The 41,579-nt window shown below is 58.1% G+C and carries 53 protein-coding genes (1 of these 53 only partly in view); 11 read left to right on the forward strand and 42 right to left on the reverse strand.

All coding sequences use genetic code 11. The features are described from left to right. Window positions 1-876 carry the 5' portion of a serine/threonine transporter SstT gene (sstT, locus tag DW133_RS02950; protein ID WP_233542088.1) on the reverse strand. 399 nt of this gene lie to the left of the window's left edge, so 876 of the gene's 1,275 nt are visible here — the first part of the coding sequence; its start codon is at window positions 874-876; the stop codon falls past the left edge of the window. 121 nt (window positions 877-997) lie between these two features. Beyond that, on the reverse strand, window positions 998-1,735 hold the full coding sequence (locus tag DW133_RS02955) for a class I SAM-dependent methyltransferase (protein WP_158571098.1): 738 nt from the start codon (window positions 1,733-1,735) through the stop codon (window positions 998-1,000). Between the two features lie 196 nt (window positions 1,736-1,931). Between DW133_RS02955 and DW133_RS02960 the strand changes: the two genes are divergently transcribed. After that, window positions 1,932-3,170 (forward strand): MFS transporter, encoded by a 1,239-nt coding sequence (locus tag DW133_RS02960; RefSeq protein WP_118275085.1) that lies wholly within the window; start codon window positions 1,932-1,934, stop codon window positions 3,168-3,170. Window positions 3,171-3,176: 6 nt separating this feature from the next. On the opposite strand, the gene DW133_RS02965 is transcribed toward DW133_RS02960, so the two are convergent. From DW133_RS02965 to DW133_RS03005, 9 genes are all read right to left on the reverse strand, one after another. Continuing rightward, complete coding sequence (locus DW133_RS02965; RefSeq protein WP_118275087.1) at window positions 3,177-3,848, reverse strand: TetR/AcrR family transcriptional regulator; 672 nt, start codon at window positions 3,846-3,848, stop codon at window positions 3,177-3,179. After that, window positions 3,845-4,954 carry an ABC transporter permease gene (locus DW133_RS02970; protein WP_233542089.1) on the reverse strand — a complete coding sequence of 370 codons (1,110 nt, stop codon included), beginning with the start codon at window positions 4,952-4,954 and terminating at the stop codon, window positions 3,845-3,847. The genes DW133_RS02965 and DW133_RS02970 overlap by 4 nt, the downstream gene beginning before the upstream one ends. After that, window positions 4,951-6,048, reverse strand: a complete 1,098-nt coding sequence (locus DW133_RS02975) for an ABC transporter permease (RefSeq protein ID WP_118275089.1) — start codon at window positions 6,046-6,048, stop codon at window positions 4,951-4,953. The genes DW133_RS02970 and DW133_RS02975 overlap by 4 nt, the downstream gene beginning before the upstream one ends. Continuing rightward, window positions 6,045-7,853, reverse strand: coding sequence for an ATP-binding cassette domain-containing protein (locus DW133_RS02980; protein ID WP_118275091.1), 1,809 nt, complete (start codon window positions 7,851-7,853; stop codon window positions 6,045-6,047). The genes DW133_RS02975 and DW133_RS02980 overlap by 4 nt, the downstream gene beginning before the upstream one ends. 13 nt (window positions 7,854-7,866) lie before the next feature. After that, window positions 7,867-8,844 (reverse strand): HlyD family efflux transporter periplasmic adaptor subunit, encoded by a 978-nt coding sequence (locus DW133_RS02985; protein WP_118275093.1) that lies wholly within the window; start codon window positions 8,842-8,844, stop codon window positions 7,867-7,869. Between the two features lie 144 nt (window positions 8,845-8,988). Continuing rightward, window positions 8,989-10,620: an NAD(P)-binding protein gene (locus tag DW133_RS02990; RefSeq protein WP_118275095.1), complete on the reverse strand. Its 1,632-nt coding sequence runs from the start codon at window positions 10,618-10,620 to the stop codon at window positions 8,989-8,991. A 41-nt stretch (window positions 10,621-10,661) separates the two neighbouring features. Beyond that, window positions 10,662-11,723 (reverse strand): thiamine pyrophosphate-dependent enzyme, encoded by a 1,062-nt coding sequence (locus tag DW133_RS02995; protein ID WP_118275097.1) that lies wholly within the window; start codon window positions 11,721-11,723, stop codon window positions 10,662-10,664. A 21-nt stretch (window positions 11,724-11,744) separates the two neighbouring features. Beyond that, window positions 11,745-12,989: a transketolase C-terminal domain-containing protein gene (locus DW133_RS03000; protein WP_118275099.1), complete on the reverse strand. Its 1,245-nt coding sequence runs from the start codon at window positions 12,987-12,989 to the stop codon at window positions 11,745-11,747. 14 nt (window positions 12,990-13,003) lie between these two features. Beyond that, a complete protein-coding gene (locus tag DW133_RS03005; RefSeq protein WP_118275101.1) occupies window positions 13,004-13,570 on the reverse strand; it encodes a 2-oxoacid:acceptor oxidoreductase family protein in 567 nt (188 codons plus the stop codon). Window positions 13,571-13,827: 257 nt separating this feature from the next. Here DW133_RS03005 and DW133_RS03010 point away from each other — a divergent pair, with 257 nt between their 5' ends. Both DW133_RS03010 and DW133_RS03015 read left to right on the forward strand, forming a co-directional pair. Continuing rightward, window positions 13,828-14,370: a DUF3455 domain-containing protein gene (locus DW133_RS03010; protein WP_118275103.1), complete on the forward strand. Its 543-nt coding sequence runs from the start codon at window positions 13,828-13,830 to the stop codon at window positions 14,368-14,370. 151 nt (window positions 14,371-14,521) lie between these two features. Next, entirely contained in the window at window positions 14,522-15,220 is a 699-nt protein-coding gene (locus tag DW133_RS03015; protein WP_199588780.1) for a DUF1801 domain-containing protein, read from the forward strand. 93 nt (window positions 15,221-15,313) lie between these two features. Here DW133_RS03015 and DW133_RS03020 read toward each other — a convergent pair whose 3' ends face one another. Both DW133_RS03020 and DW133_RS10160 read right to left on the reverse strand, forming a co-directional pair. Next, on the reverse strand, window positions 15,314-16,378 hold the full coding sequence (locus DW133_RS03020; protein WP_118275105.1) for a DUF362 domain-containing protein: 1,065 nt from the start codon (window positions 16,376-16,378) through the stop codon (window positions 15,314-15,316). 98 nt (window positions 16,379-16,476) lie between these two features. After that, window positions 16,477-16,893, reverse strand: coding sequence for a hypothetical protein (locus DW133_RS10160; protein WP_233542090.1), 417 nt, complete (start codon window positions 16,891-16,893; stop codon window positions 16,477-16,479). Between DW133_RS10160 and DW133_RS03030 the strand changes: the two genes are divergently transcribed. Together DW133_RS03030 and DW133_RS03035 are read left to right on the forward strand one after the other, a co-directional pair. After that, complete coding sequence (locus DW133_RS03030; RefSeq protein ID WP_118275107.1) at window positions 16,892-19,585, forward strand: GNAT family N-acetyltransferase; 2,694 nt, start codon at window positions 16,892-16,894, stop codon at window positions 19,583-19,585. The two genes, DW133_RS10160 and DW133_RS03030, sit on opposite strands and share 2 nt — an antisense overlap. A 33-nt stretch (window positions 19,586-19,618) precedes the next feature. Further along, on the forward strand, window positions 19,619-20,374 hold the full coding sequence (locus tag DW133_RS03035) for an enoyl-CoA hydratase/isomerase family protein (RefSeq protein ID WP_118275109.1): 756 nt from the start codon (window positions 19,619-19,621) through the stop codon (window positions 20,372-20,374). A gap of 83 nt (window positions 20,375-20,457) precedes the next feature. On the opposite strand, the gene DW133_RS03040 is transcribed toward DW133_RS03035, so the two are convergent. Beyond that, window positions 20,458-20,952: a cupin domain-containing protein gene (locus DW133_RS03040; RefSeq protein ID WP_233542091.1), complete on the reverse strand. Its 495-nt coding sequence runs from the start codon at window positions 20,950-20,952 to the stop codon at window positions 20,458-20,460. Between the two features lie 132 nt (window positions 20,953-21,084). Here DW133_RS03040 and DW133_RS03045 point away from each other — a divergent pair, with 132 nt between their 5' ends. From DW133_RS03045 to galE, 5 genes are all read left to right on the forward strand, one after another. Continuing rightward, the gene (locus DW133_RS03045) at window positions 21,085-21,966 is read left to right on the forward strand and encodes a LysR family transcriptional regulator (RefSeq protein ID WP_118275111.1); all 882 of its coding nucleotides are present in this window, start codon (window positions 21,085-21,087) and stop codon (window positions 21,964-21,966) included. 114 nt (window positions 21,967-22,080) lie between these two features. Next, entirely contained in the window at window positions 22,081-23,220 is a 1,140-nt protein-coding gene (locus DW133_RS03050) for an aldo/keto reductase (RefSeq protein WP_118275213.1), read from the forward strand. Window positions 23,221-23,382: 162 nt separating this feature from the next. Further along, complete coding sequence (locus DW133_RS03055; protein WP_118275215.1) at window positions 23,383-24,354, forward strand: DUF362 domain-containing protein; 972 nt, start codon at window positions 23,383-23,385, stop codon at window positions 24,352-24,354. A gap of 7 nt (window positions 24,355-24,361) precedes the next feature. Further along, a complete protein-coding gene (locus DW133_RS03060; protein WP_199588781.1) occupies window positions 24,362-25,312 on the forward strand; it encodes a DUF6282 family protein in 951 nt (316 codons plus the stop codon). 166 nt (window positions 25,313-25,478) lie between these two features. After that, complete coding sequence (gene galE / locus DW133_RS03065) at window positions 25,479-26,489, forward strand: UDP-glucose 4-epimerase GalE (protein WP_118275113.1); 1,011 nt, start codon at window positions 25,479-25,481, stop codon at window positions 26,487-26,489. 97 nt (window positions 26,490-26,586) lie between these two features. On the opposite strand, the gene rplQ is transcribed toward galE, so the two are convergent. The 28 genes from rplQ to rpsJ all read right to left on the reverse strand — a co-directional run bounded on the left by rplQ (window position 26,587) and on the right by rpsJ (window position 41,388). Continuing rightward, the gene (gene rplQ, locus DW133_RS03070; protein ID WP_118275115.1) at window positions 26,587-26,985 is read right to left on the reverse strand and encodes a 50S ribosomal protein L17; all 399 of its coding nucleotides are present in this window, start codon (window positions 26,983-26,985) and stop codon (window positions 26,587-26,589) included. A gap of 169 nt (window positions 26,986-27,154) precedes the next feature. Next, a complete protein-coding gene (gene rpoA / locus DW133_RS03075; RefSeq protein ID WP_118275117.1) occupies window positions 27,155-28,144 on the reverse strand; it encodes a DNA-directed RNA polymerase subunit alpha in 990 nt (329 codons plus the stop codon). A 323-nt stretch (window positions 28,145-28,467) separates the two neighbouring features. Beyond that, window positions 28,468-29,094, reverse strand: a complete 627-nt coding sequence (rpsD, locus tag DW133_RS03080) for a 30S ribosomal protein S4 (protein WP_118275119.1) — start codon at window positions 29,092-29,094, stop codon at window positions 28,468-28,470. A gap of 102 nt (window positions 29,095-29,196) precedes the next feature. Next, window positions 29,197-29,595, reverse strand: a complete 399-nt coding sequence (gene rpsK / locus DW133_RS03085) for a 30S ribosomal protein S11 (RefSeq protein ID WP_118275121.1) — start codon at window positions 29,593-29,595, stop codon at window positions 29,197-29,199. Between the two features lie 18 nt (window positions 29,596-29,613). After that, window positions 29,614-29,979, reverse strand: a complete 366-nt coding sequence (gene rpsM / locus DW133_RS03090) for a 30S ribosomal protein S13 (RefSeq protein ID WP_118275123.1) — start codon at window positions 29,977-29,979, stop codon at window positions 29,614-29,616. Window positions 29,980-29,994: 15 nt separating this feature from the next. Beyond that, entirely contained in the window at window positions 29,995-30,108 is a 114-nt protein-coding gene (gene rpmJ / locus DW133_RS03095) for a 50S ribosomal protein L36 (protein WP_118275125.1), read from the reverse strand. A gap of 300 nt (window positions 30,109-30,408) precedes the next feature. Then, window positions 30,409-31,734, reverse strand: coding sequence for a preprotein translocase subunit SecY (gene secY / locus DW133_RS03100; protein ID WP_118275127.1), 1,326 nt, complete (start codon window positions 31,732-31,734; stop codon window positions 30,409-30,411). Between the two features lie 42 nt (window positions 31,735-31,776). Then, window positions 31,777-32,214, reverse strand: a complete 438-nt coding sequence (rplO, locus tag DW133_RS03105) for a 50S ribosomal protein L15 (protein WP_118275129.1) — start codon at window positions 32,212-32,214, stop codon at window positions 31,777-31,779. A gap of 17 nt (window positions 32,215-32,231) precedes the next feature. After that, a complete protein-coding gene (gene rpmD, locus DW133_RS03110) occupies window positions 32,232-32,417 on the reverse strand; it encodes a 50S ribosomal protein L30 (protein ID WP_118275131.1) in 186 nt (61 codons plus the stop codon). Window positions 32,418-32,440: 23 nt separating this feature from the next. After that, window positions 32,441-32,959: a 30S ribosomal protein S5 gene (rpsE, locus tag DW133_RS03115; protein WP_118275133.1), complete on the reverse strand. Its 519-nt coding sequence runs from the start codon at window positions 32,957-32,959 to the stop codon at window positions 32,441-32,443. Between the two features lie 15 nt (window positions 32,960-32,974). Then, on the reverse strand, window positions 32,975-33,334 hold the full coding sequence (gene rplR / locus DW133_RS03120; RefSeq protein WP_118275135.1) for a 50S ribosomal protein L18: 360 nt from the start codon (window positions 33,332-33,334) through the stop codon (window positions 32,975-32,977). 16 nt (window positions 33,335-33,350) lie between these two features. After that, on the reverse strand, window positions 33,351-33,884 hold the full coding sequence (gene rplF, locus DW133_RS03125) for a 50S ribosomal protein L6 (RefSeq protein WP_118275137.1): 534 nt from the start codon (window positions 33,882-33,884) through the stop codon (window positions 33,351-33,353). Between the two features lie 17 nt (window positions 33,885-33,901). Further along, complete coding sequence (gene rpsH / locus DW133_RS03130) at window positions 33,902-34,297, reverse strand: 30S ribosomal protein S8 (protein ID WP_118275139.1); 396 nt, start codon at window positions 34,295-34,297, stop codon at window positions 33,902-33,904. A gap of 18 nt (window positions 34,298-34,315) precedes the next feature. Further along, window positions 34,316-34,621, reverse strand: coding sequence for a 30S ribosomal protein S14 (gene rpsN / locus DW133_RS03135; protein ID WP_118275141.1), 306 nt, complete (start codon window positions 34,619-34,621; stop codon window positions 34,316-34,318). A gap of 16 nt (window positions 34,622-34,637) precedes the next feature. Continuing rightward, window positions 34,638-35,177, reverse strand: coding sequence for a 50S ribosomal protein L5 (gene rplE / locus DW133_RS03140; protein WP_118275143.1), 540 nt, complete (start codon window positions 35,175-35,177; stop codon window positions 34,638-34,640). A gap of 14 nt (window positions 35,178-35,191) precedes the next feature. Continuing rightward, window positions 35,192-35,512, reverse strand: a complete 321-nt coding sequence (rplX, locus tag DW133_RS03145; RefSeq protein WP_118275145.1) for a 50S ribosomal protein L24 — start codon at window positions 35,510-35,512, stop codon at window positions 35,192-35,194. 13 nt (window positions 35,513-35,525) lie between these two features. Further along, window positions 35,526-35,894 carry a 50S ribosomal protein L14 gene (gene rplN / locus DW133_RS03150; RefSeq protein ID WP_118275147.1) on the reverse strand — a complete coding sequence of 123 codons (369 nt, stop codon included), beginning with the start codon at window positions 35,892-35,894 and terminating at the stop codon, window positions 35,526-35,528. A 267-nt stretch (window positions 35,895-36,161) separates the two neighbouring features. Further along, on the reverse strand, window positions 36,162-36,434 hold the full coding sequence (rpsQ, locus tag DW133_RS03155) for a 30S ribosomal protein S17 (RefSeq protein WP_118275149.1): 273 nt from the start codon (window positions 36,432-36,434) through the stop codon (window positions 36,162-36,164). Next, complete coding sequence (gene rpmC, locus DW133_RS03160; protein WP_118275151.1) at window positions 36,431-36,625, reverse strand: 50S ribosomal protein L29; 195 nt, start codon at window positions 36,623-36,625, stop codon at window positions 36,431-36,433. The genes rpsQ and rpmC overlap by 4 nt, the downstream gene beginning before the upstream one ends. A 10-nt stretch (window positions 36,626-36,635) precedes the next feature. Continuing rightward, entirely contained in the window at window positions 36,636-37,052 is a 417-nt protein-coding gene (gene rplP / locus DW133_RS03165; RefSeq protein ID WP_118275153.1) for a 50S ribosomal protein L16, read from the reverse strand. 2 nt (window positions 37,053-37,054) lie between these two features. Next, window positions 37,055-37,828, reverse strand: a complete 774-nt coding sequence (gene rpsC / locus DW133_RS03170; RefSeq protein ID WP_118275155.1) for a 30S ribosomal protein S3 — start codon at window positions 37,826-37,828, stop codon at window positions 37,055-37,057. A gap of 10 nt (window positions 37,829-37,838) precedes the next feature. Next, window positions 37,839-38,171 carry a 50S ribosomal protein L22 gene (gene rplV / locus DW133_RS03175; protein WP_118275156.1) on the reverse strand — a complete coding sequence of 111 codons (333 nt, stop codon included), beginning with the start codon at window positions 38,169-38,171 and terminating at the stop codon, window positions 37,839-37,841. Window positions 38,172-38,175: 4 nt separating this feature from the next. Beyond that, window positions 38,176-38,454, reverse strand: a complete 279-nt coding sequence (gene rpsS / locus DW133_RS03180) for a 30S ribosomal protein S19 (RefSeq protein ID WP_118275158.1) — start codon at window positions 38,452-38,454, stop codon at window positions 38,176-38,178. A 12-nt stretch (window positions 38,455-38,466) separates the two neighbouring features. Further along, window positions 38,467-39,294, reverse strand: a complete 828-nt coding sequence (gene rplB, locus DW133_RS03185; protein WP_118275160.1) for a 50S ribosomal protein L2 — start codon at window positions 39,292-39,294, stop codon at window positions 38,467-38,469. Continuing rightward, window positions 39,294-39,596, reverse strand: coding sequence for a 50S ribosomal protein L23 (gene rplW / locus DW133_RS03190; RefSeq protein WP_118275162.1), 303 nt, complete (start codon window positions 39,594-39,596; stop codon window positions 39,294-39,296). Before rplW ends, rplB begins: the two co-directional genes overlap by 1 nt. Then, window positions 39,593-40,213 carry a 50S ribosomal protein L4 gene (gene rplD / locus DW133_RS03195; protein WP_118275164.1) on the reverse strand — a complete coding sequence of 207 codons (621 nt, stop codon included), beginning with the start codon at window positions 40,211-40,213 and terminating at the stop codon, window positions 39,593-39,595. Before rplD ends, rplW begins: the two co-directional genes overlap by 4 nt. A 14-nt stretch (window positions 40,214-40,227) precedes the next feature. Then, entirely contained in the window at window positions 40,228-40,872 is a 645-nt protein-coding gene (gene rplC / locus DW133_RS03200) for a 50S ribosomal protein L3 (protein ID WP_118275166.1), read from the reverse strand. Between the two features lie 195 nt (window positions 40,873-41,067). After that, complete coding sequence (gene rpsJ / locus DW133_RS03205) at window positions 41,068-41,388, reverse strand: 30S ribosomal protein S10 (protein WP_118275168.1); 321 nt, start codon at window positions 41,386-41,388, stop codon at window positions 41,068-41,070. Between rpsJ and DW133_RS10165 the strand changes: the two genes are divergently transcribed. After that, a partial coding sequence (locus tag DW133_RS10165) for a hypothetical protein (protein WP_233542092.1) occupies window positions 41,389-41,579 on the forward strand: 191 nt, incomplete at its 3' end. It lies immediately after the preceding gene.

Raw genomic sequence — 41,579 nt, forward strand, 5'->3', positions numbered from 1 at the left:
CAGATAGATGCTTTCGTCAAGACCCAAGCGCTTGCAAAGATTGATGTTGACGGGGATGTTGGCCGCAGAAGAGCGCGTAAAGAACGCCGTGATGCCAGACTCGCGAAGCGTCTGGAAAGTAAGCGGGTACGGGTTTTTGCGGATGCAGACCCAAACGATCAGAGGATTGAGTACCAACGCCACAAAGAGCATGCTGCCCACGAGCAAAACCAGAAGCTGCGCGTAGTTCACAAGCAATCCGAGACCCTCGGTCGCGAAGGTGCTCGCCACCAAACCGAAGATGCCGATCGGCGCGCAGCGGATCACAATGCGCACGATGAATTCCACGCCGTCGGAGATGTCGTTCATCACCAGACGTGTCGTATCGCTTGCCTTACGGATGGCAATGCCCAGACCGATAGCCCAGAAGAGGATGCAGATGTAGTTACCCTGCATCAACGCCTTCACGGGATTGTCCACCACGCTATAGACCAAATTCTGAAGCACTTCGCCGATGCCTCCGGGGGTCGCCACTTCCTTGGCGTCCGAAATCAGGTTCACCGACACAGGAAACAGGAAGAAGGAGATCACGGCCGTGGTGGCAGCAGCGAAGGTACCTACAAGATAGAGCACCAGAATCGGACGCATGTGTGCCGCCGTGCCCGACTGATGGTTGGCAATGGCAGCCGCAACAAGAACGAAGACGAGCACCGGGGCCACGGCCTTCAAGGCCGACACAAAAAGGCCCCCCAGAATGCCCACGGACTTAGCTGCGCCCGGAGCAACGAGGGCCAGAAGGATGCCAAGCACCAAAGCAATCACGATTTGCTTAACCAAACTGCCACCCAGGATCAGCGGCATGGCTCGATGCATCAGACGTCGAGGTTTTGAATTCATTCGAAAGACTCCCAGCAAATATTTGTTTCCGTATTGTGACAATTCGAAGACAAAAAGGCTCTAAGCAATAAGTCTCAAACGGCTCATTTCGTATCAATCGATTGCACTTTTTATCTGCGTTTCAATCCGCTTTGACTGCCCGCACAACAAAATCGGTCACCAAAATCTCGCCGGTTTTCGGATCCGCAAGTGTCTTCAGGACCGTGCTCTGCGTCTGTGCCCCCAGTTCGGAAAGCGTTTTGACATCCCAATCCGGACGCATCCGGCAGCTCAGCGGAAGCCTTGCCGCAATATCGTCGATCACGCGGGCGTCCACTCCGAGCATCTGATGATCGCTTCGCTCTTCCCAGGCTTTGTGTACCCGCGCGTAACGTTCATCGAAAAGATAACGGTAGTGATTGCCGTCAAAGATAAGCAATAAGCCGCCAGGTTTTAACACGCGCAGCCACTCTCTGTATGCCGTTTGAGGCATCTCGAGATTCCAGACGAGATTGCGCGAGCAGACACAGTCAAACGTGTTATCGGCAAAGGGAAGAATCTGCGCGTCGCCGAGTACCGCATCAATGTACGCGCCCATAACGTTTGCTCGCTCTCGGGCCTTTTTGAGCATCTCGGCGCTTGCGTCAAAAGCCGTGACGGCAAACCCCGCCTTGGCGAGCAACACCGAGAAAAAACCCGGTCCGCAACCAACGTCAAGCACCGACCCCTCGGGAACAACCGATTCAAACCATGGCAGATACACGTCCTGAAGCGATTCCTTGAATTCGTCATCAACCTGAAGCGCGTAGCCCTGCGCGCGCTGATCCCAATACCGAGTGATTTGCGGCAGCACCGATTGATTGTTTTCACTTCGAATCACGGTCTCTTTCCCCTTTTTGAAAGCTCTTAGACATGCTACGAGAAAATCCGGCGTCCGGCTCAGGCATTGCTCTGCATTTCGTTGCGGTTTTTGTTTCTATACCGCGTTGTTTGCATACTATCCGCGGTGCTTTTCGTTAATATCGGTGTGTTTTCGACCAAGCGCCGCCGGTGCCGTACCGCTTCGTTTTTTCTGCATGAAACTGCCGTCCCGACTGAGGTTCATCTATGCCTGCATCTTTCTGGATGCTGTGGGCATCGGCCTCATCATTCCCGTATTGCCCCGCCTGATCGGCGTACTCACCGACACGCGCGACGAGCAGATGTGGTGGTACGGCACGATCATGCTGAGCTACGGCGTCATGCAGTTTCTTGCCTCCCCCTTTCTGGGAGCCCTGTCGGATCGCATCGGCCGTCGTCCGGTTTTGTTAAGCGGCATCTGCGGCCTAGGCATCATGTTCGCGGTGCCCGCCGTCAGCACTTCCCTCACAGCTATTCTCGCAAGCCGCATTTTAGGCGGACTCCTTTCGGCCAATATTTCCGTTGCTCAGGCTTATATTGCCGACGTCACCACGGGTTATGAACGCGCGGCCGCCTTCGGCCGGATCGGCGCCGTGTTCGGCGCGGGCTTTCTGGTCGGCCCTGCGTTGGGCGGTCTTCTTGGCGGCAACGACCCGCAGATACCCTTTATCGTCGCAAGCGTTGTCACGCTTCTCAATTTCGGCTACGGCCTGCTTGTGCTGCCTGAGTCGTTGGCGCAACGCAGCACCGAGCCCATCAGCCTGCGCAAGAACAACGCCTTCGGCAGTCTTGCGCATCTGCTCAAGCTGCCTCAAATTCGCGTCTTTGTTCTCACGCTCGCGCTCTTTAGTCTGGCCAACAGTCTGATGCAGTATTCCTGGGCGCTATACACCGAGTTTCGATACGGCTTTACGCCCAGAGAAATCGGCCTCACCATCTTCGGCTTGAGTCTGGGCATCGCCGTCGTGCAAGGCTACTGTCTGCAGCGACTGTTGCTCTACATTTCACCCGTCAAACTCACTCTCACGAGCCTTGGTTTGGGTGTAGGACTCTTGATCGGGGTTGCACTGAGCCCCACCGGCTTGATTGCGAGCCTGTGCTTCTGCCTCTATGCGCTCTCGGCTTCCGTGACACCGCTTTTATCAGGCACCGTGAGCCGTCGCATGCCCATGAGCGTGCAGGGGGCCACGATGGGAACGGTAAGTTCCGTGCACTCGCTCATGGGGGCCATCGCCCCGGCTTTTACCACGCCTATGCTGATGGTAGCAGGCCACCACGCCGACGATCCGCTCGCGGGCCTTCCCTTCTTCGGTGCGGCGGCGCTGTGCCTGTGCGCGCTTGCGGTCTTTGCCGCTGCAAGCCGCAAACTTTTGGCTGAAGAGCGCCGCGAAACCGAAGACTTCCTCGAAGACTGATCAAGATCAGACTTGCGGCTTTTCTTCGGTCTGATCCTGCTCAGACATCTGCTTTTTAAGAGCAACGATCATCTGCAGCAGCTGATCCACCGCATTCTGCTTGCCCTTCGTGCTGATCAGACTCGGATAGATCTCGCGCACAACATCGGGCGATGAAGCCGTCATCAGCAGGCAGGGCGAGGTGAGCGCCATCACAATGATCTCGATTCTCGAGCCTTCTTCAGGAATGCCGAGGTAGCTTGCAATCACCTGTCGTATGGACATCACACGACGGGTACCGCGCGAGCGAACCACGCTGATGAATTCCTCCGACGGACCAGTAAAGACTTCACGTGCCCACAGAGCCAGATGCCACTGACTGCGGCCGCGCGGAGCCATCACCACCGTCTCGAGCACCTTGCGGACCTTATCAAGCGGATCGGCATCGCTGCGAAAATACGCCTCGAGCTTGCTGTCAACGATTCCGTCGGGAATCTGCCGCACCACCTCACGGTAGAGCTCGTCGCGGCTGCCAAACCAGTAGTTCACGCTTGCCGCGCTCACTCCTGCAAGCTCGCACACGTCCTTGGCGTGTACCGACGCCCATCCGTAGCGCGCAGCCAAAATGCCTGCGGCATCAATGAGCGCCTGTCGCGTCGCCTGCCCGTCAATTCGTGCTTTTGCTGTTTCTTTTCTCATAGTCGCTTTTTGAAGTAGTGGTATGCAAAGGGAAGAGTGACAGCCGCTACAGCAGCCGTCGGAATCATGGTTTGTGCAATATGCAGCCAACTTGCGTCAGCCAGATAGATGCGCCGCACGCTCAAAAGGGCAAAGCGCAGCGGATCGGCCCACGTGATCGCCTGTACCCAAGCAGGCATATTGTCCACCGGCGTAAAAAGCCCGGACAAAAGCACCATCGGCACCAGCGTCACAAAAGCGATCAAAAGCCCCTGCTGCATCGTCTTGCTGTAAGCTGAAATCGCCAACCCCAGGCCCACGACGGCAAGCACAAACACCGCCATCACGGCATAGATTTTGAGGATACTGCCCATAAGTGGCACCTCAAACCAGAAGACCGAAATCAGGAAAATCAACGTCCCCTGGAAAATACCGATCAAAATCGGCACCACCGCTTTGGAGGCGAGCAGTTCCCCGGTCGTAAAGGGGGTCACCAAAAGTTGCTCGAAGGTTCCCATTTCACGCTCGCGGGCGACGGACAATGCCGAAAGGACCATGATCTGCAGCATCGACAACATCATGATGAGGGCCGGCAATATGAACCATTGCGTGAGATTGTTCGGGTTATAGAGGTACCGAATGCTCTCAAAAACAGTCCCGGCACCCGATACGTTGCCCGCAATGATCGAAAGGTACCCGGCAGCCAGCTGTGCCGTCGTAGAGTTGCGCCCGTCGATGATCACCTGCACCTGCGCCGGTTTGCCTTCGGCCAGATTCTCGGCATAGTCCTGCCCGATCACCATCACCACCAACGCTTTGCCCGAATCAATCGCCGGCGCAATCTGGGCCGTGTTTTGCAGTGTCATCACCCGATCAAAGACCGCGCTCTGATCGACGGCGCGGATCAGCTCGGCGCTCTGTCGGGTTTTGGACATATCAAGCAGCGCATACGGAGCGTAGTCGAGATTGAATGTGGCGACGTAGCCGAACAAAATGACGTAAAGGATCAACGGCCCCACGAGAATCATGCGGCTCGTGCGATCCTTCAGCGTCGTCAGCATCTCCTTGTGCAGCAACGCGCGAAAACGGGCGCTGCGGTCAAGCATCACGCGCAATGGGTTCGTCATTTTCGCAACCTCTTCTGACACAGACGGTAAGAAGCAGCAAAAGCCACCGCCGCAAAAAGCGACAGAATCACCAAGTTCTTGAGCACCAGATCTTCCATGCCGCCGGTGAGGAATCCCACCTTGAGCACCTCAAGGTAGTACGCAGGCGGCAGGCAATGCGCCATCACGTCGGCCCAGGCCGGCGCCGAACGCAGATCAAAGATAAAACCCGACAGAATCACGGCAGGCAAAAAGCTCACCAAAACCGTGACCTGAGAAGCCAGAAACTGCGAACGGGTCACGCCGGAAATCATCAGTCCCAGTCCCAGCCCCATCAACAGGTACAAAGCCGAAGAACCCAAAATGATCCAGAAGCTGCCGCGCACCGGCACTTCGTAAAGGAAATAGGCCGCCGACATGCACAGCGCCCAGCCGAGCATGCCCAGGCAAAAGTACGGAAAAGTCTTGCTCACCAGGATGGCCGAGGGCGAAGCAGGCGTTGCAATCATCGCCTCCATCGTGCCGCGCTCCCACTCGCGCGCCAATACCAGACTCGTCATCATGCAGCCCGTGAGCGTAAGCACGATCACGAAAAGACCCGGCACCAAGTACCACGTACTGATGACCGATTCGTTAAACCAAATGCGTGGCACCACGATGATGCCAGCACCGTCGGATTCCCCCGCCATCGCAATGCCGGCGGCGCCTGACACGGCATTAACGATCATGGTGGCGCGCGGCGCATCGATGCCGTCAACCACGATCTGACGCGAAACGGTCGAGGTGTTTTGCTTTTCAAAGACCGCCAGTGCCTCGATTTCGAAGTTTTCTAACGCCTTGAGCGCCTCGCCGCGGGCAGCGTAGACAATTGTCTTAAACGACTCGCTGGAAACAAGGCTTGCCGTGATGCGCTCGGTTTGCTCGGTGCGCGCCATATCGACCACTCCCAGCCGAATATTGCGCACATCGAATGAAAGGCCGTAGCCAAACAGAATGATCAGCATCAGGGGCATGAAAACGCCGAGCAAAATGGCGCTCTTGTCGCGCAGAATCTGGCGCGTTTCTTTGAGCGTGAGCGCGGCGGCGTGCGTCAGCCACAAGGAGAAGGCGTTCATGCAGCCTCCTTTCGACGATCAGCCTCTTCACGGCGCGCCTGCGTCACCACGCGGATAAATGCTTCGTTCATCGTCGCACAGCCTGCACGCACCGCCTCGGGCGTACCCAGAATCAGACTTTTGCCTGCATCCTGAATCAGGATGCGGTCACAGTAGAGCGCCTCTTCCATAAAGTGCGTCGTCACCACCACCGTGGTGCCGCTGCGCGCAAGCGCCGTCACCCAGCGCCAGAAACGACGTCGAGTCGGGATGTCGGCTCCGCTCGTGGGCTCATCCAAAAAGAGAATCTGCGGCCGGTGCAAAAGCGCCGTGGCCATCGACAGGCGCTGCTTGTAGCCGCCCGGTAACGTACCGGCAGGCCGATCGGCAAACGGCTCGAGACCGAAAGCCTGCATCACCTGAGCTATGCGCTTTTTGCCACGAGAACCCGTAAGCCCGTAGGCACCGGCAAAAAAAGTCAGGTTTTCCAAAACGGACAACCCGGGGTAAAGCGAAAACTTTTGCGACATGTAGCCCAGAAGCTCACGAGCCTTTTCCCGGGCGTGGCGCACATCGACGCCCGCGACGCACAGTTCACCTTCTGAGACTTCCAACAATCCGCACAGCATCTTGAAGGTCGTCGTCTTACCCGCGCCGTTGGGCCCGAGCAACCCGAAAATCTCGCCGCGAGCTACATCAAAATCGGTCTTGTCAACCGCCACAAAGGTGCCGAAACGCCGTACCAGCCCCTTGGCGTGAATCACGCTGCCTGGATCGCCCTCAAGAACCTTTTCGTCAACAGAAGCACCCGACGATTCAAAAAGCGACAGGCTTTCTTCAGCTTCAAGACGCCAGTCGCCCAAAAATCCCTTTCGCAGCACCAGATAACCGTCTTCAAGCGTGCTCGGACGCTCGGTGAAACGCACACCGGGATAAAGAGCCTGCAGCTGCTGCGTGTCGCTTGCTCCGTTTGTCAGAAGTCGGACGCCGGCCGCCTCCGGCACCGCGTCCAGCAGATGCTCCGTATCGGCAATGAGACGATCCTGCAGCAGGCGCACCGGCAAACCGCTTTTTTCCTGCTCGGCAAAAAAAGTGCAACCCTTGGCGTGTCGGGCAATCGACTCGGGCGTACCGGCCACGCGCATGTGTCCTTCTTCAAGAACGATCACGTCGTCGCAAAGCGCCGCTTCGTCCATGTATGTGGTCGCCACCACGATAAGCATGTCACGCGCGGCCGCATTTTCGCGCAGGATGCGCCACAAATCGCGGCGCGAAAGAGGGTCGACACCAACCGTCGGCTCGTCCAAAAGCAAGATACGGGGACGGTTTAAGAGCGCACAGGCCAAACCCAGCTTTTGCTTCATGCCGCCCGAAAGTTTTCCTGCCGGCCGCTCGGTAAACGCGGTAAGCGCCGTCATCTCAAGAAGCTCTCGGGTGCGCTCCTTTCGGTCGTTTTCGGAAAGTCCGAACAAATCGGCATAGAGCTTGAAGTTTTCCGCAACGCTCAAGTCTTCATAGAGCCCGAACTTCTGCGGCATATAGCCGCACTGCTTTTGCAGTCGTGCAAGATTTTTGCCATAGAGCCGCTCGCCGAACACCGTCACGCGTCCGGCCGTTGGTTGCAGAATGCCCGCCGCAATGCGCATCAGCGTCGTCTTGCCCGCGCCGTCAGCCCCTACGAGCGCCACCAGGCGCGACGAGGCAAAGCGCGCCGTGATGCCGCTTAGAATTTCACCCGCTCCTTTCTCCGAGCGGCTCACGGATTCAAAGGCAAGTGCACAGTCCCGCCCTTTGTCCGAAGTCAAGCCAATCGCCGCGTCCGTCATAGCGTCGCTTCCGTCACTCGCTCAACTGAACCGTGGCTGGCATTCCCAGCCGCAGTCGGTGGTCGGGATCCTGAACGGTCACACGAACTTCGTAGACCAACGCAGTTCTCAGAGCTTCGGTCTGCACCGTCTTGGGCGTGAATTCCGCAACGGTCGAGACAAAGCCCACCGTGCCGTCAAACGGTTCCCGCGGGTAGCTGTCGGAATAAACCTTCACTTTCTGCCCCACGGAGATCTTTCCGAGGTTGATCTCATCAATCCAGGCGCGCACCCACATGGGGTCCATCAGCGCGATTTCGTAGACCGGAGCGGACGCAGAGACCATGTCTCCCTTTTCCTTCAGACGACTACGCACGACGCCGTCGGAAGGAGCCTTAAGTTCACAGTTGCGCAACGCGCGGGCGGCATCGTCAAGTCCGGTCCTAGCCAACGCCACATTGGCTCGCGCCACATCAATCTGTTCAATACGCGTGCCCGCAAGCAATAAATCGAGATTCTTTTTGGCGGCCAACGCCTGGGCCCGAGACACGCGCGCCTGCGAGCAGGCCTGATCGACCATCTGTTCGGTCGTCGCCTGGCCAAGCTTTTGTTCGCGCTCGCAGATGCGCTGCGCCAAATCGGCCGAAGCGGCATTGGCCTTGTAAGTCGCCCGAGCCGCATCGATTTCTTCAACGCGGGATCCCGCAAGCAGCAAATCGAGTTCTTTCTGACGCACCTGCAGCGTGGCGCGGGCGTTTTCAAGCGCAATGGCGTAACGCTCGTCGTCAAGCTTGGCAAGCACATCGCCCGCCTTGACTGTATCTCCCTCTTCAACCGACACCTGCCCGATGCGTCCGGATTCCTCAAACGCCAAATCCACCGTGCGCATGTCGACGCTGCCATAGATTTTCAGCGCATCGCCGGCCGCTTGGCGATTGGAAACATAGACGTAGCCCAAACCAGCCGCCACGCACAACGCCAAGACCGCCGCCACGATTTTTTTGGACGCCATATCTGTAATCCTTTTCGAATTTATCTGTTTGAATTCTAATTGTAATTTGAACTCAAAAGCAAAAAAAAGAAACCCTCACTCCGCGCAGGCGGCCGCAGTCGATCGTCCGCCCGCGCAAAGCCGGATTTCAGGTTTCGGGTACCGTCAGATGTCTTCGCTCACCATGTCGATGGCACCGCACGGGCATTCGTTGGCACAGATGCCACAGCCCTTGCAGTAGTCGTAGTTGAACTTGAACTTCTTGCCGGGTCCGAGCTTGATGACCGCGTTGTCGGGACACACGCCGTAGCAGTTGTCGCATTCGAAGCAATTGCCGCAGCTCATGCAGCGACGCGCTTCAAAAAGAGCGTTTTCTTCGGTCAGTCCGTGCTGCACTTCGTCAAAGGTCGTCGTACGACGTGCGAGGTCAAGCATCGGACGCACCGTCTTCGGAGCGTCTGCGTAGTACCAGGTATGCAGTCGATCGAAGCTTGCCAGAGGCGCTTTCGGGGGTTCGACGTACTTCTCGCCCTTGAGGTAGGCGGAAATGGCGCGTGCGGCCTTCTTGCCGTGGCCGATGGCCACCGTCACGTTCTTGTCGCCCTTGACCATGTCGCCGCCCGCAAAGATGCCGGGCACCGACGTCATCATGGCTTCGTCGACCACGAGTTCGTCGTCCTGAGCCTGCAGACCGGGGAAGTTGGCAAGAAAACCGAGATTGGTCTGCTGACCGAGCGCAAGCACCACCGTATCGACGGCGATGTTTTCGTAGACGCCCGTGCCGCGCGGCTTGCCGTTTTCGTCAAGCTCCATCTTCTCGATCTTGATTTCGCCGCCCTGCGCCTCACGAATGGTAGAAAGCCACTTCATGTTGACGCCTTCCTCAATGGCCTCCTGAATTTCGGTCTGATGCGCCGGCGCGCGATCGCGCGTGCGGCGATACACCACAAGAGGTTCTGCTCCCATGCGGCGCACGGTGCGGGCCACGTCAATGGCGGTGTTGCCGCCGCCGTAAATGGCCACGCGGCGGCCGAGCATCGGCTTTTCATCCTCGGCAACATCCTTAAGAACGCTCACGGCGTCCAGAACGCGCGAGGCGTCGCCAGCGGGGATATAGGTGCGGCGGGCCAAATGTGCGCCCACGCCCAGGAATACGGCGTCGTACTTTCCGTCCTTCATTTCCTGCGCGAGATCGGTCACTTCACGACCGTATTCGATCGTCACGCCCGTACGCACAATGCGCTCGATTTCCGCGTCAAGCACTTCGCGGGGCAAACGATACTTCGGAATGCCGTAACGCATCATGCCGCCGCCGGCCTGTGCACCTTCGACAACATGCACGGTGTGTCCGGCCTGCCGCAGATGGTATGCGGCGCTCAAGCCGGCGGGACCGGCGCCCACCACGAGCACGCGCTTGCCGGTTTCCTGCTGAGGCTTGGGCAGATCCCACCCCTTGGCAAGCGCATTGTCGCCCAGGAATCGCTCCACCGAATTGATACCCACGGATTCGTCGAGTCCGCCGCGGTTGCAGGCCGTTTCACAGGTGTGATAGCACACGCGGCCCATGCAGGCCGGGAACGGATTGTCGGCCGTGATGCGCTTCCAGGCTTCTTCGTAGTTGCCCGACTCGGCCGCATACAACCACGCCTGGCACTTTTCGCCGGCAGGGCACTTGGCGTTGCACGGCGGCAGTCGGTTGACATAGGTCGGCTTAACGGTACGCCAAGAGCCCGTGCGGTTTTCCAGAGAACTGCCCACATCGAGCGTAATGGCAAAAGGAGTATTTTTCTGAGTCATTTTCTTAACTTCCGCTCACAGTCAGTCGCTTTGACAGCGGATCAAATCACATGATGACGTTCTTCGGCCTGTTCGGGCACCGGAATATCGTCGCCCTGCTCGTCGCCGAGCAAGCCGTAGCGGGCGATGTTGCGATCGGCAAGCGCCTGCATGCGCTGCACGATTTCCGGATTGCCCTTCTTGCCGAACAAGTGTGCAAAGCGCTTCTGCAGCATCAGATACTTCTCGACGGGCTGCTTGCGACGGATCTTGGAAACATTGGTCACCTCACCGTATTCGGCTTCAAAGACCGGGAACAAACCGGTTTCGTGTGCAAGACGCGCGAGTTCAATCGTCTTGGCCGACGGAGCGCCCCAGCCAAGCGGGCATGGAACGAGAATGTGGATATAGCGCGCGCCGTGAAAACTCATTGCATAACGCACCTTGCGTTCCAGATCGTGCAGATCGGCCACGGTGGCAGTTGCCACGTAGGGAATGCCGTGCGCCATGGCGATGGCGGGCACGTTCTTGCCCTGACCGAAACTGTTGCCCGGGAAATCGGGCGTCGGCATCGTCGTCGCCGTACGGGCCGCCGGAGGCGTTGCCGAGGAACGCTGCACGCCGGTGTTCATGTAGGCCTCGTTGTCAAAGCAGATATAGAGCACGTCGTCGTTGCGCTCGAACATGCCAGAGAGGCAACCGAAGCCGATGTCGGTGGTGCCGCCGTCACCGCCCAGAGCAAGGATGCGGACGGCTTCGCCGCCCTTCTTGCGAGCCTTGACGCGCGCGGCAGCGGCCAGACCGGTCGCAACGGCCGCCGTATTGCCGAAAAGCGAATGGAACCACGGCAGCTGCCAGGCGCTTTCGGGATACGGCGTGGAGAAGACTTCCAGGCAGCCCGTGGCGTTGGTAGCAATGATCTGGCCGTTGGTGGCGGCAAAGGCCGCGTCAACTGCGTAGCGTGCGCCGAGTGCTTCGCCGCACCCCTGGCAGGCGCGGTGACCGGAATTCAGAGCGTTGTGACGCTCCTGAGAAGACTGAACGGTACGATCCGTCGGGTCAAGGAGGCGATTGCCGACCGTCCAGGTGCCCGTTTGATAAAAGCGGATTGCTGATTCCTGCATTTGGTATTGCCTCTTTTGACGTTACTGGTGCATCGCCGCATCGCGGATCAATGCTTCGGGCACGGGGCCGGACTTGCGGGTCTTGCGCTCGCGTTCCAGCTGACGCTCAACGAGTTCCTTGTTGAGATCCATAAAGGTAAGCGCTTCGAGTTGATGCGCCGCTGCATCCTTTAGCATCTTCTTGAGGGAAGCCTTCGTGATGGCGCGGCCGCCCAGACCGGCGATAACCGTGTAGCGGGCAACGTTCGGATCCTTGAGCGACACCATGATGTCACGGCTCAGCACGCCGCCCGAACCCACGGCAAGCGTACGTTCGAGCACGACCACAGTCTTGGCGCCTTCAAGGGCTTCGCCCATCACTTCGACCGGGAACGGGCGGAAGCACTTGACACCCACGACGCCGATCTTGAGATCCGACTCTTCGCGCAGTTCGTCGACGGCGTCCTTGATCGTGCCCAGGCACGATCCCATGGCAACGATGCGGATATCGGCATCTTCGCAGCGATAGGTGTGCACGAGGCCGCCCGAGCTGCGTCCGAACACTTCCTTGAATTCGGCAGCCACCTGCGGGATAAGTTCAAGCGCCTGGCGCTGTTTGACGTGCGCAAGATAACGCACTTCGGTAAAGGCCTCGGGACCGACCATAGCACCGATGGAGATCGGATCGCTCGGGTCGAGTTCTTGGCGGGGTGAATAGGGCGGCAGGAACTTGTCGACTTCTTCCTGAGAGGGAATGTCAATGCGTTCAAAGGCGTGCGTGAGCACAAAGCCGTCCATGCAGACCATCACCGGCAGCGAGAGCTCTTCGGCGATGCGGAAAGCCTGAATGTGAAGGTCGGCCGCTTCCTGGTTCGTTTCGGCAAAGATCTGAATCCAGCCGCTGTCGCGCTGGCTCATCGAGTCCGAATGGTCGTTCCAGATGTTGATCGGCGCGCCGATGGCGCGATTGGCAACGGTCATTACGATGGGTAGGCCCAGACCGGAAGCGTTGTAGACAGCTTCGACCATGTAGAGCAGGCCCTGAGAGGCCGTCGCGGTGTAGGCGCGGGCGCCGCCCACGCTGGCGCCGATGGCCACTGACATGGCGGCAAATTCGCTTTCGACGTTAATGTATTCGCAGTTAGGGATCAGCCCCTTGCGGGTCATCGTGCCGAGCGCTTCCACAATATGGGTCTGCGGCGAAATCGGATACGCGCAGATCACTTCGGGTCGGCACAGCGCAACAGCCTGCGCAACGCCCTGACTGCCTTCGATTTGCTTGAGCATCAGTTTTCCTCCGCTTACTTCAATTGGGCTTTGACGTGATCCCAGGCTGCCTGAGCGACCTTGGCATTGGCTTCGGCAATCTTGCCGCCGAATCGCGCGTTGTAAGCCGCCTGAACATTTTCGAGCGTGATGGCGCCCGTCATGGCGGCAAAGCCTGCGAGCATGCCTGCGCCGGGTAACGGCCGCCCGATGTTTTCAATGGCAAAACGCGTGGCGGGCACCGTCTGGACATGTCCCTTGGGAAGTCGGGCGATGAGCTCGCCGAGTCCGAGTTCTTCAGGCGTCGAGGAGCTGTTGATCAGGACGTAGCCGTCGGGACGAATGCCGCCGAAGACGTCTTCGCTTTCCAAAAGCGTGCGGTCCTGCACGAGCACCACATCGGGCTCCTGAATCGGTTCACGCAGGCGGATTTCTTTTTCATCAATGCGGGCGAAGGCAACCACGGGCGCGCCGGTGCGTTCGGAGCCGAAGCTCGGGAACGCCTGCGCCCAATGGCCTTCAGTAAAGGCCGCCACGCTGAGCATTTCGGCGGCGGTAACGACGCCCTGCCCTCCGCGGCCGTGGATTCTGATCTGATACACGACGTATTCTCCATGTGCCGTTGCACGCTCCCGCTTCTCATTTGTCGCCGGACGCGCGCGAAACCGCGCGGGCGTTTTCGCTTCCCGAAACGCCCGTGCATGGGGGTAAACAACATTGTTAAGAATTCTGCCAAAACTTTGACGATTTGCACGCCGCAAATTTTGAGTTTTTCTCGTTGTTCTTCATACCGATAGCCTATCGATCCGCACGACTTTTTTCTTCAGCCGAAAAGAGGAGCCGCAGGCACTAAAATTTCATGCCTGTCGCTTTCTCGTTGACCTTGTTGCAAACCATGTCCTATCGCCGTCTTCTTCCGCTTGCTCTTTCGTTCGTTCTTGCTGGCTGCTCGACCATCCAGAACATTTTCGATCCCTTGTCTCCCGGCGCCGACAGTTCGGCCGCTTTCGTACTCACAGCCAAGGGCGTGCAGCAGTTTCAGTGCACGGCAGACGCCAACGGTCGTTACTGGAAATTCATCACCCCGCAGGCCGAACTCACAGACGGCAAGGGGCGCGTCGTTGCTCGCCAGGGCTCTGAAGGAAGCTTTTTTGCCAAAGACGGCTCCATTCTGGCCGCCAAGATTGAAAAGCACGCCGACAAGGCAACACCGGGCAATCTGCGAGACCTCGTTTACCGCACTACCTCGCGCGGCAAGGAAGGCATGCTCACAGGGATCACTCACGTCAAGCGCACCGACGGCAAAGGCGGCGTACCGCTCACGCGCTGTTCGCCGTCTCAATTGGGGGCCACGCTCAAAGTGCCCTTCACGGCGACTTACACCTTCTATCGCAACCGCTGACAAAATCCTGAAAAATCAAAGACTTCCCTTATCGCCGCCGCACAATTGGACAAATTGACATCGTGAAAACAGTTCCCAAATCGGGTAAAATTAAGTGTTTCTTTGTGCGGAAAATTTTTCCGCACCGGCATGTGTGATTTTGGGAGGTTTTATGGTTGGAGCTACGGTTTTGGGCGTTTTCCTTCAAGGATTGCCGCCGGATCGTCGCGTCGCTATGGCCCGAGTTGCAAGTCTGATTCGCCGTGCTGCACGCGGCGTGCGTGAGAGCAAGCGTTTCGGTCTTGTTTTTTATGAACTCAACGGGGGACCGCTCTTCGGTCTTGAATCCCGCGAAAAGTCGCTCACGCTTTACATTGCCGAAAAGTCCGTCATCGAACCCTTCGTCCCGACTCTGAAGGGCATCGATGCCGAACACAGCCTCATCGAGTTTACGGATCTCAATCGTCTTCCGCTTCCCGATATCGAAAAGATCGTGCGCGCAAGCGTCGTCGCCCGCCGCGAACGTCAGGCCGCTCCCTCGCAGTCTGAAATTCTCGCCATGTGGGGCGTCAAGGAAGAGGAAGCCGCAGTGGCTCCTCCTGTCGTTCGCATTTCCATGAGAACGGCCGAAGACGAACAGGCCGAAGCCGCCGCCAAGGCCGAGGCCGAACGTCTTGCCGCTGAAAACAAGAAGATTCTGCGCCCGACGCGGCCGGAAAAGTCGCTGGTGCAAAAGCGCGCCGCCGCTGCTGCCGGTAAGCCCAAGTCCACGAAGGCCAAGGCAGTCTCCGACGAAAAGAGCGCCGCCAAGCCCGCTGTAGCCCGTCGCACGACGCGCCGCACGAAAGCTTCGGAAGCCTCGGCAGCTTGATTCGACAACGCAAAGCGCTGCAATGACAGCGTCGCAATGCAAAAACGCCCGGTTTCGGGCGTTTTTGCTTATACGGGTCTCTTATCGTTCTCGTCAGACTTCGATAAGCGTGTATCGGTCGCTACCCATCTTCAGTTCGCGCATGGCGGTGAGCTGATGCATACCCACGCGCGACTCGATGCGTTCGACCAGATCGTGGTTGTGCGGCGTGGCGTAAACCAGATCAACGCAAGCCTGGTCAATGGCGAGAATATCGGTCGAAGCAAGAATGCCCACGTCCTCGATGGTTGGCTCGGCTGCAGCAGTGCCCGCGCAGTCGCAGTCCACAGACATACGGCGCATCACGTTGATATAAACGATATGCTTGCCGAAATAGTCAATCACGGCCTTGGCCGATTCAGCCATCGTTTCCATCAACCGTTCCTTGGCGGGCCACTGATCCCAGGGCTTGGAGACGTCGTCAATCGCATGCACCTGCGCCTTGCCAATGCGGCCGTCGGCGCAACCGATGGCGATGTTCTTCATCGAGCCGCCGAAGCCGCCCATCGCATGACCCTTGAAGTGCGTGAGCACGATCATGGAGTCGTAATTGACGATATGCCCGCCCATGGAGACTTCCTTGAAGTGCTTGCCGCCACGCACCGGCAAATTAACCGTGCCCTCGGCGTCCATGATGTCAACCGGGCAGAACGTCCAGCCATTGACCTTGAGCGTTTCAAGATGCTGTTCGGTCGTAAAGCGGTCGCCTTCGTAAAGCGTGTTGGTTTCCACGATCACGGAGTCAGGCACCGTGGCCTGGAACGCCTTCACCATGTCTCGGGGCAGAATGTTGGGACCGTTCTTTTCGCCGGTGTGCAGCTTAATGGCCACCTTGCCGTAGATGCCTTCGTTGATGCGTTCATAGAGATCGATCAGCGTCTGCGCGTCGATCTTGCGCGAGAAATACACCTTGGCTTTTGCGCCCGGCGCATCGGCCGCAACCTTCTTGCAGGCCGCCACCGGGGCCTGGCCCATCGTTTCAGTCGTTGTCATCTTCTTACCTTCCTTTGCCGCCGTTGCCGCCAACGGCGAAGCTGCCGTCACGGCACCGGCCGCAACGCCTTTGAGCAAATCGCGTCGCGATAGCCCGTGTTTGTCACAACATGCGTATCGGCTCATGTCAGTAGCCTCCGAAACAGAAACTTCCATTGCACCATTATCGAACCGCCAGCGGCAGCCCGCATTGCACAAAACGTGCAAACACGCGTGCGAAATTCTCAGCTTTTCTGCTCCTCAAATCCGCATTGAAGCGCATCGATCAAGCGCTTGTATTCGGCCTTGACCTGCTGCTCGGTGCATCCCATCAGGACGGCGTCGTCGAGCACATCCTGCAGCAGCGCTTTCACCTCCTCCCAGTTTTCTTCGAGCACCTTTACCTTTTCCGTGCAAGAGACGGTGCTGCCGTCGGCTTTGAGCCAGCGCTCGGGCGGCGCCGTGGTCAGTTCTTCCTTCTGATGCATTTGCTGACAAAAATTTTGTTTTCCGATGCGCGTCGGTCCCCGGCCATCGCTCGATTCGACACAAGCAACCGTCGCCGCGCGGTTAAAATCAGACATCTGTAAATGATAGGAAATTGCGGCGCGTTGTGCTTTGTCGCCAAGTCGCGCCTTTCTTTCGTCTTTGTGTCTTGCCATGGATATCCTGCACAGTCTGACCTCCGCCTTTAATCCGAAAGCCGTCGCCGTCGTCGGCGCAAGCGACCGCCCCGGCAGCCGAGGCTCTTTTGTTTGGAGCGGCGTGATGAACGGCAGACGAGTGCACGAAGCCTATCCCGTCAACCCGAAGTACAAGTACATCGGTGTGACGTCGTGTTGGCCTTCTCTTTCTGAAGTCCCCGCCAAGATTGATCTGGCCGTCATCGCCACGCCCTCGTCCAAGATCGAAGGGTTGCTCAAAGAGTGCAAAAAGCTGGGCATTCCCAACGTACTGATCACCCCCGGCGATGAAGAGCTCACAGCCGACCGTCGCTGGCGCGAACACATCGCGCAAATGGCACGAGAGGCCGGCATTCGCATCATCGGCCCCGATTCGATGGGCATCATGCGCCCGAGCATCGGCTTGAACGTCAGTTATTGGCCGCGTCTTGCGCAGACCGGCTCCATCGGGCTGCTTTGCCAGTCGGGCGCCGTCACGGCATCCGTACTCGAGTACGCCGAGCGCTCCGGCATCGGCTTTTCCACCGTCATTTCCTCGGGCCTTGAAAGCGAAGTGTCGCTCGCGGAAATGATTGACTTTTTGGTGGCAGACCCACAAACCGAAATCATTGCGCTTCACGTCGAAGCACTGCGTCACCCGAGAAGTTTCTTCTCCGCGCTTAAAAATGCCGTGCGTCAAAAGCCGGTAATCGTACTCAAGGCCGGCCGAGGCACCAACGCTCGGCGCCTGGCGTGCGCACGCCTTGCCACGGCCGCCAGCGACGAAGCCGTCTTTGACGCGGCCATTGCGCGCGTGGGCGCCATCCGTTGCGACAAGCTCGAAGAGTTCGTCACCACACTCGAAGTGTTCTGCACGGACAAGAATCCGCGACAAGGGCGCCTGGCAATGCTCGGCACGGGCCTGGGCTTTGCGCTGCTCACGGCCGATGCGGCCGACGCCGAAGGCATTGCCTTTGCCAACTTCTCGATGCAGACGGAAAAAACCCTTGCCAAAATCTGCAACGCCAAGCTCGGCGTCACTAACCCTCTGGCAATAGCCGCCGACGCCGATGCAGAATTCTTCGCGCAAGCGCTCACGGCGTGCCTCGACGACGACAACGTCGACGGCGTCGTGGTCACCCTTTCCCCCACGGCCGCTAACGCCACACCGCGTACCACGCAGCTTTTAGCCAATGCCGCCAAGGCTTCCTTTAAGCCCGTCGTTGTGTGCTGGGCCGCGCCCTTTGCCGAAAGCCTGATGCATTCGAGCTTCAAGCGCTGCGGCCTGCCGTGCGTAGCAACGCCGCAGCTCGCCGTGCGCGCCTTTGCCAATCTGGCCCGTTACGAGAATCTCAAAAAGCAACGCCTGCAGCCGCCTTCCGAAACGCTCACTGCGGGCAAACCCGATCTTGCCGCCGCGCGACGCATCGTCAAGCAAGCTAAGGCTCAACAGCGCTTCATTCTCTCGGACAACGAAACGACCGAACTGCTGCAAAGCTTCGGGATCACTTCTCTGGCCTGCACTTTCGCACCTGGCGAGAACGAGGCGGCCGCCGCCGCGCGACGTATCGGCTTTCCCGTAGCCGTCAAGATTTCGGCCGAGGGCATTGCGCACAAGACCGATACGGGCGGAGTCATTCTCAACCTGATGTCAGAGTCCGAAGTGCGCGAAGCGTTCAACACCGTGCGTGATCGCTGTGCTCAACGCGCTCCCATGGCACTCTTTAAGGGCGTATTTGTGCAGAAGATGGCCCATAGCGAACGTCTGCGCGAAGTGTGCATCCGCGCTGCCACCGACCCCGTACTCGGCGCTGCGATCAGTTTCTCGGCCGGCGGCCGCACCGGCGAGATTTTCACGGAACGTACGGTGGAACTTGCGCCGCTTACCGAACCTCAGGCACGTCGCATGATCCGACGTCACCCGGTCTACAAAGCGTTGGGCGACTTCCGCGGCATGCCCGCAGCCAACGAAGACGCACTCGTAGCGACACTTCTTAAGATTTCCGCTCTGATGTGCGAAATTCCGGCCGTGGCTGAAATCACCGTCAATCCGCTCGTTATCGACGATCAACTGGCGGTGTCGCTCGACGCCGGCGTGGCGCTGTGCGCCCGCAGCGACGAGCCCGACGCACGATACTCGCATATGCTGATGCAGCCTGCACCGATCACTTCTGGCGAAGAATTCACAAGCCGCGGCGGTCTGATGCGCATCCGCAGCATCCGTCCTGAAGACTTCGCCGCCGAAAAGCGCCTGCTGCAACGACTCTCGCAAAAGAGCGCTTATCTGCGCTTTCACAAGGACGCGACCGATGTCACTGACAACGAAATCATCGGCTTTACGGACTTCGATCGCGAACGTGAAGCAGCTTTCGTCATCACCGACGCAGGCGCTTCCATTGAAAAGCCTGAAATTCACGCCGTCGGTCGCCTCACAAAAGCCCCCGATTCCGACACGGCCGAATTCGGCATCGTGGTGGAAGACAAATTCCAGCGCGCCGGTTTTGGAGCCATCCTGATGCAACAGCTAGAAAACGAGGCCCGTAGCCGCGGCGCTCGCCTCCTCTCGGGGTGGGTTCTCAAGGGCAACGACGCCATGGCGGGGCTTATGAGCCGCCGCGGCTATCGCGCGGCAGATTGTCCGGAAGACGCCTCAATGCTCATTTATTCGCTCGAACTCGGATCGAACAGATAAAACCACCCCAAGCCCACGAAAGGATTTCTTTTCATGCCTTTGAATCAAGTTCTTGAACAGCGTGTTCTCACCGTTGAAATCTCGCGCCCGGAAAAACGCAATACGCTCGACGCCAAAACGCTGGAAGAATTCACCGCACTTCTGGCCAATGCCGAAGCTGACGACAACGTGCGAGTGATTGTCATCACGGCCCAGCCCGGCATCTTCTGTGCGGGCGGAGACCTCAAGGAGCAGCTTGAAAACCCGAGCGCTTCGTCCGACTCTCCTGCCGGCCGCTTCATCACGCAACTGCAAACGATGACCAAGCCCATGATGGCCTGCGTCGAGGGACCGTGCGTGGGTTTCGGCACCACGATTCTTTATTACTGCGACCTCGTCTACGCCGGCGCAAGCAGCCTCTTTTCCCTGCCCTTTACAGCACTCGGCCTCACGCCGCGCTTCGGCGTGTCGTACCTCGCCGTGGCCGCTGCAGGGCTGCACAAGGCCGCCGAAAAGATCCTGCTCTCCGAACCCATTACCGCACAGGAAGCACTTCAGATGGGAATGGTAAGCGGCGTCTTTGAAGACGATGCAGTGCGCGCGCAGACGCTCGCCCGCGCTCAGCGCCTGGCCAAGCTTTCGCCCGTTGCCGTGCGCTCCTCCAAAGAGCTCCTGCGTCTGGCCATGAACAAGTGCATTGAAGCTGTGCGCGAACGCGAAGCCTCAGCCTTTGAAGCGGCGGCCGCCACACCCGCTGCCAAAGAAGCCTGTGCGGCCTTCCTCGAAGGACGCAAGCCCAATCTGGACTAAATTTCTCTGCCACAAAAGTCTGAAGGCCATTCTCGAACTTCCGCCGAGAATGGCTTTCTTCATTTCAGGCCAACTTGTCGGACTTACTTGACCGTTTCAACGTTGAGATACTGCTCATCGGTCACGGGTTCCATCCAGTTGACGTTCTTGCCCTGCGGGTCATATCCCGTGATCGTCATCTGAACCATACGCTGATCCGGAGCGGCACCGTGGAAGTGCTTGACGCCCTTGGGGCAGACGACCACGTCACCCTTCTTGAGAACGCTCACCTTCTGGCCGTACACGCCAGAGCGACCCTCGCCCTCGGCGATGATGAGCACCTGACCGGTCGGATGGGTGTGCCAGAAGGAACGGGCACCGGGCTCAAAAATCACGTAGGCCCCCGCCACCGGCATGCCCGGAAGCTGATCCGAAAGCGCCTGAATCTTCACCTTGCCCGTAAAGACCTTGTTGCCGCCGTCAACCACCGCCAAGTCCTTGGCGCGTGTCACCAGCTGAGAGCCTTCCGGGATATCGGCCGCTGCCGCAGAACCGGCCATCAAAACTGCGCAAGCCAGAGCGAGAGAAACCTTCAACATTGCTATCTCCTTGTTTTTCTTAGGAAAACTTTGTGTTTTCAATTGTGCCTGCAGCCGTCGCCAATATCCAATACTTATTTAGGATGCTTTTTCATGCAAAAATGACATATTCGCTTCCGTTGGAGCTCGATCATGAACACAAAGGTGCTGAAAACGTTTCTGACGATCTGCCGCGTCGGCAGCATCACCAAGGCCGCGCAGCTGCTTTATATCTCTCAGCCCGCGTTAAGCCGTCAGATCCAGGACCTCGAAGAGGAGCTCGGTTGCAAGCTTTTCGACCGATCCAAGCGCCAGCTATCACTCACCGAAAGCGGTTTTCTGCTGCAGCAACGCGCGCAGGAAATTCTCAATCTCGATGAGCGCACCAAAAAGGAACTGCGCGAGAACTCGGGGTTTCTTTCAGGAGAACTGCGCATCGGCTGCGTCGAATCAAGTGCCGTGCGCTTTCTTGCGGACAAGTTCCAGGCGTTTCGCGCCTCCTATCCGCAGGTGCAGTTTGAGCTTTATTCGGCCGACGGCGACGACATCCGTAGCGCGCTCGATCACGACCGCATTGACATGGGCATTCTTCTCGAACCTGTTGAAGCAGCCAAATACGATGCCATTGATCTGCCGGTCGCCGACCGCTGGGGCATCGTGGTGCGCGACGACTCACCCGTTGCATCGCATCCCTTCGCCAACGGCCAGACGATTTCCTCTCTGCGTATGATCTTGCCGCGCCGCGCAATCGTTCGAACCGAGATCAAAACGTGGTTTTCAGAGCTCGTCAAGGATGAGACCGTGGTGATGTACCACAACCTGCCGAGTCTGTCACTGCATTTCATCCGCTCCGGCATCGGTGACGCGCTTTTATGCGTGGAAGGTTCCTACGGCATCCGCCCCACTCCGGGCCTTCGGTTCGTGCCGCTCGCTCCGGAACGTCTGGCGCGCCACAAGTTCGTGCGGCGCAAGAACCATCGGCTTTCCAAAGCCGGCGAAATCTTCTGGTCTCAGTTGCAAAATCACGACCTCTGATTTCATGCAATTTATGCATGAAAAATCATTGAAAATTAGTCTTTGACATAGCTTTTTGTTTCGGGAGATACTTTTTTGCAACCCATTGATTTCACTGTTGCAAAGGAGTTTCTCATGACTGCCACTACAAGTCGTCGCCACCTGTTGGGCGGCCTCGGAGCACTTGCCGCCACGGCGTTTGTTCCGTCCGCACAGGCTGCTTCCGGCCAAAAGCCCCGCGTCGTCGACATCCCCGACATCGTACAGATGCGCACGCTCGGGTCAGGTGCCGCGGCCATGCACGTCACGGCTCTTGGCTTCGGCTGTATGGGCATGAGCTATCACCGCAGCGAAACACCCGATGCGACCATGCTCAAACGCGTGGTGGCCCAAGCCTACGATCTCGGCGTCAACTTCTTTGATACCGCCCAGGTCTACGGCCGCGTGCGCGCCCAAAACGAAAAATTCGTGGGACAAGCGATCGCGCCGTTTAAGAACCGCATTCAGGTCGCCTCCAAGTTCGGCTTCGTGTTCGATGAGCACGAAAAGAAAATCGAAGGACGCTTTGACAGCCGCCCTGAAAACATCCGTCGTGTCTGTGAAGAGTCCCTGAAAAACCTCGGCATTGAGGCCATCGATCTCTTCTACCAGCACCGATTCGACCCGGCCGTTCCGGTCGAGGACGTTGCGGGTACCGTCGCCGACCTCATCAAGGAAGGCAAGGTAAAGCACTTCGGCATGTGTGAAGTGGGTCCCAACACAATCCGCGCTGCGCATAAGGAATGCCCGGTGACGGCTATTCAGAGCGAATATCACCTCATGTGGCGCGAGCCCGAAACCAAAGTGTTCCCCGTGCTGCAGGAGCTCGGCATCGGCTTTGTGCCCTACAGCCCGCTCAATCGAGGCTTTCTGGGCGGTACCGTCAACGAGTACACGCAGTTTGACGTCACCAACGACAACCGTCACACGCTGCCGCGCTTTACTCCGCAGGCTCTGCGCGCCAACTACCGCATCGTCGAAGTGCTCAATCACTTCGGTCGTACGCACGGCATGACCTCCTCGCAAATCGCCCTGCTGTGGATGCTCGACAAGGCCGACTGGATCGTTCCTATTCCGGGCACCACAAAACTTTCGCACCTGGAGGAAAACCTGCGCTCGCTCGACTTCAAGGTAAGCCGTACTGAGTGGACCGAACTGGAAAAGCAAGTGGCTGCCGTTGACATCGTCGGCGACCGTTACCCCGCCGAACAACAAAACCAGATCAACTCGAACTGATCTCTCCGGCACGGGCCGCTGCCGATCCCGTGTGACGGCCCGATCGGTCTTGTATAAGAATTCGGCATCGCGCCGCGTAACGATTCGGCATTGGACAGCGGGCGTGCTCTGCCGCTACGCTTTTTGCAAACACTCAATCACATTGTCGGAAAAGGCTGCAAGATGAAGAATGAACGCTCTCGTCAAACGCCGGGTACCGGGCTCACCCGCCGACAGTTTGCGCTCTATTCGGGCGCAATCGCCGCACAGTTTCTGCCCCTTTCCTCCATCCGCGCGGCCGAACCTGCTTTACCCCGCGTCTACTACGCCAAAAACGTCACCGCGGAAAACTTTGTTGCCGTTTTTGAAAGGTTGAGAGCCGAAGCGGGCCTTACATCCGTCAAAGGACGCATCGGCATCAAGCTGCACGGCGACGAGGTGCACGTCAACCGCGCACTGTGGCAGGCGCTGCAGGCGAATCTGCCCGGAAGCTTCTACGTTGAAGGCAATTGGGCCTCAACCTACACCTCCGGGCGAGGCAACACGCAGGGTAATCTGGATGCGATCGCCTCACAAGGCGTTCCCCGCGAACAGATCGACATTCTCGACCGAGACGGCGCCTATCGCATGGTACCGATTCACTTGGGCGCGGAACTAAAGGAAGTGTCCGTCTCAAAGGCGCTTCTGGACGAATACGGTGCCGTAGTCGTTGCCGCCAATTTCAAGATCCCGAGCTTTGCGGGCTATTCGGGCGCCATGAAAAACGTGGGCATCGGTCTTGCCGGCGCCTTCGGCAAAACCGCAGTGCATGGAGAGGGCTTCAGAAAGAACGCGGGCTTTTTCCGGCGTTTGGCAGACGCTGCCAAAGGCATTGACGAAGCGATGAAAGGAAAACTCCTTTACATCAACGTGCTCTCGAAAATGAAGATCACCCCGTTAAAGGGCGCATCGGTGCGAACCGGCACGCTCGGCATCGTGGGCTCCCTCAGCATGGCCGCAGCCGACCAGGCGGCGCTTGACCTTATCTACGGGCTCACTCCCGCGCAATACGACGCCTATCCCGAAGACGTCAAGATCGAACGCGGCTTTCTGCAGCTCGAGTACCTTGAAAAGCTCGGCGTCAAAGGACGTCGCTACACCCGAATCAATCTGTAAAGAAATCATGGACAGAAGACAATTTCTCGCAGCTGCCACTGCCGCCTACGCCGCTTCTGGAATAACCGCAGTCAAACCTGCTGGTGCATCCGCTCCACGATCCGACCTTGCTGGCGTTTGCGATATTCATCTGCATGCGGCGCCCGACTCCAAAGCCAGAAGTCTGTCGGAATACGACATGGCTCAGGAAGCTAAAGCCGCAGGTTATCGCGCCGTTCTTTTCAAATCCAACGACTTTTCCTGTCACGACCGCGCCTATCTGCTGCGTCAGGCTGTCCCCGGTATCGAACTCTTCGGCTCGATCGTGTTAAACCGCGCCACCGGCGCCACGCTCAACACCTATGCCGTCGAAAAGGCGCTTGCCACCACCGGAAACCTCTGCCGCACCGTGTGGATGCCGACGCTTGATGCCGAATACGCCGTCCGAACCTTCAAGCAAAACACACCGTTCATTCGCGTCTCCGACGGCAACGGCAAGCTGCTCCCAGAGACGCTGCACATCATGGAACTATGCGCGCAAGCCGACGTTGCCTTTGCCACCGGCCACAGTTCCCCGACAGAGTCGCTTCTGATGGCTCAGGCCGCACACGACATGGGATTCAAAAAGTGCATCATCACGCACCCCAACGCGCTCATCTGGAAGATGTCGCCCGCGCAGCTCGAACGGGCAGCCTCGCTCGGCGCCTGGATCGAATTCTGCTATCTGGGCCGCTTCTGGGGTGAGGATTCGGCCATGCCGACGTACCCGCGTCAAAGCCTGCAGGAAGCAACCGAAATCCTGCGTGTTGCACCGGAGCGCACCTTCATCACCACCGACCTGGGTCAGGTCGGCATGCCCCGCCCCGTGGCAGGCATGCGCCAGGCCCGCAATGAATTGCTCAAGGCGGGATTCAGCGCGGCTTGTCTGAAATCTATGCTGAGTGACACCCCGGCCTACTTGATCGGCCTTGAAAAATAGCCGGTACCCCGACGCCCACGCAAAACGGCCCCACGGCGGCCGTTTTGCAAGAGGCAGGCATTTCCTCCGTATACTTGCTACCCGAATAGTTTCTTAATTCCACAACGATGGAGGCGATGCTTTTGGCTGTCGCACATTGCGACAAGCTTCGGCGTCGAAGTTTCGAATGAAAGTTCTTTTGACGGGCGGCACGGGCTTCATCGGCTCGCATACGGCCGTATGTCTGATTGAATCGGGCCATACGGCGGTTCTCTACGACAATCTATCCAACAGCAAGCCCGAAGTGGTCGACGCCATCGAAACGATCACCGGCGCGCGTCCTGCATTTGTGGAAGGTGACATCCGCGATGGGGCAAAGCTCGTGGAAACGCTCAAGGCCTACGAAATCGATGCCGTGATCCACTTTGCGGGGCTCAAGGCCGTCGGCGAATCGGTCGAAAAACCGCTTCTCTACTACGACAATAACATCGCGGGTACGGTGACGCTGCTGCAGGCCATGAAGGAGTGCGGCGTCAACAAGCTTATCTTCTCGAGCTCTTCGACCGTCTACGGCACACCTGTGTCGCTGCCGCTCACCGAAGACATGCCGACGGGAACGCCCACGAATCCCTATGGTCGCACCAAGCTCATGATCGAAGAGATCCTGCGAGACCTGTGCGAGGCGCAGCCCGAGTTTGCCGCCGTGTGTTTGCGCTACTTCAATCCGATCGGCGCACACGATTCAGGCCTAATCGGAGAGGATCCCAATGGGATACCCAACAATCTACTACCCTATGTAGCACGTGTTGCCTCTGGCAAGCTCGAATACGTACGCGTATTCGGCGACGACTACCCAACGCCCGACGGCACGGGTGTGCGCGACTACATTCATGTGGTGGACCTTGCCCGAGGTCACGTGGATGCGCTCACCTACGCCGAAAACCACGCCGGTTGGGAGGCTATCAATCTGGGTACCGGACGCGGCTCGAGCGTACTGGAAGTGATTGCAGCTTTTGAAAAGGCTTGCGGCAAGAAACTGCCCTACAAGGTGCTGCAGCGGCGCGCCGGAGACATTGCCGCCAACTGGTGCTGTCCGGACAAGGCCGAAAAGCTACTGGGATGGAAGGCGCAGTACGGCATCGCGGAGATGTGCTCGAGCAGCTGGAAATTCGAGCGGATGCACACCCAAGCAAAATAAGCCGACCACGAAAAAACCGCTGAAGGAGCAATTCCGACAGCGGTTCTTTTTTGCCCGGCGCCAAAGGCACCGGGGGAAAGTTCAAGCAAGAAACCGATTATTCAGCGGCCTTTTCTTCCTTAACTTCTTCGACGGCTTCAGCACGTTCGGTGAGTTCCATGTAAGCCATGGGAGCATTGTCACCAACGCGGAAACCCATCTTGAGAATGCGGGTGTAGCCGCCGTTGCGGTTGGCAAAGCGCGGGCCGAGCACTTCAAAGAGCTTGGTCACGATGGCGCGGTTACGCAAGCGGTTGAAAGCCAGACGACGGTTGGCAACGGTGTCAACCTTGGCAAGCGTGATCATCGGTTCGACGACGCGGCGCAGTTCCTTAGCCTTCGGCACGGTGGTCTTGATGGCTTCGTGCTCGAGCAGCGAATTCATCATGTTACGGAGCATGGCGAGGCGGTGGGCGCTCGTGCGATTGAGTTTACGCAGACCAGAACGATGGCGCATTTTGAATTCCTTATTGAGTCTATTGAGCGAACCCGGAATCCGGAATCGCTCCCCCGGCTCTTCGATCCCTTGCCGTGGCAAAGGCGGGCGGGTTTAAGTTGAAAAAACGTAAGGCCCGCATTTTACAGGAAATTTTCCTTCCTGCGCAATGCGGGCAATGAAAAAAAAATTAGAGGTTGGCAGGCGGCCAGTTTTCCAGACGCATACCGAGCGTCAGACCGTGGGAAGCAAGAACTTCCTTGATTTCGTTCAAGGACTTGCGGCCCAGATTCGGGGTCTTGAGCAGTTCGTTTTCGGTGCGCTGAATCAGATCGCCGATGTAGTACACGTTTTCGGCCTTCAGGCAGTTGGCGCTGCGAACCGTGAGTTCGAGGTCGTCAACCGGACGCATCAGAATCGGATCGAGCGGCGGCGGGGTTTCTTCCTGCGGCTGCTGATCAACTTCGATGTTGGTCTTGATGGCACCGAACACGGAAAGCTGATCCTGCAGAATGTGCACAGCGTTGCGCAGTGCATCTTCCGGGCTGATCACGCCGTTGGTTTCGATGGTCATCTCGAGCTTGTCGAGGTCGGTGCGCTGAGCCACGCGAGCGGCAGACACGGAGTAAGCCACACGGCGGACCGGCGAGAAGCTGGCGTCCATGATGATGCGACCGATGGTCTGCTTGGAGTAGTCGTCGCGGAAGGCGCGAACGTCACCCGGCTGGTAGCCGCGGCCGGTTTCAACGCGAACCTGCAAGTCGAGCTTGCCACCGGAGAGGTTGGCAATCACGTGGTCGGGGTTGAGAACGGTCACGTCGTGCGGCAGATCGAAGTCGCCGGCAGTCACGGGACCCATGCCGGACTTCTGTAGGCGCAGCATGACATCTTCACGGCCGCCTTCGAGCTTGAAGACGACTCCCTTGAGGTTCAGGAGGATGTCCACAACGTCTTCGATGACGCCGTCAATCTGGGAGTATTCGTGCACGACGCCCACGATCTGAGCTTCGGTCGGAGCGTAGCCGACCATGGAGGACAGAAGAATGCGGCGAAGGGCGTTGCCGAGCGTGTGGCCGTAGCCGCGTTCAAACGGCTCGAGCGTGATGACGGCAAGGTTGGGATTCTGTTCGTCGACGACGGCTTCGACCGTGGTCGGCTTCAGGAGCGCAGTATTGGCCATTGTGTAAAGATTCCTATTCAATACCCTCGGCTCGTTACACCGATAAGGCTGACGGTTACTTTCAAGAAAGTCCCGTGAACGCGCGAGAAAGCACATCGTTGTTTCAGGGGCCGCCCGAAACAACAGGGACGCACAAAAGGAGCACTGCCGAGACTTCAGCAATGCTTTTCAAGAGGTTCGCGAGTTTTGATTTTATCAAACCCCTTGAAAAGCATTGGCGCCCGAAGCACGAAAACCGTGCCCGAGCGCTTCTTTTCCCTGTGTACCCGGTTTGACCTCGACCCTCACTACAGAGCGGGGCCAAACCGAATTCAGCAACCGGATTAACGCGAGTAGTGTTCGATAACGAGAGCTTCGTTGATGTCCGGAGCGATTTCGTCGCGGGCCGGTGCGTTCTTGAACGTACCTTCCATCTTCTTGGCATCAACGCTCACCCAGCCCGGGAAACCGTTCTGGCCGGCGAGTTCGAGAGCTTCGATAATACGAACCTGCTTCTTGGCGGACTCGCGAACGGAGATCACATCACCGGCCTTCACGGAGTAGGACGGGATATTGCACTTCTTGCCGTTAACGAGAATGGCGCAGTGGCTCACGAGCTGACGAGCTTCAGCACGCGTAGAGCCGAAGCCCATGCGGTAAACAACGTTGTCGAGGCGGCTTTCCAGCAGAGCAAACAGGATTTCGCCGGTGTTGCCGGTGCGGCGGCTTGCTTCTGCGTAGTAGCGGCGGAACTGGCGTTCGAGAACGCCGTAGGTACGCTTCATCTTCTGCTTTTCACGCAGCTGCGTACCGTAGTCCGAAAGGCGCTGGCCGGAGGTCTTGCCGTGCTGGCCGGGCTTCACCTCTGCGCTCTTGACCTTGGAGTCAAAGGAACGGCGGGCGCTCTTCAGATTGAGGTCGGAACCCTCGCGGCGCGAGAGCTTCAACTTGGGACCGAGATATCGTGCCATTTTATTTGTTACCTCTTCTATCCTGCGGCGTAGACCGCATTCAGTTTGCGTTTAACGATAGATCACGCAAACGCAGGATACGAATTAAAAAATTTTGTTGAATTAAACGCGACGGCGCTTGGACGGGCGAACACCGTTGTGCGGAACCGGAGTGACGTCCTGGATGCTCGTGACACGAATGCCGAGGGCATTGAGAGCACGAACGGAGGATTCGCGACCGGGGCCGGGGCCCATGATGCGCACTTCAACGTTCTTCAGACCGAATTCCTGGGCAATCTTGCCAGCGTGTTCGGCAGCAACCTGAGCGGCAAAGGGAGTGCTCTTGCGGGAGCCCTTGAAGCCCTGAGCGCCGGCGGAGCTGGCGGCGACGGCATTACCCTGACGGTCGGTAATGGTGATGATCGTGTTGTTGAAGGAAGCATGCACGTGGGCGATGCCTTCGGTCACAACCTTCTTCACCTTCTTGCGGCCGCGGGCGGCCTGCTGAGATTTGGGTGCCATAACTATTCTTACTCCTGATTACTTCTTGAGAGCAACGCCGGCCTTACGCGGGCCCTTGCGGGTGCGAGCGTTGGTGCGGGTGCGCTGACCGCGCACAGGCAGGCCGCGACGGTGGCGGAAGCCACGGTACGTGCCCAAGTCAATCAGACGCTTGATCGAGAGCTGAACTTCGCGGCGCAGGTCACCTTCGACGGTGTACTTGCTGACGGCGTCGCGGATGCGTTCAAGTTCCGCATCGGTCAGATCCTTGACCTTCTTGGAATGTTCGATGCCGCAGGCATCCAGAATCTGCATCGAGCGCGAACGACCGATGCCATAGATGGCAGTCAGACCGATCACGGCGTGCTGCTGCGGCGGAATGTTAATACCGGCAATACGAGCCATTTGTGTTTACCTCAATTAGCCTTGACGCTGCTTGTGACGCGGGTCTTCGCAGATCACTCGCACAATACCCTTGCGCTTGATGATCTTGCACTTGCGGCACATTTTCTTGACTGAAGCGTTAACCTTCATTCTTAATCTCCAGCCCGTCCGGGAATCGGCGGGCATACTTAGTTGGTGCCAACACAGGGGAAAGACGCATGATTTTACTTGTTTTTCCCAAAAAAACAAGTCACAAACTCGGGGGCTTGCCGCAGGACTCAGTGTAGTGACTGGTCTGCACCCCCGAAGTTTGGGACTCTCGGTCGCGCCGTCTACAACATCTGCTGCAGACGGCATTTAAATTTTGCGACTTAATTTTTTTTCAGGTTTCCCGCTTGAAGCCCTCCGGTCAGAGGCGCGGGTGGCACCTTGGTTTTAAAAGGCATCCGATCAGAGACCGGAGCCGAAGCCCTTGAAGTTGGTCTTCTTGAGCAAGTTCTCATACTGGTGAGACATCATGTAGGCCTGGACCTGGTTCATGAAGTCCATCGTCACAACGACCACGATCAACAGCGAGGTACCGCCGAAGTAGAACGGGACGTTAAAGCGAAGGTTCAGGAATTCCGGAACCAAGCAAACAAATGTCAGGTAGGCTGCACCGCCCAACGTCAGGCGCACGAGCACCTTGTCGATGTAGCGGGAAGTCTGTTCGCCCGGACGAATGCCCGGAACAAACGCACCACTCTTTTTCAGATTCTCTGCAGTTTCCTTCGGATTGAAAACCAATGCCGTGTAGAAGAAAGCAAAGAAGATGATCAAAGCAGCATAAAGAAGAGTGTAGAGCGGCTGGCCGGGGCTCAGAGCCGCTGCCAGATCGCGAATCCAACGAGTGGAGTCGCCCGTCGTGAACCAACCCGCGAGCGTAGCCGGGAACAGAATCAGAGACGAAGCAAAGATCGGGGGAATAACACCCGACATGTTCATCTTGAGCGGCAGGTAGGAAGCCTGGCCGCCGTAGATTCGGTTGCCGATCTGGCGGCGAGCGTAGTTCACCGTGATGCGGCGCTGGCCGCGTTCGATGAAGACCACGAAGGCCGTCACGACCACAACGACGGCGATCACGAAGATCGCAGCGAGCGGGGAGATGGCGCCGGTGCTCACAAGCTGGAACAAACCGCTTGCGGCGCTCGGCAGACCTGCCACGATACCGGCGAAGATGATGATCGAGATACCGTTGCCCAGACCGCGTTCGGTGATCTGTTCACCGAGCCACATCAGGAACATCGTACCCGTCACCAAGCTCACGGCGCAGGTAAAGCGGAACATCATGCCAGGATTGATGACAAGCCCGGCTTGCGTTTCCAGAGCGACTGCGATGCCGACCGCCTGGAAGAAGCCCAGCGCCAACGTGCCGTAGCGCGTGTACTGGGTGATCTTGCGGCGGCCCTGCTCGCCTTCTTTACGCAAAGCTTCAAGGCTCGGCAGCACGTACGACAGCATCTGCATGATAATCGATGCAGAAATGTAGGGCATGATGCCGAGCGCGAACACCGAGAAGCGCGATAAAGCGCCACCGGAGAACATGTTGAACAGCCCGAGGATGCCGCCTTGCTGCTCATTGAAGAGCTGGCGCAGCATGTCGGGATCGATACCGGGAACCGGCACGTGAGCGCCGATACGGTAAACGACAAGAGCGAGCAACAGGAAGATCAGGCGGCCCTTAAGGTCGCCGTACTTCGCCCACCCCGTCGGTTTTGTGCTGGGGCTATTCGCCACGTCTGTGTCCTTACCTTAAAGCGTTGTTAGTTTCGGTTCGAATTAGGCTTCAACCACGGAGCCGCCGGCAGCTTCGATAGCGGCCTTGGCACCCTTGGTCACGCCCAGGCCGCGAACGGTAACCGCACGGGTGATTTCACCCGAGAGGATCACGCGCGCACCCTGTGCGAGGATCGAAACAACGTTAGCGGACTTCAGAGCAGCCAAGTCGATTTCGTCAACCGGCATGGCCTGCAGTTCGTTCAGACGCACCACTTCGATGTAGCGGCGGGTGAGCGAAGTGAAACCGCGCTTCGGCAGACGACGATGCAGGGGCATCTGGCCGCCTTCGAAGCCGACCTTGTGGAAGCCGCCGGCACGGGACTTCTGACCCTTGTGGCCACGGCCGGCGGTCTTGCCCCAGCCGGAGCCCACGCCGCGACCGACGCGGTGTGCCTGGCTCTTGGCGCCCTCATTGGGCTTAATGGTATTCAAACGCATTTGACTGTTACCTCAGATCATTCGACGCGCACAAGGAATGCGACCTTGGTGATCATACCGCGCACGGCGGGCGTATCCTCGAGCTCGCGGGTCTGATGAAGCTTCTTCAGACCGAGACCCAGAAGCGTTGCACGGTGCTTGGCACCGGTGCCGATCGGGCTCTTGACGAGCGTGACCTTGACGGTCTTCTTCGTTTCAGACATTTCTCAATATCCTCCGAGACGCATTACGCCGTGAGCTCTTCGACCGTCTTGCCGCGCTTGGCAGCAATATCTTCGGGCGAGTGCAGGTTCGCAAGCGCATTGAGCGTAGCGCGGACCATGTTGTAGGGATTGGTCGAGCCGTATGCCTTAGCAAGCACGTTGCGGATGCCGACGGCATCCATCACGGCACGCATCGGGCCGCCGGCGATCACGCCGGTGCCTTCGGCGGCGGGCATCAACAGGACGCGGGAAGCGCCGTGGTGGCCTTCAACAGCGTGGAAGATCGTGCCGTTGTTGAGCGGCACCTTCTTCATGCTCTTGCGGGCGCGTTCCATAGCCTTGCTCACGGAAGCCGGGACTTCACGGCTCTTGCCGGTGCCCATACCCACGGAACCCTTGCCGTCGCCGGCAACGGTCAGAGCAGCGAAAGCAAGAATGCGGCCGCCCTTAACAACCTTGGTGACGCGGTTCACCGCGATCATCTTTTCGCGAATGCCGTCATCGATCTCTTCGACGGCGTTCTTCTTGTCAACCTTAGCCATAAGCCTCGATTCCTATTAGAACTTGAGGCCGGCTTCGCGCGCGGCCTCGGCCAGCGCGGCAACGCGGCCGTGGTAACGATAACCGGAACGGTCGAAAGCGCAGGTTTCGATACCGGCAGCCTTCGCCTTCTCAGCCAGACGGGTGCCGACGATCTTGGCAGCGGCGATGTTGCCGCCGTTGCCATTGACCATGGCGCGAACTTCAGCTTCAGCCGTGGAGGCGCTCACGAGAACGCGGTCGCCGGAAGCGGAAATGATGCTGGCGTAGATGTGCAGGTTGGTGCGGTGCACCGTAAGACGATTCACCTTCTGCAGCTTGATGCGGGCGCGGGTCGCACCGGCACGGCGCAGGCGGTTTTCCTTTTTGTTAATCATTTCTCAGAACCCCGCTTTACTTCTTCTTGGTTTCCTTGATGATGACGTGTTCGTCAGCATAGCGGATGCCCTTGCCCTTGTAGGGTTCGGGAGCGCGGTAGCTGCGCACGACTGCGGCGGTCTGGCCGACCTTCTGCTTGTCAGCGCCCTTGATGACGATTTCCGTCGGGGTGGGCGTTTCGCAGGTCACGCCTGCGGGCATCTGGTGCACGACCGGGTGAGAGAAGCCGAGCTGGAGGTTCAGCTTGTCGCCCTGAGCCTGAGCTCGGTAGCCCACGCCAACCAGAGTGAGCTTCTTTTCAAAGCCCACGGACACACCCTTGTTCATGTCCGCCACGAGAGCACGCATCGTGCCGACGTTAGCGTTGGATTCACGGGTTTCTTCAAGCTGCTTGAACGAAAGAACGTTGCCGTCCTGTTCGATAGCAATCTTGGGAAGAACGTGCATACGCACTTCACCCTTCGGGCCCTTGACGGTGATGAAGCCGTCGGCGAGCGTGGCGCTCACGCCCTGGGCGAGCTCAACGGGATGCTTGCCAATACGAGACATATTGAAAACCTCCCAAATTAAGCGACGTAGCAGAGAACTTCACCGCCGATGCCGGCAGCGCGAGCCTTGCGATCGGTCATCACACCCTTCGGGGTGGAAACGATCGCGATGCCGAGGCCATTCATGACCTGCGGGATGGACTCGTGGTTCTTATAGATGCGCAGGCCGGGGCGCGAAACGCGTTCGATGCGTTCGATAACCGGACGGCCGGCGTAGTACTTCAAACCGATATGCAACTGGGCCTTGCCATCAACGGTCACAACATTAAAGCCGTCAATGTAGCCTTCGTCCTTGAGAACCTGCGCGATAGCAACCTTGAGCTTGGAGCTCGGCATCACGACTTCGGTCTTGTCGACGATCTGACCGTTACGGATACGGGTCAGCATATCGGCGATCGGATCACTCATACTCATTTAGTAATCTCCTCGCTCTTACCAGCTGGCCTTGATGAGGCCGGGAATGTCACCACGCATGGCCGCGTCACGGATCATGCCGCGAGCGAGGCCAAACTTACGGAAGGTGCCGCGCGGACGGCCGGTCAGGCCGCAACGGTTGCGCAGACGCACGGGGCTTGCATTGCGCGGCAGAGCCTGCAGCGCGAGACGAGCGTCCATACGTTCTTCCATGGAGCGGGTAGCGTCGTTGATAATCGCCTTGAGTTCGGCGCGCTTGGCTGCAAACTTAGCAACGGTAGCTTCGCGCTTAAGTTCACGGTTAATCAGAGATAACTTTGCCATTTTCCTTGCACCTATCTCAGTTGCGGAACGGGAAGCGGAAACCAGCCAGAAGAGCCTTGGCTTCTTCGTCGGTCTTCGCCGTCGTCGTGATGGAAATGTTCAAACCGCGCACAGCATCGATCTTGTCGTACTCAATTTCCGGGAAGATGATCTGTTCACGCAGGCCGATGTTGTAGTTGCCACGGCCATCGAAAGCACGACCGGACACGCCGCGGAAGTCGCGGACGCGCGGGAAAGCGATCGTCACGAGGCGATCGAGGAAGTCGTACATGCGTTCGCCGCGCAGGGTCACCATGCAGCCGATGGGCATGTTTTCGCGGATCTTGAAGTTCGCGATAGCCTTGCGGGTGCGGGTGATGGCAGGCTTCTGGCCGGCAATCTTGGTGAGATCGCCGACAGCGTTGTCGACGAGCTTCTTGTCGTTGACGGCTTCACCGACACCCATGTTGAGGGTGATCTTGGTGATGCGAGGAACCTGCATGACCGTCTTGTAGCCGAACTTCTTGATCAGTTCGGGCACGATGGTTTCATGATAAAGAGTCTGGAAACGAGACATTTTGTCGTTGCTCCTTAGGCCTTGGCGCCGACCACGGCACCGTTGCTCTTGAACACGCGAACCTTCTTGCCGTCAACTTCCTTGAAGCCGACGCGGTCACCCTTGCCGGTGGCAGGGTTAAAGAGCATGACATTGGACTGATCGATCGGAAGGGTCTTGTCCTGAATGCCGCCTTCAGCGCCGGTCATCGGGTTGGGACGAACAGCCTTGCGGGCAACATTGACACCTTCGACGGTGATACGGCGGTCATCGATACGGGCAGAAACGATACCCTTCTTGCCCTTATCCTTGCCGGTGATGACGATAACTTCGTCACCTTTACGGATGCGCTGCATCTTATCGGCCTCCTTAAATAACTTCAGGAGCCAGGGAGACGATCTTCATGAACTTTTCGGTACGCAGTTCGCGCGTGACCGGTCCGAAGATACGAGTGCCCACGGGCTCGAGCTTGGAGTTAAGCAGAACGACGGCATTGCCGTCGAAGCGAATCAAAGAACCGTCGGCGCGGCGCACACCCTTGGCGGTGCGGACCACGACGGCGTTGTAGATTTCGCCCTTCTTAACACGACCGCGAGGAGCGGCTTCTTTCACCGTCACCTTCACGACGTCGCCGATGTTTGCATAGCGGCGCTTGGAGCCGCCCAACACCTTAAAACACATCACTGAACGAGCACCGGTGTTATCGGCGACGTCCAGTCTGGATTGCATCTGAATCATGGTTGTTTATATATCCAACTTATTCCGCTCAATGCGGATAGTATTGGTCCCGTCAGGGAGAAAGACTGCAACTCGTTGATTTCCAAAGAAAAACCAGCTGGCTGGAAAGAAGCTCTTTCCCCTTAAGCCGGGCAGAAATCAACGGCACACAGTCCGCAGATATCAACGCAAATGCCGTACCCCGAAAGGTCCGGCATTTGCGCGAGTTCGCAAGTATACGCATAACGCGTAAAACTTGCAAGTATCTTTTCAAGTCTTTTTAAAGACTTAGATGATCACGGCCTTCTCGAGGATACGGGTCACCTTCCAGGACTTCGTCTTGGAAAGCGGACGGGTTTCCGCGATTTCGACCTTGTCACCGACACCGCACTCATTGGCTTCGTCGTGAGCATGATACTTCTTGCTTTCAACGACGTACTTGCCGTAGAGGGGGTGCTTGACACGACGTTCGACCAGAACGGTCACGGTCTTGTCCATCTTGTCGCTCGTCACCGTACCGGTGAGGGTGCGGGTGAGCTTTGCAGTTTCAGTATTCGTCATTTCGCAGCCGCCTTCTGAGCGAGAACCGTGCGCACGCGGGCGATGTCGCGACGCGTGGCGCGCAGCTGGTTCGTGTTCTGGAGTTGTTGCGTAGCCTTCTGAACGCGCAGCTTGAAGTGCGTGGTGAGAAGGTCGTTGAGCTCCTTGTTGAGCGCGGCCTCATCCATGGCGCGCAAGTCTTTTGCCTTCATGTCCGTCTCCTTACATGCCGATCTGGCGGACAACGAACTTCGTCTTCAGAGGCAGCTTGGCAGCCGCGAGAGCGAAAGCTTCGCGGGCGAGCTGTTCATCGACGCCGTCCATTTCATAGATCACGCGACCGGGCTGAACGAGAGCAACCCAGTATTCCGGATTACCCTTACCGTTACCCATACGCACTTCAGCGGGCTTGCTGGAAATGGGCTTGTCCGGGAAGACACGGATCCATACACGGCCGCCGCGCTTGATGTGGCGGGTAAGAGCACGACGCGCAGCTTCGATCTGGCGGGCCGTCAGGCGGCCGCGTTCGACCACCTTGAGGCCGAATTCGCCAAAGCTCACGTTAGCGCCGCGCTGAGCGAGGCCGTAGTTACGGCCCTTCTGGTCCTTGCGGTACTTAGTACGATTCGGTTGCAGCATCGTTATTCTCCGTCTTTCTTGTCAGCGGCGGCAGCGGGTGCACGACGCGGACGGCGGGCTGCGCCTTCGCCGTCACGGCGCTGGCGACGAGCCGGACGACGACGATCTTCGCGTTCGGCGGGAGCGGCAGCTTCGACCACGTCTTCGCGACCGAGATTGTCACCCTTGTAAACCCAAACCTTAACGCCGATCACGCCGTAGGTCGTGTTGGCTTCGGCAACTGCGTAGTCGATGTCGGCACGCAGCGTGTGAAGAGGCACGCGGCCTTCGCGGTACCATTCGGTACGGGCGATTTCGGCACCGTTCAAACGACCAGAGCTCATGATCTTAATGCCCTGAGCACCCAGACGCATGGCGTTCTGCATGGAGCGCTTCATGGCGCGGCGGAACATCACGCGCTTTTCGAGCTGCTGGCAGATGTTGTCAGCGATAAGCTGAGCGTCGAGATCCGGACGGCGGATTTCTTCGATGTTGATGTGCACGGGCACACCGACCATCTTCTGAACTTCTGCCTTGAGCATTTCGATGTCAGCACCCTGCTTGCCGATCACGACACCGGGACGAGCCGAGAAGATCGTGATGCGAGCATTGTTGGCCGGACGTTCGATCAGAATGCGCGAGACGCTGGCGTTCTTCAGCTTTTCACGAAGGAAAGCACGGACGCGGAGGTCTTCGCCGAGCGTGCGGGAAAAGTTACGGCCGACCGCATACCAGCGCGACGTCCAGTTGCGCGTAACGGGAAGGCGGAAGCCGGTAGGATTAATTTTCTGACCCATGGTTCACCTTTTACTTGTCGCCGACGGTCACGAAGATGTGAGCCGTCTGCTTGCCGATACGCGTACCGCGACCCTTGGCGCGAGCACCAAAGCGGCGCAGCGTCGTGGCCTTTTCCACGTAGATCTTCTTAACGAACAGTTCATCCACGTCAGCGCCGTCGTTGTGTTCGGCGTTGGCGATCGCGGATTCGAGCGCCTTGAGGATGATGCCGGCAGCGCGCTTCTGCGTGAAGCGCAGGATGTTGAGGGCCTTGTCCACGGGCTTACCGCGAACCAGGTCGGCCACCAAACGGCCCTTCTGAGCCGAAAGGCGAACGCCGCGAACGATTGCAGTAGTTTCCATTTGATTACCCCTTGACCTTCTTGCTGTCGGCAGCGTGGCCGTGGAAGGTGCGAGTCAGCGCAAACTCACCGAGCTTGTGGCCGACCATGTTTTCATTGATGTACACCGGAACGTGCTGACGGCCGTTGTGAACGGCGATCGTCAGACCGATGAACTCAGGAAGAATGGTGGAGCGACGCGACCAGGTCTTGATCGGGCGCTTGTCGCGACCGGCCTGAGCGGCTTCAACCTTCTTGAGCAGGGAACCGTCAACAAACGGCCCTTTCTTTAACGAACGAGACATTTACTGGCCCCCTTATTTGTCGTAACGGCGCTGGATGATCATGGAATCCGTGCGCTTGGAGTTGCGGGTACGATAGCCCTTGGTGAGCTGGCCCCACGGCGTGACAGGAGCGCGACCGGTACCGGTGCGGCCTTCACCACCACCATGCGGGTGATCAACCGGGTTCATCACCTTACCGCGAACGGTCGGGCGGATGCCGCGCCAACGGGTGGCACCGGCCTTGCCGAGTTCACGCAGGCTGTTTTCTTCGTTGCCGACCGTACCGATCGTGGCGCGGCATTCGATGAGGATGCGGCGCACTTCGCCGGAACGCATACGCACCTGAGCGTAAGCACCTTCACGGGCGATCAGCTGAGCATAGGCACCAGCGGAGCGAACCAGCTGGGCACCCTTGCCCGGGAGCATTTCGATGCAGTGAATGGTGGAACCGACCGGAATGTTGCGCAGCGGCAGAGCGTTGCCAACCTTGATCGGGGCTTCCTGACCGCTCATGATCGTGTCACCGACGTTCAGGCCCTTCGGGCAGATGATGTAGCGACGTTCGCCGTCGGCATACAGCACGAGCGCGATGTGAGCGGAACGGTTCGGATCGTATTCGATGCGTTCAACGCGGGCGGGAACGCCGTCCTTGTTACGCAGGAAGTCGATAACGCGATAGTGACGCTTGGAGCCACCACCCTTGTGACGGCACGTAATGTGACCGTTGTTGTTGCGGCCGGAACCGCGATTCTTCTTTTCCAGCAGAGCTGCGAAGGGCTTGCCCTTGTGCAGGCCCGGAGTCACCACTTTGACCGCATGACGGCGGCCGGGGGACGTCGGCTTGAGTTTGACGAGAGCCATTACTTAACCTCCTGCACGAAGTTGATGCTCTGACCTTCCTTGAGACGGACATAAGCCTTGCGAACATCGCTGCGCTTGCCCATACCGCGGCCAAAGCGCTTCTGCTTGCCCTTGGTGGTCAGAATCTGCACGCTTTCAACCTGCACCTTGAAGCACAGTTCGACGGCAGCCTTCACTTCCGGCTTCGTCGCACACGGGGTGACGACGAAAGCGTACTGCTTGTCCTTGTATTCTTCGAGTCGGGTGCTCTTTTCGGAGATAACCGGACCGACGAGGACCTTCAACAAACGTTCTTGTTTCATCCGAGCATCTCCTCGAGCTTGGCGACCGCAGCCTTCGTGACAACGATCTTGTTGTAGTAGATCAGGGAGAGCGGGTCGGCGTAGCGCGGCTCAACCACGAGAACGTTCTTGAGGTTGCGGCTGGCCAGATAGAGGTTGTCGTCGACCGACTCGGTGATGATCATCACGTGATCAAGACCAAGCGTCTTGAGCTTGGCGGCGAATTCCTTCGTCTTCGGGGATTCGGCGCTGATCGAATCAACCACAACGAGGCGGCCGTCGGCGGCGAGCTTCGAAAGGATCGAAGCCATGGCAGCACGATAAGCCTTCTTGTTCATCTTGTGGCTGAAGTTTTCGTTGGGCGTGTTCGGGAAAGCACGGCCACCACCACGCCACAGCGGCGAGGAGGACATACCCGAGCGGGCGCGACCGGTACCCTTCTGGTTCCAGGGCTTACGGGTCGTGTGGCGCACGAACTCACGGCTGAGCTGAGCGCGCGTACCCTGACGGGCGTTAGCCTGGTAGGCAACCACGAGCTGGTGCACCAGAGCTTCGTTGTATTCGCGGCCGAACACGGCGTCAGAGGCAGCGGCTTTGCCCGCTTCCTGACCGAGTTCATTGATTACATTCAGTTCCATTGATCGCTCCTGGATTAGGCCTTCACGGCGGGACGCACAATGACTTCACCGCCCTTGGAGCCGGGAACGGCACCGCGAACGAGCAGAAGACCACGTTCAGCATCGACACGGGCAACCACGAGATTCTGCGTGGTGCGCTGGGCTGCACCGAGGTGACCAGCCATGCGCTTGCCGGGGAACACGCGGCCCGGGTCCTGGCGATTACCGATGGAACCGGGAGCGCGGGTCGTCACGGAGTTACCGTGGCTGGCGCGGTTCGAGGAGAAGTGGTGACGCTTGATGGCGCCTGCGAAACCCTTACCGATGGTGGTGCCGGTCACGTCGACCTTCTGGCCGGCCGTGAACATGTCGGCGCTGAGCACGGTGCCGGGCTTGAATTCGGCAACCTTGTCTTCGTCGATATGGAACTCTTTCAACGTGGCAGCTGCTTCGATGCCAGCCTTAGCAAACTGGCCGGCGAGTGCCTTGTTGACGCGCGAGGGCTTCTTCGAGCCGAACGCGACTTGAACAGCGTTGTAGCCGTCGGATTCAACCGTCTTGACGCAGGCAACACGGTTGCCGGACACGTCGAGCACCGTCACGGGAACGGACTTACCGTCCTCTTCAAAGATGCGCGTCATGCCGATCTTACGGCCGACTAAGCCGAGCTTTTCACTCATTTATTTTTACTCCACCCCGTCTACGATTGGACGGGACCGTACTTTTAAAGAAATCACTTCACGACGGGAGGTTCGAATTTCGAAGTTATCTTCGCTTCGTAACGCCGATCGAGCGCCTCGAAGGCCAGAAGTGACGCATATTCGCTTGTGTTCTTCGGGCTTCCTTCGGAACACAAACGAGAAAAACTTGTGCAATTACTGCTTGTTGTTGACCTTGATCTTGACGTCAACGCCAGCCGGCAGGTCGAGCTTCATCAGAGCGTCAACGGTCTTGTCGGTCGGATCGATGATGTCCATCAGGCGCTGATGGGTGCGAATTTCGAGCTGATCGCGGCTGGTCTTGTTGACGTGCGGCGAACGCAGGATGTCGAAACGCTGGATGCGGGTGGGAAGCGGAACGGGACCGCGAACAACAGCGCCGGTGCGCTTTGCGGTGTCGACGATTTCGAGAGCCGACTGATCGATCAGCTTGTAATCAAACGCCTTGAGGCGAATGCGGATGCGCTGAGACTGCATTTGTCTGATTTTCCTAAGAAAAAGAACAATAAAAGAACTAAGGGGGCGCAGTATAACCACGCCCCCTTTCCCCTGTCAAGGGTCACTGAAAAAAATTTTATTTTCTTTCAGTATGTTCGAACAATTTTTGGCAATTATTCGATGATCTTGGCAACGACGCCGGCGCCGACGGTGTGGCCGCCTTCACGAAT

Source organism: Sutterella sp. AM11-39 (genome assembly GCF_003472385.1).
Taxonomy (GTDB): domain Bacteria; phylum Pseudomonadota; class Gammaproteobacteria; order Burkholderiales; family Burkholderiaceae_F; genus Duodenibacillus; species Duodenibacillus intestinigallinarum.

Excerpts from the sequence above, each read along its gene's own strand:
- rpmC (WP_118275151.1), bottom strand. The coding sequence starts at position 36,625 with ATGAAGGCAAAAGACTTGCGCGCCATGGATGAGGCCGCGCTCAACAAG.
- rplD (WP_118275164.1), bottom strand. The coding sequence starts at position 40,213 with ATGGAACTGAATGTAATCAATGAACTCGGTCAGGAAGCGGGCAAAGCC.
- rpsD (WP_118275119.1), bottom strand. The coding sequence starts at position 29,094 with ATGGCACGATATCTCGGTCCCAAGTTGAAGCTCTCGCGCCGCGAGGGT.
- DW133_RS03000 (WP_118275099.1), bottom strand. The coding sequence starts at position 12,989 with ATGCTCAAGCAAATCGAAGGCAGTCAGGGCGTTGCGCAGGCTGTTGCG.
- rpsE (WP_118275133.1), bottom strand. The coding sequence starts at position 32,959 with ATGGCTAAGGTTGACAAGAAGAACGCCGTCGAAGAGATCGATGACGGC.
- rpoA (WP_118275117.1), bottom strand. The coding sequence starts at position 28,144 with ATGGCCAATACTGCGCTCCTGAAGCCGACCACGGTCGAAGCCGTCGTC.
- DW133_RS03020 (WP_118275105.1), bottom strand. The coding sequence starts at position 16,378 with ATGAGCCGATACGCATGTTGTGACAAACACGGGCTATCGCGACGCGAT.
- rplN (WP_118275147.1), bottom strand. The coding sequence starts at position 35,894 with ATGATTCAGATGCAATCCAGACTGGACGTCGCCGATAACACCGGTGCT.
- rpsC (WP_118275155.1), bottom strand. The coding sequence starts at position 37,828 with ATGGGTCAGAAAATTAATCCTACCGGCTTCCGCCTTCCCGTTACGCGC.
- DW133_RS03015 (WP_199588780.1), top strand. The coding sequence starts at position 14,522 with ATGGTTGGAGCTACGGTTTTGGGCGTTTTCCTTCAAGGATTGCCGCCG.
- rplW (WP_118275162.1), bottom strand. The coding sequence starts at position 39,596 with ATGAAACAAGAACGTTTGTTGAAGGTCCTCGTCGGTCCGGTTATCTCC.
- DW133_RS02975 (WP_118275089.1), bottom strand. The coding sequence starts at position 6,048 with ATGAACGCCTTCTCCTTGTGGCTGACGCACGCCGCCGCGCTCACGCTC.
- rpmD (WP_118275131.1), bottom strand. The coding sequence starts at position 32,417 with ATGTCTGAAACGAAGAAGACCGTCAAGGTCACGCTCGTCAAGAGCCCG.
- DW133_RS03055 (WP_118275215.1), top strand. The coding sequence starts at position 23,383 with ATGAAGAATGAACGCTCTCGTCAAACGCCGGGTACCGGGCTCACCCGC.
- rpsQ (WP_118275149.1), bottom strand. The coding sequence starts at position 36,434 with ATGACGAATACTGAAACTGCAAAGCTCACCCGCACCCTCACCGGTACG.
- rplC (WP_118275166.1), bottom strand. The coding sequence starts at position 40,872 with ATGAGTGAAAAGCTCGGCTTAGTCGGCCGTAAGATCGGCATGACGCGC.
- rplV (WP_118275156.1), bottom strand. The coding sequence starts at position 38,171 with ATGGAAACTACTGCAATCGTTCGCGGCGTTCGCCTTTCGGCTCAGAAG.
- rpsM (WP_118275123.1), bottom strand. The coding sequence starts at position 29,979 with ATGGCTCGTATTGCCGGTATTAACATTCCGCCGCAGCAGCACGCCGTG.
- DW133_RS02995 (WP_118275097.1), bottom strand. The coding sequence starts at position 11,723 with ATGCAGGAATCAGCAATCCGCTTTTATCAAACGGGCACCTGGACGGTC.
- rpmJ (WP_118275125.1), bottom strand. The coding sequence starts at position 30,108 with ATGAAGGTTAACGCTTCAGTCAAGAAAATGTGCCGCAAGTGCAAGATC.
- rplB (WP_118275160.1), bottom strand. The coding sequence starts at position 39,294 with ATGGCTCTCGTCAAACTCAAGCCGACGTCCCCCGGCCGCCGTCATGCG.
- DW133_RS02960 (WP_118275085.1), top strand. The coding sequence starts at position 1,932 with ATGAAACTGCCGTCCCGACTGAGGTTCATCTATGCCTGCATCTTTCTG.
- rpsK (WP_118275121.1), bottom strand. The coding sequence starts at position 29,595 with ATGGCACCCAAATCTCAGCAGGCCGCCCGCGGCCGCAAGAAGGTGAAG.
- DW133_RS02990 (WP_118275095.1), bottom strand. The coding sequence starts at position 10,620 with ATGACTCAGAAAAATACTCCTTTTGCCATTACGCTCGATGTGGGCAGT.
- DW133_RS02970 (WP_233542089.1), bottom strand. The coding sequence starts at position 4,954 with ATGACGAACCCATTGCGCGTGATGCTTGACCGCAGCGCCCGTTTTCGC.
- DW133_RS02985 (WP_118275093.1), bottom strand. The coding sequence starts at position 8,844 with ATGGCGTCCAAAAAAATCGTGGCGGCGGTCTTGGCGTTGTGCGTGGCG.
- DW133_RS03060 (WP_199588781.1), top strand. The coding sequence starts at position 24,362 with ATGGACAGAAGACAATTTCTCGCAGCTGCCACTGCCGCCTACGCCGCT.
- rpsN (WP_118275141.1), bottom strand. The coding sequence starts at position 34,621 with ATGGCAAAGTTATCTCTGATTAACCGTGAACTTAAGCGCGAAGCTACC.
- DW133_RS03045 (WP_118275111.1), top strand. The coding sequence starts at position 21,085 with ATGAACACAAAGGTGCTGAAAACGTTTCTGACGATCTGCCGCGTCGGC.
- DW133_RS03030 (WP_118275107.1), top strand. The coding sequence starts at position 16,892 with ATGGATATCCTGCACAGTCTGACCTCCGCCTTTAATCCGAAAGCCGTC.
- rplF (WP_118275137.1), bottom strand. The coding sequence starts at position 33,884 with ATGTCTCGTATTGGCAAGCATCCCGTTGAGCTCGCCCAGGGCGTGAGC.
- DW133_RS03050 (WP_118275213.1), top strand. The coding sequence starts at position 22,081 with ATGACTGCCACTACAAGTCGTCGCCACCTGTTGGGCGGCCTCGGAGCA.
- rpsS (WP_118275158.1), bottom strand. The coding sequence starts at position 38,454 with ATGTCTCGTTCGTTAAAGAAAGGGCCGTTTGTTGACGGTTCCCTGCTC.
- DW133_RS03010 (WP_118275103.1), top strand. The coding sequence starts at position 13,828 with ATGCCTGTCGCTTTCTCGTTGACCTTGTTGCAAACCATGTCCTATCGC.
- rplO (WP_118275129.1), bottom strand. The coding sequence starts at position 32,214 with ATGCGTTTGAATACCATTAAGCCCAATGAGGGCGCCAAGAGCCAGGCA.
- DW133_RS03040 (WP_233542091.1), bottom strand. The coding sequence starts at position 20,952 with ATGTTGAAGGTTTCTCTCGCTCTGGCTTGCGCAGTTTTGATGGCCGGT.
- DW133_RS03035 (WP_118275109.1), top strand. The coding sequence starts at position 19,619 with ATGCCTTTGAATCAAGTTCTTGAACAGCGTGTTCTCACCGTTGAAATC.
- rpsJ (WP_118275168.1), bottom strand. The coding sequence starts at position 41,388 with ATGCAGTCTCAGCGCATCCGCATTCGCCTCAAGGCGTTTGATTACAAG.
- rplX (WP_118275145.1), bottom strand. The coding sequence starts at position 35,512 with ATGCAGCGCATCCGTAAAGGTGACGAAGTTATCGTCATCACCGGCAAG.
- rplP (WP_118275153.1), bottom strand. The coding sequence starts at position 37,052 with ATGCTGCAACCGAATCGTACTAAGTACCGCAAGGACCAGAAGGGCCGT.
- galE (WP_118275113.1), top strand. The coding sequence starts at position 25,479 with ATGAAAGTTCTTTTGACGGGCGGCACGGGCTTCATCGGCTCGCATACG.
- DW133_RS02965 (WP_118275087.1), bottom strand. The coding sequence starts at position 3,848 with ATGAGAAAAGAAACAGCAAAAGCACGAATTGACGGGCAGGCGACGCGA.
- rplR (WP_118275135.1), bottom strand. The coding sequence starts at position 33,334 with ATGATTAACAAAAAGGAAAACCGCCTGCGCCGTGCCGGTGCGACCCGC.
- rplE (WP_118275143.1), bottom strand. The coding sequence starts at position 35,177 with ATGTCTCGTTTCCAGACTCTTTATCATGAAACCATCGTGCCCGAACTG.
- rplQ (WP_118275115.1), bottom strand. The coding sequence starts at position 26,985 with ATGCGCCATCGTTCTGGTCTGCGTAAACTCAATCGCACGAGCGCCCAC.
- DW133_RS02980 (WP_118275091.1), bottom strand. The coding sequence starts at position 7,853 with ATGACGGACGCGGCGATTGGCTTGACTTCGGACAAAGGGCGGGACTGT.
- rpsH (WP_118275139.1), bottom strand. The coding sequence starts at position 34,297 with ATGAGTATGAGTGATCCGATCGCCGATATGCTGACCCGTATCCGTAAC.
- DW133_RS10160 (WP_233542090.1), bottom strand. The coding sequence starts at position 16,893 with ATGGCAAGACACAAAGACGAAAGAAAGGCGCGACTTGGCGACAAAGCA.